Source organism: Sorangium sp. So ce363 (assembly GCF_051520435.1).
In the GTDB taxonomy this organism is placed as follows: domain Bacteria; phylum Myxococcota_A; class Polyangia; order Polyangiales; family Polyangiaceae; genus Sorangium; species Sorangium cellulosum_B.
In genome coordinates this window covers 5,161,824-5,217,123 of sequence record NZ_CP150333.1, presented here as the reverse complement: position 1 = coordinate 5,217,123, position 55,300 = coordinate 5,161,824, and the positions used below count along the sequence as shown (strand labels likewise).

Below are 55,300 nucleotides of genomic sequence, written 5' to 3'. Positions count from 1 at the left end.
GAGCCTCCGAGCGCCCGCGCCGCGCGGCGCCGCAGCAGCATCCGGCTGCCGCCCGCCTTCGACGCGTGGTTCCAGCAGGCGACCGCGATCGACCCGAAGGACCGCTTCGAGCGCGCCACGGCGGCCGTCACGCTGATGGCGGAGGCGCTCGGCGCGCCCGCCCCGTCGACGCCGCCCCCGCCCGAGCGGCCCACGAACCCGCCGCCGTCGTCCCGCCGCGGGGTCGAGACCCGCGGGGTCGACGCGGACGACCGGCGCGCCAGCTCGCCGTCGGACCCCGGGCCAAAGCCTCCGGAGCCAGGGCCCAAGGCCGGCGAGTCACGCCAGCGCGACGAGGACCTCGCCGCGGTCGTCCACGAGGAGCGGCTCCGGGCCTTCCTGAAGAAGGAGGTGCAGCGCGCCAGGGAGCAGCGGACGAGGAGGCTCTCGCTGCTGCTGCTCAGCGTGGAGGGGCTCCAGGGCGTCGAGGAGACGCAGGGCCGAGCCGGGGTCGATCGCATCCTCGGCGATCTCGCGCGCATCGTCAGGATCTACGTGCCGGAAGGCGGGCTGCTCGGGCGCTACCGCCGCGACACCCTCGCGATCGTCTGCCCCGGGATCGGCCGGACGCGGGCGTCCGCGTTCGCGAAGGTGCTCGGCGAGAAGGTGCGCCAGCACCGCTTCCGGCGAGCGGCCACGACGCCCTTCCGGATGACCCTCCGCATCGGTGTCGCGCACATCGAGGAGGGGGACGCGACGGGGCACGAGCTGCTCGAGCGCGCGGCGCGGGGGCTGCCCGAGCGGGGGGAGTGAGCTGAACGAGGGATCGGGCCGATGGCCGCGATCTCCGCTGGCGCCGTCGCGCGGCTGCGCGGTCGCGCCGTGGCGACCTCGATTTCTTGAACGTTCCCCGTGAAGGGGCGATCCTCGCGGCCATGGCCTCTGCCATGATCCTCGCGGCGGGGCTCGGGACCCGGCTCCGCCCGCTCACGGACGAGATGCCGAAGCCGCTCCTGTGGCTCGGCGATCGGCCGCTCATCGCGCACATCGCCGAGCGGCTCGCCGCGGGCGGCGTCGTTCGCGTCGCGGTGAACAAGTCCCACCTCGCGGAGCGATTCTCGCGCGATCTGCTCGCGGCGTTCCCGGTGCCCGTCGAGGTCCTGCACGAGCCGGAGCCCCTCGGCACCGCCGGGGGCCTCGCGAACGCGGCGGGCGCGCTCGGCGAGGGCGACGTGGTCCTCTGGAACGGCGACATCCTGATCGATCTCGACGTGGCGGCGCTCTCGGCGGCGCACGGCCATCACGGCGCGGGCGCGACGCTCGCGGTCGCGCCGCGGCCGGCCGGGGAGGGGACGGTCGGCGTCGGCGCGCGGGGCGAGGTGGTGCGGCTCCGCGGCGAGCGCTTCGGCGACGAGGTCGCGGGCGGCGATTTCGTGGGCGTGCACGTGGTCGGCGGGGCGCTCCGGCGAAGGCTGCCGCCGCGCGGGTGCATGGTGGGGGACGTGTACCTGCCGTGGCTGCGCGAGGGGCGCTCGCTCGCGACGTTCGCGGCGCCCGCCGTGTGGCACGACATCGGAACGCTGGCCGCGTACCTGGCGGCGAGCGCGCGCTGGCTCTCGCAGCGCGGCTTGCGGAGCTACGTCGGCCCGGGGGCGTCCGTCGCCGAAGGCGTGGACGTGGCGGGCAGCGTCGTCGGGGCGGGGGCGCGGGTCGAGGGGGCGGGCGCGGCGCGCGGGTGTGTGGTCTGGCCGGGCGCGCAGGTGGTCCTCGGCGCCGGCGCCCCGCTCGAGCGCGCGGTGGTGACGGCGAAGGGGACGGTCGCGCGCGCGTCCGGGTGAGCACGTGGGTGGAGAAGTCCCTGCGACCAGGGAGGGGCGAGCTTCACCGCGCTGGTGCGTCGGCGCGATTCACGTACTCGGTCGCAAACCTGCGGATCTCATCCGCCTTCCGGTGCTCGGACAGCTCCGGGTAGACACCCCAGAGGACGTCCTTGATGAAGACGCCATACTCCGGAGTGCCAGGCCGGATGGATGGATGATGTCGCTCCGGGTGCTCGCGCAGGATCACCTCCGCCTCGCTGATCGCCGGCGCGCCCGGCGGGCCGTCTGGAGACGGCGGCTCCCTGCTGCATCCGGCCACCACGGCGAGCGCTCCCATCGCCATGAGGTGCCACTTCATCTCCCGAGGTCGGCGAGCGCGGCCTTCGCTGCGTTGTGCCCAGCCGCGCCGATGACCGACCCGGCCGGGTGCGTCCCCGCGCTGCACGAGTAGAGCCCGGCGAGCCCGAACCGGTAGGGTACGCGATCGGCGAAGCCGAAGCTGTTGTCGATGTGGTGGATGTGCCCCTTCGTGATCCCGAAGTGCCGCTCGATGTCCGGCGGCGCCAGCGTGAACGTCTCCAGCACGAGGTCGCTCATCCCAGGCGCGAAGCGATCGCAGATCGAGAGGAGGTGCTTCACGTAGCGCGGCGCGGCCTCGTCCCACGTCTCGCCGCCCGCGAGCGCGTAGGGCACCCACTGCACGAAGAGCGCCGCGTTGTGGTGGCCCTCCGCGTCGCGCAGGCTCGGGTCGATCGGCGTGTGGAAGTACCACTCGATCGCGGGGAACTCCGGGAGGCGCCCGCTCATCGCGTCGCGGTGGGCCTGCCGCAGCGTGTCCATCACGACGTCCTCGTCCGGCAGGAGGTGGATGGTCGGCCCGAACTGCCCGCGATCCTCCGGGAGGCACGTGAACGTGGGCAGGCCGGTCAGCGCCATGTTGACCTTGAGCGTCGAGCCGTCCTTCGCGAGCGCGTCGAGCCGCGCCGAGAGCGAGGCCCCGATCGCCGCCTCGCCGGCGAGCGCGCGGGTGCGGTACGGATCGGCGTTCGAGACGACCACCTTCGCGGCGATGCGCGTGCCGTCCTCGAGGAGCACGCCGGAGACGGCGCCCCCGGACGCCTCGATCCGCGCGACGCGCGCGCCGGTGACGATCGTCGCGCCCTCGGCCCTCGCCTTCTCGGCGAAGAGGCGGGAGATCGTGCCCATCCCGCCCTCGACGATCATCCAGGTCCCGTCGGCGCCGGGGAGGCGGCACATGTTGTGGATGAGGAAGTTCATGCCGGTGCCGGGCGACTCGAAGCCGCCCGCGAGCCCCGAGAAGGCGTCGGTCACGGCGTACATCGCCTTGAGGAGATCGCTCTTCCAGCCGAACCGCGCGAGGTAGTCGGAGATCGTGCCCCGGCAGAGCGCCACGAACGTCTGCCGGAGGGCGGGCCGCACGTAACGCTCCGCCGTCTCCTCGATGGAGAGCGGCTCCGCGAGCCACGTCGGGGCGATGTCGTCCCGGAGCGCGGCGAGCTCGGCCTGGAGCGCGCTGTTCGCGTCCCAGTCGTCCTGGGAGAAGAACTCAAGGAACTGCCGCTTCATCGCGGCCTGGTCCGAGCCGAAGAGCAGGTAGCGCCGGTCCGTGGTCGGGAGGAAATAGTGCGGATCGCGCCGCCGGAGGGGGAGGGCGACGCCGACCTCGCGGAGCAGCTCGGGGGGGGCGAGCCCGAGCAGGTAGGCGCCGCTCGAGACGCCGAGGCCCGGCGCCTTCCGGAAGGGGTGCTCGGTCTTCACCGCGCCGCCGACCGCGTCCTTCTCCTCGAGCACCACCACGTCGAGCCCGCGGCGGGCGAGGAGGACGGCGGCGACGAGACCGTTGTGGCCGGCGCCGACGATGACCACATCGGCGCGGGCCGGAGCTTCACTGCGTTTCACTGGGCACCTCCAAGCGCTGTGCGCGTCCTCTGCCGCGGCCGGCGCGCCGGCGCTCGGGCCATGGCGCACGAGGTGTTGCACGAATGGTACGGCGAGGAGAGCCCTTTTCGCGCGCGGTAGCGGGGAGGGGCGCGCCGCGCCGGCCCCGAGGCTGCCCGCACGGCGACCCTTTCCAGCCTGTCCTCTCCTCCGCGGCGCTGGCGCGCGCGTCGCGCCGGCCCGCTCCGTCCTGCCCTGGTCGGGCTCACCCGCCGGCGGTCGTCGTGGGCGCCGTGGGCTCGCGCCACGCCGCGGCGACCTCCTCGGCGATGGCGCGCACGGTCAGGGGCGCCGAGCCTTCGGCCTTGTTGTTCACGAGCGTGAAGCTCTCGATGCGCAGCGCCGCGGCCTCGCAGAGGATCCGCGCGACCTCCGCGCGCATCTCGGGATCCGGCTCGACCACCCGGTTGAACGGGTGGAACCGGCGCTTCTCCGCCTCGTAGCGGCGACCGGGCTTGAGCGAGAGCCGGACGACCGCGAACGGGGCGTTCGAGACGGGCACCACATCGGCCTGGGCCCCGGGAGACGGCATGTTGCGCCAGTAGCTGTAGGCGTGGGCGACGCCGCGCGCGCCAAGGATCTCCCGGTACTCGCCGGTGAAATAGGCGCGCTCCCTGAGCTCGACCGCGCAGGAGAGCTCGCGCGGCAGCGCGCCGAGGAACGCGTCGAGCCGCTCGAAGAACGCGCGCGGCGGGAGCCGGTGGGGCGGGCCGACCGGGGGCAGCTCGAGCAGCACCGGCCCCGCGTGCGCCCGGAACACCGTGAGCAGCGGCGCGGCGACGCGCGAGAGGAAGAGCGGCACCGAGAGGAAATCCGGGTTCGGCTCGAGGCGAGCGGGGCCCGCGCTGCGCCCCTCGTCCTCGTTCGGCGGGGTCTGCGATCGCTCCAGCGTCTGGGACACGACGGCGTGCAGCGCCTTCGATACGCAGCGGAAGCCGTCCGGCAGCTGCGCTCCGTAACGGCGGAAGTCGCTGTCGGGGACGGGGGCGTAGAAGCTGCGGTCGATTCCGACCGTCGTGAGCAGCGGGTGCCGGGCGTACTCGGCGAGGCCATCGCGCGCGAGCTCCTCCGTGCTCTGCCGCGCGGCGTAGACGAGGCCCTGCCAGCCGGGGAAGCTCCACGAGCTCGTGCCGAGGTGGAGCCCCGGCGGCAGCCGCGCCGCCAGGCGGGCGGCATCGTCGTAGACCGCCGCCATCGCGTCGCGCTCGCGCGCCGCCTCGGCAGCGGCGGGCTCCGGCGCTGCACCGAACAGCGAGAGCTGCGATGGGTTGGGGCCACGGCGCCCAGGGGAGCGGCTCACCCGGTCGAGTCTACTGCTTCCGGCGCGCTCCGCGACAACGGCCACGCGGGCGGGGACGACCGCCGCGCTGGCCAGCGCGGTAGGGGGGCGGCGCGGCCGCCGCTTCCGGTCCGGATCCATCGCAACAGGACACCGTCGCGGCGAGGGGCTCAGCTCCCTCGCCGCGATCGGCTCGTGGAGCGGCCCCGTCATGCGCTTCCGATGGGGAGCATCCGGCCCGCCGTGGGGTACAAGCACGTGACGTGCTGCGCCGCTTCGCCCTCGTCGTGCGCGTCCTGGTCTCGACGGCCGGGAAGGACGCCTTCGCGCGCGCCATGCCGCTGTACATGGGCATGGGCCTCGTCGCGGCGGTCGTGTTCGGCGGCAACGGGATGCACCCCTCGCAGCTCACGGGCCTCGCGGGTGAGTCGCCCCTGTTCCGGGTCGCGCTGTGGGGGGCGTGGTTGCTCGTCGGGACGCCGGCGGCGCGCGCGCTGCTCCGCGCTCCGGCGACGTTCTTTCTCCGCGCGCTGCCGGTCCCGCGCCGCGAGCTGCTCTCGGCTCACGCGCTGCTCCTCGCCGTCGCCGAGCTCCCGTGGGTGGCGCTCTGGGCGGTCGGCGCCGGCGCGCTCGCCGGCTGCGCCGCCGGCGCCGCGGCGCTCGCGGCGCGCTGCATGCTCCTCGCCCGTCCGCGCGGCGCGCGCGAGCTCTCGGCCCTCGCGCTGCTCGTGGGCGCCATCGCGCTCGGGGCCCCGGCGTCGGTGCTGCTCGCGTGCGCCGCGCCCGCGCTGGCCGTCGGGCTGCGCGCGGCCGTCGCCCGCGCGCCAGAGATCCCCGCCGGCCGCGAGCGCTCGATGATTCCATCGGCGGCGCCTGCGCTCGTCGCGCTCGCGCTCGCCTACCTGGCGGCGCTCGTCCGTGGCCACCGCGCGGTGCTCGTGCGGGGCCTCGCGCTCGCGGCGATCGGCGCGCTCGCCGCGGCGGCCTGGGCCCGGAACAGCGGGCGGTTCGGCGGCGGGTCGCTCGCCGCGGCGTCGCTCGTCGCGCTCGCGCCGGTCGTGCTCTGCGCGGGCGCTGGCCTCTCCGGTCCGGTCCTGCGCGAGGAGCGGCGGCTCGCGTGGCTCCTCGACGCGTGCGGCGCGGCGGCCGGGCTCCGCGCGGGCGCCGTCGCCGCGGCGGTGGCCGCGCCGCTCGTCGCGCTCGCGCTCGGGCACGGCGCGGTGGTCGGCGCGCTCACCGGCGCGGCCCCCTCGGTGACGTTGCGCCTGGTCGGTGGCGCGGGGCTCGCGGGGCTGCTCCTCGCCGCGATCGCGCTCGGCTGCGTCCGGTGGTCCGTGCGGCAGGACGGCCGCGACAGCAGCCGGGTGCTGCTCTCGGTGCTCGCGGCGATCGCGGCGTCGATCGCGGCCGCGTGGACGCTGGGTGATCTCGCGCTCGCGGCCTTCGCTCCGGCGGCCGCGCTGCTCGCGAGGCCCGCAGGCGCGCGCTGGCTCTCGCCGGGTCGCGGGCGCGGCGCGGCGGCAGGAGAGGGGAGGGCGCTGTGACGCTGGAGGCGACGGGGATCCACAAGCGGCTCTCGGGCAGGGACGTGCTCTCGGGCGTCGAACTCCGCTGCGGACCTTCGGAGGTGGCGGTCGTGATGGGCGAAAACGGCGCCGGCAAATCGACCTTGCTGCGGGTCGTCGTCGGGTTGCTGGAGCCCGATCGCGGCGCCGTGACGCTCTCGGGGGAGGCCGTCCACGGCGCCGCGGCCTCCGCGCGGCGCCGGCTCGGCTACGCGCCCGATGCGACCGAGGCGCTGCCCGATCTCCAGGTCGCGGAGCTCTGCGCCCTCGTGCGCGCGCTCAAGCAGGCGCCGCCGCTCGACGGTGCGTGGCGCGCGTGGATCGAGCGGCTCGGCGCGGCCGCCTTCTACCGACAGCGGCTCTCCGGCCTGTCGTTCGGTCAGCGCAAGCGCGCGCTCGTTCTCGCGGCGCTGGTGGGCGATCCTTGGCTGCTCGTGATCGACGAGCCGACCAACGGGCTGGACGCCGAGGGGGCGCGTACGGTGCTGGAGCTCATCGAGCAGCGCCGCGCGGAGGGGAAGGCGACGCTCCTCACGACGAACGACGCGGCCTTCGCGGCGGCGATCGGGGGGCACGTGCGCCGGCTGAACGGAGGACGGCTCGGCGCGGAGTAGGCGGCGCCTCGGCCCGTGAGGCGCCGCGCCTCCGGACGCCGCCTACCGGCCGGGCTGCCTCCCCTCGCGGCCCGAACGGTGCGGCAGCAGCCGCAGCACCCGCGTCTCGCGCTGCTCGCGGCCTTCGAGGTCGAGCGACGTGGGGACCTGGTACCGCGCGAGCTCCTCGACCGCCTCCGAGGGGCAATAGGCGCGCCCGGGATCGCCGACGATCACCGCGGTGGCGCGCGCGGCCTCTCGGCGCAGCCACGGGAGCACGCGGTCGACCATCGCGCGCTCGTAGCAGACGTCGCCCGCCACGATGACGTCCCACGCGGCCGTCGCGGCGCTCGCCGTGAGGTCCTCGGTGATCACGTCGACGGTGACGCCGTTCAGGGCCGCGTTCAGCCGGAGCGCCGCCGCGGCGAAGGGATCGATGTCGGCGGCGCTCACGCGCGCGGCGCCGGCGAGCACCGCGGCGATCGCGACGACTCCGCCGCCGGAGGCGAGGTCGAGGACGCGCTTGCCCGAGACCGTCGCGGGATGATCGAGGAGGTACCGCGCGAGCGCCTGCCCGCCCGCCCACGCGAACGCCCAGTACGGCGGCGGCACGCCCGCGCGCGTGAGCGCCGCCTCGGTCGCGTGCCAGAGCGGCGTGACCTCGGTCGCCAGGTGGAGCTTGACCTCGGGGACGAACGGCGGGCAGGCGACGGCCGTCTCGCGCGCGACGAACGCGGCGGCGCGCTCGGCGGCGGAGGCGTCCTCCGCGTCGGCGTCGGGGTGCGGCGCGGGCGCGAGCCCCCTCGTCACGGCCATCGTTACCGCTTCGCGACGCGCGCTTCCGCGGCGCGCAGCGTCGTCTCGAGCAGCGAGGCGATCGTCATGGGGCCGACGCCGCCGGGCACCGGCGTGATCCAGGCGGCCCGCTCCCTGACGGCGTCGAAATCGACGTCGCCCACCAGCTTGCCCGCGTCATCGCGATTCATGCCGACGTCGATCACCGTGGCCCCTTCCTTGATCCAGTCGCCGCCGATGAGCTTCGCCTTGCCCGCCGCCGCCACGAGGACGTCGGCCTCGCGGCAGAGCGCCTTCAGATCGCGCGTGCGCGTGTGGGCGATCGCGACCGTCGCGTGCCGCGCGAGCAGCAGCTGCGCCATCGGCCTGCCGACGAGGTTGCTCCGCCCCACCACCACCGCGCGGGCGCCGGCGAGCTCGACGCCCGCCTCGGCGAGCAGGCGCATGCAGCCGACCGGCGTGCACGGCGCGATGCCACCCGGGCGGCCCATCGCGAGCAGCCCTGCGTTCACCGGGTGGAGGCCGTCGACGTCCTTCGCGGGATCGATGGCGTCGAGCACGGCGTGCGCGCGGATGTGCGCCGGCAGCGGCAGCTGGACGAGGATCCCGTCGACGGTGTCGTCCGCGTCGAGCTCCGCGACGCAGGCGAGCAGCTCGGCCTCGGTCGTCGCGGCCGGGAGCGTGCGGAGCCGTCCTCGAATGCCGACCTCGTTCGACATCCGCTCCTTGCTCCGCGTGTGCGTCACGCTGGCCGGGTCCTCACCGACGAGCACCACCTCGAGGCCGGGGGGCCGACCGTGGGCGACCACGAAGCGCGCCACCCCCTCCCGCACCTCGTCGCGGACCTTCTGCGCGATCGCCTTGCCGTCCAGGATCTTCGCCGCCATGGCCGCGGAGCTTAGTCCAGCCGCGGCCGTCGCGGGGGGCTGCCCGCGGCGGCCCGGGGAGCGATCGTGAGGATGGCCGGCACACCGCCTCACGCCACGCGATCTTCCGGTTGACCCGTACGTCCAGCGTCTCTAGCCATGATCTGTGGACGCGCTGCACACCGATCTCTACCAGCTGACCATGGCGGCGGGCTATTTCCACCGCGGCATGGCCTCGCGCGTCGCGACGTGCGAGCTCTTCGTGCGGCGGCTGCCCCGGCACCGGCGCTTCCTTGTCGCGATGGGCCTCGCGCGGGTCGTGCGCTACCTCGAGGAGCTCCGCTTCACCGAGGAGCAGATCGCCTACCTGAGCGCGCTGCCCGCCCTCGCGGACGCGATGACGCCGGCGTTCTGCGGCTACCTGCGGGACTTCCGCTTCCACGGCGACGTCTGGGCCATCCCCGAGGGGACCGCGTTCTTCGCGAACGAGCCGGTCCTGCGCGTCACGGCGCCGCTCATCGAGGCGCAGCTCATCGAGACGTTCGCCCTGTCCGCCATCAACCACGCCACCGCGATCGCGTCGAAGGCCGCGCGCGTCGTCCTGGCCGCCGGCGACGCGGGGGTCATCGAGTTCGGCAGCCGCAGGGCACACCCGGAGGCGGCGATCGACGCTGCGCGAGCCGCGTACGCGGTCGGCTGTGTCGGCACCTCCAACGTCGAGGCCGGGATGCGCTTCGGCATCCCTGTGCTCGGGACGGCCGCGCACATGTGGACCATGGCTCACCCGACGGAGCAGGCCGCGTTCGAGGCCTACGTCGCCGTCTTCCCGAGCGCGGCGATCTTGCTCGTCGACACCTACGACACGCTCGTCGGCGCGGCGCGCGCCGCGGCGATCGCGCGCGACAAGCTGAAGGGGGTCCGGCTCGACTCCGGCGACCTCGCCGCGCTCAGCGTGGCCGTGCGCAGGATCCTCGACGACGCAGGCTGCACGTCGGCGAAGATCGTCGCCTCGGGCGATCTGAACGAGCACCGCATCGCCGAGCTCCGGCGCGCCGGGGCGCCGATCGATCTCTACGGCGTCGGGACGGACCTCGTGACGTCGATCGACGCCCCGGCGCTGGGCGGCGTCTACAAGCTCGTGGAGATCGGCGACGTCGAGCGGGGCGCGGGCGGAGAGCGCACGCCCATCGCGAAGTTCTCGGAAGGGAAGGCGACCCTGCCCGGCGCGCACCAGGTGCACCGCTTCCGCGATCGATCGGGGAAGCTCGCCCGTGACGTCATCTCGCTCGAGGCCGAGCCGATGAGCCCCGACGCCGAGCCGCTGCTCGTGCCCGTGATGGCGCGCGGCGCCCGGGTCGCGCCGCCCGAGGGGCTCGACGCCGTCCGGCTGCGCGCGCGCGCGCAGCTCGCCGGGCTCCCGGACGCGCTCCTCTCCATCGACGACGAGCCCGAGCAGGGCGCGCCCTTCGCGGCCGACGTGTCGCCGCGGCTCGGCGCGCTCGTGGAGGCGGTGCGCGCCCGCGTCGTCTCCGGCGCAGGACGGCGGTAGCGAGCGAGCCCCCTGGCGTGCGCGGCCGCGAGAGGCCGCGCGCCCCCCACGACAGGAGACGACGACATGGCGAGCGGTAAATGGCCCCGACAATCTTCGCCCCCGAGGGTGTTCGTCGACGTCGACGTGCAGCGGGACTTCTGTGAGGAGACCGGCGCGCTGTACGTGAAGGGCTCGCCGAACGCGCTGTTTCGGAGGCTCACCGAGCACGCCGTCGCGCACGGGATCCCCATCGTCGGCTCGGTCGACTCGCACGCGTGGGACGCGTGGGAGTTCGCGTCGAACGACACGCCGGCCCCCGAGGGCGGCAAGCCGGGCTTCCCCGACCACTGCGTGAAGGGGACGCCGGGCTGGCTGAAAGTCGAGGGGACGCTGCCGCCGCGCTACCGCTTCCTCCCCAACGTGGAGCGCGCGCCGATCGACGCGGCGGTGCGCGAGCTCGCGGCGCGCAGGAGCCACGCCGTCTACTTCGAGAAGGAGGTCTACAGCCTCTTCGCGAACCCGCTCGCCGAGGCGTTCCTGCGCGAGCTCGCCGCGGCGCTCGGCGACGCGCCGGAGCTCGTGGTCTACGGCGTGGCGACCGACTACTGCGTCCGCGCCGCAGCCCTCGGCCTCGCCCAGCGCGGCTACAGCACGGTGCTCCTGACCGACGCCGTCGCCGGCATCACCGAGGCCGGGGTCGCCGCCGCGCTCGCCGAGATGCAGGCCGCCGGCGTCACGCTCACGACGTCGTCAGCGCTTCTTGTCTAGGGAGGATCCAGCGGATCGCGCGGCGAGCCCGACCGGGCTCCCGCCGCGATCGCGTCAGCGGCCTTCCGGCGAGCCGGTCGCGTCCGGGATGCTCGGCTGGCCCTGGGCGCGCAGCGACCCGCAGAGGTCCACGAGCGGCTGCGGCTTGTCGAAGTGCCACCCCTGCGCGTAGTGGATGCCCATCGACGTGAGCAGATCGGCGATCTCCTGGTTCTCCACCTGCTCGGCGACGGTCTTGATGCCGAGCGTGTCGCCGATGCGGTGCACCGACTCCACGATCGCGCGGTGGAGCGAGTTGTCCTTCAGATCGCGCACGAACATGCCGTCGATCTTGACGTAGTCGACCGGCAGGCTCTCCAGGTAGCCGTACGACGCGTGCCCGCTGCCGAAGTCGTCGATCGCGAACCGGCACCCCATGGCGCCGAGCTCCTGCATGAACCACAGCACCTCGCCGAGGTTGGCGAGCGCCGCCGTCTCGGTGATCTCGAAGCAGATCTTGCTCGGCGGCACCTGCGCCCGGTGCAGCTGTTCGACGAGGAAGTCGAGCAGGCCCTCGCGCAGCAGCGACACGCCCGACAGGTTGATCGAGCACGTGTCGAGGCGCCTCAGCGCGTGCTGCGGCAGCGCGCCGATGAGCCGGAACGCCTGGCGCGCGACGTAGCGATCGATCACGTGGATCAGGCCGCTCTGCTCCGCCGCCTGGATGATGCCGACCGGCGAGTAGAACCGGCCGTCCTCGCCGAGCTGCCGCACGAGCACCTCGAAGTGCGCGCCGCGGGGCGTGTGCGCCGCGCCCGGCTTGATGAGCGGGTGGATGCCCTGCGAGTAGAGCCGGAGCCGCCCCTCGGCGAGGTGGCGCTGCAGGCTCGCGACCCACTGCATCGAGCGCCGGCTCGTCGTCATCTGCTGGTCGTCGAGGTAGACCTGAAGCCTCCCGCGCCCGTTCTCCTTCGCGATGCGGCACGCGTGATCGGCGGCGCCGAGCACGTCGACGGCCCGCTCGAAGTGCGGGGTCAGCACGACGAGCCCGATGCTCGCGCCGATCGAGAACGTCTTCTCCGCCCACCCGAACCGGAACTCGAGCAGGCAGATCTGCAGGTCGCGCGCGATCCGCTCCGCTTCCCGCTCGTTCTTGTCCGCGAGCAAGAGGACGAACTCGTCGCCGCCGATCCGCCCGGCCGCGTCCTTCGGGCCGACGATCTCGTGCACGCGCGTCGCGACCCACTGGAGCAGATCGTCGCCCGCCTCGTGCCCGCACGTGGCGTTCACGAGCCGGAAGCGATCCAGGTCGATGTAGCAGAGCGCGTACGGCGTGTTGTTCGCCCTGCAGTCGTTCAGCGCCTCCTCGATGCGATCGATGATCGCGTACCGATCGAGGAGCCGCGTCAGCGCGTCGTAGCGGGGCTTGGCCGGGTGGATCGGCAAGGGCCCCGGCGCGCCGAGCTCGCGGAAGAGGATGAGCTGCCCGGGGGCGGGCGGCGGCCTCGAGTCGCGCTGGCTCTCGCGCGTGGGCCGCCCCGTGAGCGTGCCGATCGTGTGGACGACGGGGATGACCGAGCCGTCGCGGCGCTCGAGCAGCGCGGTGTACCGCGCGGACGTCGGTCTACTCGCCGCAGCTGCCTCGGGCGCGGCGAGCGGCGCGCCCGGCGTGCGCAGCGCGCCCTCGTCGATGATCACCGGCGCGAGCGGCGCCACCGGCTCGCGCCGCGGCGTGAGCGCGGGCGGCGCGGCGACCTTCGCCGGCGCGCCCTCGTCGAACAGCTCCGTCATCTCTCCGACGTCGATGTCCGGATCTCCGCTCGTCGTCCCCGCCGCCGGGATCAGCCGGAGCACGCGATCGAGCAGCGCGCCGCGCGCCTCGACGATCGACCAGCCGGTCAGCCGCTCCGCTGCCCCGTTGACGCGCACCACGCGCTGCTCGGCGTCGACTTCGATCACGCCGACGTCGAGCTCGGACAGCCACGACGCGAGCTGCTTGTCCGGCGAGCCGCGGTGCGCGTCCGAGCGATCGAACGCGGCGTGCAGGCTCGACTCCGGCCGGTCATCGATCTTTGCCACCACCCCGTTATGGTAGTTGCATTCCCGGAGAAGCGGACTTCTTAAGCGCCGACGGCGAGGAAACTCGACGGTCGCAGACCCCCCTTCGAGGTAGGCTCGGGTCGTGGTGGTCACGAGGCGGGCAGGCGCTCCGGGCAGACGTGGGCGCCGGCGCAGGTCGCACCTTCTTCCGACGCCGGCCGCGCTCGACCGCAGGGACGACAAAGGTAGGTTTTGACGCGATGCGTTGTGATGCTGGGTCGAGATCAGGCAGCGGAGAGGCGTGCCGGTCGCTCCAGGGAGGGGGCTGAGGCGGCCATGGGGATCGTCCTGTTCGGGCTCACCGGCGGCCTGGGATCCGGCAAGAGCACGGTGGCGGCTCATTTTCGCGCGCGGGGGCTTCCGGTCATCGACGCCGACGCGCTCGCCCGCGAGGTGGTGGCGAAGGGTACCGAGGGGCTCGACGAGGTGGTGCGCGCCTTGGGCCCGGAGGTGGTCTCGCCGGACGGCTCGCTCGATCGCGCGCGTGTCGCAGCGGTGGTGTTCGCCGATCCGGACAAGCGCCGCCAGCTGAACGCGATCGTGCACCCGCGCATCACGGCGCTCACGCTGGAGCGCGCCGCCGAGCTCCAGGCGCAGGGTGAGCCGCTGGCCTGCTACGAGGCGGCGCTCCTCGTCGAGAACGGGGTCGCCGATGCGTTCCGCCCGCTCGTCGTGGTCGCTGTGCCCGAGGCGGTCCAGATCGCCCGCGCGATGGCGCGGGACGGCGCGACCGAACACCACGTGCGCGCCCGGCTCGCCGCGCAGCTCCCGCTCGCCAGCAAGGTCGCGATGGCCGACTACGTCATCGAGAACTCCGGCGATCGCGCCGCGATCGAGCGGCAAGCCGACGAGGTGCTCGCCTCGATCCGGGCGAAGCTCGGCGTCGGTCCCAGCGCCGCGCGCCAGAAATCGGGCCAGGATCCCTGACGCGGCATCCGCTGGATCACTGACTTGATGCGCAGTGCCCGGCGTGGAAACCTCGCGACCGGCCGATGACGTCGTTCAAGTCGAAGCTCGCGCGGCTCGGACCGCTCCCGGCGGAGCGGCGCGGCGCTGCGCCGCTCGCCGTCGCGCAGGCGTCGCTCGATCGCGGTCCCGCCGTGGACGGCGTCGGCTCCTCCGAAGCTCCTCCCGCACTGGCGGCCGCGGCGCCGGCTCCGACCGACGCGGCGCCGGCCGCAGCGTCTGCATCGCCCTCGACGGGCGTTGCTCGACCGTCGCTCGATGATCTGCGCGAGCGCATCTCCCGCATCGTCGCCCGGGGCGCGCCGCCGACCCCCAGGGCCGATCCCGCGCGCGGCGAGCTCCCCTTCCATGTCGAGCAGACGCCCGGGGGGCCGCTCTATGCGAGCCGCACCCGCTCGCTCGCGGCGGCCCGCGTCGGCCGCGCGCCGCTCGTCGCCGCGCGCGACGCCGACCCGGCCATGCTCGCGCTCCTCTCGCTCGATCCGGCGCTCGCCGGCTGCGACGTGCGGCGGGCGCTGTTCCTCGATACGGAGACCACGGGCCTCGCAGGTGGCACGGGCACCGTGCCGTTCCTGATCGGCCTCGCCTGGTTCGACCCCGGGGCGGACAGCGCGGGGCCGCTCGGCGAGCCTCCGTCCGACGGCTTCGTCATGGAGCAGCTCCTCCTGCGCCGCCTCGGCGAGGAGGAGCCCATCCTGCGCCGCCTCGCCGAGCGCCTCGCCGACGCCTCGATGATCGTCACGTACAACGGCAAGGCGTTCGACATGCCGCTCCTGCGCACGCGCTACGTGATGAACCGCCTGCCGCCGCCGCCGGAGCTGCCGCACCTCGATCTCGTCCACGTCGCGCGCCGCATCCACAAGGCCCGCCTGAAGAGCCGCACCCTCATCGCCCTCGAGCACGACGTGCTCGGCCGGGTGCGCGTCGGCGACGTGCCCGGCGGCGAGATCGTCGCGTGCTACGCCCACTTCCTGCGCACCGGCGACGAGGAGGCGCTGCTCGGCGTCGTCGAGCACAACGCCGCCGACGTCCTCGCGATGGTCGCGCTGGTCGGCCTCTACGGCGAGCCGCTCGGCAGCCTCGCCGCCGGCGATCTCGCCGGGGCGGCCGCGACGCTGCGGCGGGCGGGCGCGCTCGAGCGCGCGGCCGAGCTCGCGGACGCGGCCGTCGAGCGCGGCGGCGGCGCGGTCGCGCGGCGGGCGCGCGGCGACATCGCCAAGGCGCGCGGGGACAAGGCGCGGGCGCTCGCGGACTACGAGGCCCTCGCGGCCGAGATCGACGATCCCTCGGTGCGCCTCGAGCTCGCGAAGCTCTACGAGCACCATGTGCGCTCCTTCGCCCGCGCCCTCGAGCTGGCCGACCAGGGCACCGCGGAGCCCGAGCCCGCGCAGGCCCGCCGCCGGGCCCGCCTGCAGCGCAAGGTCGATCGCAGCGCCGCAGCGCTCGCGCTGCCGTTCGGGCAAGCCGCTGGCGCGGGTGCGGTCGACGGCGCTCCTGCGCGCCCGTGCTCCGAGCCAGCGGCGCCGCAGCGCGAGGGGGACGCGAGGGGGAGGGAGGAGTGAGCGGGCATCCACTACGTCCTCGCGCCCCCGCGTCATCGTTTGGGCGCCCAGGCGAGCCGATCGAGAAATCCATCGGTCTGGCTTCTCGCCAGCGCGGGCGTGGGCTAGGGTGGGGACGATGATTACCGTCGGCTGCGCCGGTTTTCCCGTCCCAGCGACGCGCTATTTCCGCGAGTTCATGTTCGTGGAGGTGCAGGAGACCCATGTGTCCCTCCCGGGACCTGGAACGATCCGGCGCTGGCGGCGCGAAGCTCCAGGCGGCTTTCGCTTCGCCCTGCTCGGCCCGCGCGAGATAGGGCAGGAGGGTTTTCGGGACGGCAAGGTCATCGAGACGGCGCTCAAGAGCATCGAGGCGGTCGCGGATGAGCTCGAGGCGAAGCTCGCCGTCTTCGTCGGCCCCCCGGAGTTCACGCCGACGCGCGCGAACAAGGCCATCCTGCGCGACTTCCTCGTCAACGTGAAGAAGCGCTTCGAGCGCGTCGTCTTCGAGCCTCCGCCCGGGTGGGATCCGGACGAGTGCGACGAGCTCACCCAGGAGGTCGGCGCGCTCGCCGCGCGCGATCCGCTGAACGCGGGGCTCTCGCGGCTGAAGGTGGCCTACTACCGCCTGCACGGTCCCGCGGGGCACAAGTCGCGCTACGAGGATCCGGCGATCGAGCGGCTCGCGGAGATCGCGCGCGGCGCGAAGCACGACGACGCGACGTACGTGTTCACGAACGTCGACATGTTCGCCGACGCGAAGCGCTTCAAAAAGGCGATGAAGCTCTAGAGCGGCGGTCGCCCGCTTCGGATACGGGCCCATCTCGACGTTTTCGGTGCTCAGCGTACGTGAGTACGCTTCCGCGCCGAAAACGCCGATCTGGGCCCGTCTCCTGTGCGGGTGACCGCCGCTCTTGGGTCGCTCGAGCGTCCGCCGCGCCGCGGGCGGCGTCGGCGTGTGCCACGCGAATGCGGGGGCGGCTCAGCCTTCGCCGCGCCCGAGCCGCCGGCGCTTCGGCCGCGTGAACAGCGCCATGGCGACGCTCGCGACCGCGGCGACGTACCAGGGGATGTCCTTCACGGTCCCGTAGACGGTCTGCGCGCGCATGAACCGGGCCTCGCCGAGGAGCGACTGCTCCTTGAACGTGTCGCTGTGCGCGACGACCCGCCCGACCGGGTCGACGATCGCGGAGACGCCGCTGTTCGTCGCGCGCACGAGGTAGCGGCGGTGCTCGATCGAGCGCATCTTCGCGAGCGCGAGGTGGATCCACGGCTCCGTCGAGTCGCCGAACCAGGCGTCGTTCGTGAGGTTGACGAGGAGGTCGGGGTCGCCCTGGGCGACCAGCTTGTTCACGAAGTGCGGCAGGATGTCCTCGTAGCAGATCATCGTCGCGAGCCTGTGGCCGTCCCACTCGAGCGGAGCGAGCGACGTGCCGGGGCTGAAGCGGCCCGAGTTCGGCGACAGCTTGTAGAGGTACGGGACCAGCTCGCCGAACGGGAGGTACTCGCCGAACGCGAGCAGGTACTGCTTGTCGTATCGACCGAGGATCTCGCCGTCCTTGCCGGCCATGAGCGCGGTGTTGAAGCTCACGCCGCGCTCGTTCCGGTCGGCCGGCAGCCGGTGGATGACCGTGCCGACCACCGTGGGGACGCCGAGGCGGCCCGTGAGCGACCGCTGGACCTCGCGCTGGTAGGCCGACTCGCGGAACGCTTGCGGCACGCCCGCCTCGCTCCACACGACGAGCTCCGCGCCCTGCTGCGCGAGCTCCCTGGTCCGGCTCACGTGGATCTTGAGCGCGTTCCGCCGGTCGAAGAGCGCGAGGTTCGGCTGGACGATCCCGATCTTGATCGGCTCGGCCGCGGCGACGGCCGCGTCCACGGCGCGGATCCGGAGGACGCCATACACGGCGGCGAGGGCGGGGGCGGCGATCCCCACCGCGACGACCGCGCGGTTCAGCGGGCGACCGCGTCGCGGCGGGCCGGCGTCGCGGCCGGCTTCGCCCGGCGCGGGGCTCGCGCGATCCAGCCGGAGCATCACGAGCTCGGCGATCGCGAGGTTCGCGGCGACCAGCACCAGGCCGACGAGGTAGGGGCCGCCGAGATCCGCGACCTGGCCCATCACCGGCGCGTTGTGGACCGAGGCGCCGTAGTACCAGGGGAAGAGCAGCGGAAAGACGAGCTCGCTCGTCACGAACGCGAGCGCGAAGGCCACCGAGCCTGGCCATCCGCGCGCCTCGGCCCGCCCGTAGAGCCAGCCGCACAGGGCGATCCTCCCGGCCTGGTAGCCGCAGAGGATGGCCATGAAGAGCGCGCAGAGGATCGTGGGGAATCCGCTGAACACGCGCAGCATCTCGAGCAGCCAGTAGAAGCCGGTCATCGTCATGACGAAGCCGGCGATCCAGCCGAGCAGCGCCGCGCGCCTGGGCGTCTGTCCGCGCAGCGCGACGATCAGGGGGACGAGGCCGAAGAACGAGATCGGCCAGAGATCCATCCCAGGAAACCCGAGGAAGTAGAAGAGCCCGCTGAGGGCCGCGAGCGCATAGGCGAGGCGCGCGGGCAGCGCGCGCGCTGCTCTTCCCGCGCTCGCCGGGGGGTCGCCCGCGCTGCGCGGCGCGTCCGGCAGCGGGAGGCTGGCGGTCTCTCCACCCCCGGCGTCTGCGACGGCAGCCTCGCTCTCTTGCTGGTGCGCGGTCGTCATCGGGAGCGCCCGGGGAAGGGAAGGCAGCGCGCCGTCGTGACGGCGGCGCGGTGGAACCTGGAAGGGCCGAGCATGGCGGCCCCCGTATTGAAGGGACGCTGTCGCTCCGTCAACCCGCTCGGCGCGAGCCTGGCAACCCGCTCGGCGCGAGCCTGGCAACCCGCTCGGCGCGAGCCTGGCAACCCGCTCGGCGCGAGCCTGGCAACCCGCTCGGCGCGAGCCTGGCAACCCGCTCGGCGCGAGCCTGGCAACCCGCTCGGCGCGAGCCTGGCAACCCGCTCGGCGCGAGCCTGGCAACCCGCTCGGCGCGAGCCTGGCAACCCGCTCGGCGCGAGCCTGGCAACCCGCACCGCAAACGAGCGCTCCGAGCGGACGACCCCGGCGCTGCGCGCGCCCGCGCAGCCTGGCCAGGCGGTGGAAGTTCGCGCAGAACGTGCCTGAACCCCCACGATCGCGACTACTATGCGCACGCAGAGCCCATGTCGAAGATCCTTCACATCGAGGACGATCCCGCGAACCGCCTGCTCGTCCGCAAGCTGCTCCAGAACGCGGGCTACGAGGTCCTAGAGGCCGCCGACGGGCTCGAAGGGGTACGTCTCGCCTGTACGCAGCACCCCGACCTCGTCCTCGTCGACCTGAACATCCCGGGCCTCGATGGATTCGAGGTCACCCTGCGCCTGCGCGGCGAGGCGTCGCTCGCCGGCGTCCCCATCGTGGCGATCACCGCGGAGGGCGACCGGGACACGAGCCTCGCCGTCGGCTGTGACGGCTTCCTCCAGAAGCCGATCGACGCGCGCTCCTTCCCGTCGATCATCGCCCGCTACCTCAGCGGCGCGCGCGAGGAGCTCCCCGCGTCCCAGGGGCCGCTCCGGCTGCGCGAGCAGAGCCAGCGCATCGTCGCCCACCTGGAGCAGAAGGTGGCCGAGCTCTCGCGCGCCAACGCCCGGCTCCGCGAGCTCGACGCCGCGCGCACCGAGTTCTACCGCAACATCTCCCACGAGCTCGCGACCCCGATGACCCCGATCGTCGGGTACGTGAAGCTGCTCGCCGACGAGGAGCTCGGCCCGCTCAACAAGGCGCAGAAGAAGGCGCTCCTCGCGATGGAGGACTGCGTCCGCAGGCTCCGCTCGCTCATCGACAACCTCCTCGACGTCACCGGCATCGAGACGGGCCGGATGCGCTTCATGCACTCCGAGTACGACTTCCTCGACACCACGCGGCGCGCCCTCGCCCAGGTCGCCGACCGCTTCGCCGAGGGGAAGGTCCAGCTCGTCGAGGAGCTGCCGCGCGGCCCGCTCCCCGCGTGGGGCGACGCAGGCCGCCTGCAGCGGGCGATGATCCAGCTGTTCGAGAACGCGGCGAAGTTCACGCCGGCCGGCGGCACCGCGGGCGTGCGGGTCACCGTGCTCCAGTCGGGGCACTACGAGCTCTGCGTCGCCGACACCGGGCCTGGGGTCAAGGCGGACCGCCAGTCGCGCATCTTCGAGCCGTTCTATCAGGTCGACGGCTCGGCCACGCGCGCCTACGGCGGCGTCGGCGTCGGGCTCGCGATCGCGCGGCGCACCGCCCGGGGGCTCGGCGGCGACGTGCGCGTCGCGTCTCCCAGCAACGAGATCATCGAGGGGGAGACGCTGACCGGGGCCGCGTTCTACCTGACGGTCGCCCGGCGAGCGCCCTTCCAGGACGATGGCAGCTCCCCCGGTCGGCTCGGCCCGCCCTCGTCGCCTCCCACCGATCCCTCATCGTCCATCTGATGCACCCGGCCGCTCGCGCCATCTACCTCGACTGGAACGCCACGACGCCGCCGCACCCCGAGGTCCTGGCGGCGATGCAGTCCGCGGCGGAGGTGGCCTGGGCCAACCCTGCGAGCGTCCACGGACCCGGGCGTCGGGCGCGCGCGTTCATCGAGCAGGCGCGGGAGGCGGTCGCCCGGCTGACGGGCTTCGACGCGCGCGACGTGATCCTCACCTCGGGCGGCACCGAGGCCAACAACCTCGCGCTCTGCCACGCGTTCGACGAGCGATCCGGGGCGCTCGTCGTCTCGCGGATCGAGCACCCGTCGGTGACCCGCGCCGCCGAGGCGCTCGCCGGCCGCGGCGTGCACGTCGCGTGGATCGATCCCGAGCCGTCCGGCCGCGTCGCGCCGGAGGCGATCGCGGGCGCCGTGGATCGAGCGGCGGCCGTCGCGCCGGTGCGGCTCGTGAGCCTCCAGGCGGTGAACCACGAGACGGGGGTCGTCCAGCCGATCGCCGAGGCGGCGGCGATCGTCCACGCCCGCGGGGCGCGCCTCCATGTGGACGCCGTCCAGGCGGTGGGACGCCTCCCGCCGGAGGCGTGGGCCGGGGCGGATCTCGCGTCGATCGCGGCCCACAAGATCCGCGGGCCAAAGGGGATCGGCGCCCTCGCCGTCCGGCCGGGCATCCGGCTCCGGCCTGTCCTGCTCGGAGGCGCCCAGGAGCGCGGGTTGCGGCCCGGGACGCAGGACCCGCTCGCCGCGGCCGGCTTCGCCGTGGCCGCCCGGCGCGCGATCGGCGGTCCTGCCCGCTACGCAGCGCTCGCCCCGCTCCGCGATCGCCTCGAGGCCGAGCTCGTCGAGATCGGGCGCGCGGCCGGCGCCGCGCCGATCCGCAACGGGGACGGCGACCGCGCCCCCCACATCACGAACCTCTCCTGGCCCGGCTGGCGCGGCGACGAGCTCTGCGCCGCGCTCGACCTGGAGGGCGTCGCCGTGTCCAGCGGATCGGCCTGCAGCGCCGGGACCGCCGAGCCTTCCCCGGTCCTCACGGCGATGCTCGGGCCAGAGCGCGCGGCGTCCGCCGTGCGCTTCTCGATCGGCGAGGACACGGCCGAGGCCGACCTCATCGAGGCCACGCGCCGCGTGGCCCGCGTGCTCTCCCGCCTGCGATCGCTTCGAGCCGGAAGCTGAGCCGATCCCGTCGCTTACCGGGAACCCGTCGATTCTTGAACCATCCCTCGAGCCATTCCGGATAAGCGCGCAGAGAAGGGTGAGTCCACAGGGGTATCTCTTCGTAGCGATTGAGCTTTTCGAGGGGGCTGTGGATTCTTTAGGTCGATCCATTGAATGGATCGAATCGGTCGTCTTGCTGTGAGCCTGTTCAGCGTTCGACGAGGTGCTCGACTTCGCTTCAGGTTCTGTTTGTATCCATTCGAATTTATTGTCAATTTTGTTGATGTAAGGAGTCGGTCCGCGGCGCCGCCCGGCGACCTCGCGGCGCGCGATCACGCCGGCTCCGGACGCATCGATCGAGGGCCGTCCAGGCCAGCTCTCGGATGAGCTCGCGCTCGACGCGCGGTGGTGCTGCCAGGCCACGTCGCGGCGCGCGAGCGCGCTGGTGACCGGGACATGGAGGCGCGCCGCGAGAGGTCGAGCGCGCTGTCCGGCTACGCGCTCGATGCGCGGCGCTGCCGGACGACTTCGTAGAGCGCGATCGCCCCTGCGACCGAGGCGTTCAGCGAGGCGATGGGGCCGGTCATGGGGAGCCGAGCGACGTGCTGGCAGACGCGGCGGACCGAGCGGCGCGTGCCCTTGTCCTCGGCGCCGATGACGATCGCGACAGGGCCGGTCAGGGGCAGCTCGCCGAGCTCCACCGGACCCTGGGCGTCGAGCGCTATCGCGGCGACGCCTCGGGCGGCGAGCGCCTCCAGGGCGTCGGGCAAGGAGGGGACGCGGCACAGCCTCGCGTGCTCGATCGCGCCCGCGGACGCACGGAAGGTCGCCGGGGTGAGCGGCGCCGAGCTGTGCTCGGGCCACAGGATGGCCCGGGCGCCCAGGGCGACGGCGCTGCGGATCACCGCGCCGAAGTTCTGCGGGTCCATGACGCCGTCGAGCGCCACCGTGATCGTGCCGGCGCCGGGCTGGCCCTCCTCGACGACCGGGATCTCGTCGACACCGACGATCTGGAGCTCGGGCGCCGAGGCCACGGCCCCCTGGTGGCGCCCGCCGGCGCTGCGGCGATCGAGCTCGTTGCGGGGCGCGCGCTCGGTCGGGATGCCCTGGCCCTCCGCGAGGCGCGCGAGCGCGTCGAGCTTCGGGCCGCCGTCGCGCTGGACGAGGACCCATCCGACGCGCGCTCCGTGCGCGCGGATCGCCTCACGAACCGGCTGGAGACCGTAGACGAGGCGGCTCACGGGCGCGGAGGGTGGAGCGTGTGCGCGATCTCCTGGACGATCGAGCGCGCCGTGGCGAGCGGATCGGCCGCGTCGCGGATCGGCCGGCCGACCACGAGGAGATCTGCGCCGGCCGAGATCGCGGCCGAGGGCGTGGCGATGCGCTTCTGATCATCGCCTTGTGTGCTGCCTGCGCCTGGAGCGAGGCGGATGCCCGGCGTCACGATGAGCTCGCCCCGCCCGAGCGCCTCCCGCAGCGCGGGGACCTCGTGCGGCGAGGCGACGAACCCGTGGACGCCGGCGCCGCGCGCGAGCTGCGCCAGCCGGACCACGTGCTCGGACGCGCTCCCCTGCACGCCCTGCGCGGCGAGATCGCCGTCGTCGAGCGACGTGAGCACGGTGACGGCGAGCAGGATCATGTCCTGAGAGCGCGCCGCCTCGTGGGCCGCGCGCCTCAGCATCTCGGCGCCGCCGGCGGCGTGCACCGTCAGGTACCGGACCCCGAGCGCGGCGGCGCTCGCCACGGCCCGCGCCACCGTCTCGGGGATGTCGTGCAGCTTCAGATCGAGGAAGACATCGAGCCCGAGCGACTTGCCGATCTCGACCGCCCTCGGCCCCTCGCGAACGAACAGCTCCAGGCCGACCTTGAGCACGCCGATCGAGGGGGCGATGCGGGTCGCCGCCGCCCTGGCCTCGTCGAGGTTCGCATAGTCGAGCGGGAAGACGAGCCTGCGGCGCGCCTCGTCGAGCGAGCCGCCGCCGAGGCTCGTTCTCTGCCTGACGGAGCTGTGGTTAGCCATTCAGGGGACCCCGTTCCGCGTCAGAGGCAGCTGCAGAGCGGATCGCCAGGGGCACAGTTGCAGGGCGCCTTGGCGCCGCCGCCGCTCGCCGGCGCGCCGCCCGCGGCCGGGCGTCCGCCGCCGCCGCGGCGCAGCTGCTCCTGCTTCTGCTGCTCGGCCTCGAGCTGCTTCTGCAGGGCAAGGCGCGTCGCCTCGTCCTTGGCGGTCGCGAGCTGATCGCGCAGCCCGGCCATCTTGCCCTCGGACTCCTTGAACTGCGCCTCGAGGCGCTTGTTCGCCTCCTCGAGCTCGCGGGCCCTCGCGGCCTCGGCCTGGATGCGCGCCTCGTTCTTCTGTGCCGAGTCGACGGCGACGACCGTGACGATGCCGATCACCAGCACGCTCGCGATGGCGCCGCCGATGAGGAGCTTGCGCAGCTTCTTCTTCGACTCGTCCTGCTGCAGCGCCGCGAGCGAGCGCTCGTGGTGCTGCTGCGCGGCCATCGCCTCGAGCCGCGCCTTCTGCTCGGCCTCGACGCGCGCCTTCTCGATCTCGGCCTGCCGGATCGCCTCGAGCCGCGCCGCCTCCTCGCGGGACCGGCGCTCCTCGTTGCGACGGCGCTCCTCCTCGGTGCGGATGCGCTGCTCCTCGGCATCGCGCGCGGCGCGCTCGGCCTCGACGCGCGCCTTCTCGGCGGCGGCGGCGGCGGCGGCCTTCTGGGCCTCTTCGCTCTTGATGCGATCCTCCTCGAGGTTCATCAGCTCCTTGAGCGAGAACAGGACCGAGCTTTCCTTCTGTTCCGACATGACCTCGTGGCTCCTTCGATCGAGCGCGTGCGGTTGGGCTACCAAGGGGCGGTGCGGGGACCTGCAGGTCGCCCTCGGAGGGCCACCGAGCAGGACGATTCTGACCCGCAGAGCGGCTTTGACGCAATTATTCGCGAACGCCACGACCCTCGTGATGTCGAGGCGCCGCGGAGCCGCCAGCCAGAGTATCGCCGTGGTGCACCGCAGGTACCAGCGGAAATCGTTGCGCTCCGTCCCTTCCACCTCACCTCCACGTGTTCACCTCGGTCACCGAGGTCACCTCGGTCAGCTCGCGTGCCCTCGGTTCCCCTTGGTCCTCCTTGGTTCACCTCCGTTCCCCCCGGTTGTCAGCGCGCGCCTGCGCCGTCGCCGGACGAACTGGTCCGTCGCGGAGGGCGCCCAGGGCATGATGGAAGAAGGGGCCGCCCGATGGCGGGCATCGTCGCTCACCACGGCCCCGTTGGATTCTCGGTGGCTCTCCGGTAGCGTCGCGCGCCCATGGCGAACGTCATCAAGGCGCACATCACCGGTACGGTCTGGAAGATCGAGGTCAAGCCGGGCGACGAGGTCGAAGAGGGGACCGTCGTCGTCATCCTCGAGTCCATGAAGATGGAGATGCCCGTCGAGGCTGAGGAAGCGGGGACGGTCGAGGAGATCCTCGTCACCGAGGGGGCCGCCGTCACGGAAGGCGCCCCGCTGGTCAAGCTGGCCTGAGCGGCCGTCAGGGCCGACGGGGACCCGACGGCCCACGGACGTACATCGCGCTCACGCCCGGGTCATCGGCCCGGCGCGCGGAGCGCGGTCGCGCGGCGGCGCGCCCTGCAGGACGCGCGCGGCGCCGCTCACTCGCGCCAGAAGAACTTCCAGGGGTTGTGCTTGAGGTCTCGCGCGAGCTCCTGCAGGTCGTCGAACAGCTGCTCATCCATCACGAGCGCGCCGACCGTCCCCTTGCCGCGCTTCACGTGGGCGAGGACCTCCTGGGCGTCGGCCGTCGCAGCCCTCGCCCTGCCCGCGATCTCGGCGATGTCGTCGAGCGTCTTCCTGATCTTGACCTGCTCGGTCTCGCCGCCCACGGTCGTCGAGAGGCGGCGCGCGTTCGCCAGCGTCTCGCGCGCGTCCGCCATGAGCGGCGGCAGATCGCGCGCGGCCGTCCCGGTCAGCTGATCGGTGTTCGCGAGGATGCGGTCGATCTGCGGGTTGTTCACGTACCGCTGCCGGGCGTCCTTCACGAGATCGGTGCCGTCGACGCTCATCTGCTCGACGTTCTCGGCGATGCGATCGAGCCGATCCTGGTTTCGGTGCATGAAGTCGCCGGTGCCCTTCAGCGTCTTCCGGAGCCCGTCGAACGCCTCCCCGACCTCTTCGCGGTGCTCGCGCATCGCCGAGACCGTCGCGTGCAGGAGCTCGTATCCCTCGGCGAGCAGCATGTCGAGGCGCGGCGGATCGAGCCCCCGGACGACGGCGTTCGGCGGGATCACCGGCCGATCGGTCGAGCCGGGCTCGATCGCGAGGAACTGCTCGCCGAGCACGCCCTGCGTGGTGACGTAGAACGTGGCGTTGTCGTGGATGCTCTGCTGGTAGCGTTCCTCGAGGCGCAGCTGGATCCGCACGAGCGGCTCGCGCTTGCCGTCCTTGCCGAGCTTGCCGCCGCTGAAGTGGATCTCGCTCAGCTTGCCGATCTCCACGCCGGCGATCTTCACCGGCGCCCCGGTCTGGAGGCCGCCCGGGTTGTCGAACTCGACGTAGATCGAGTACTTCGGCTGGAAGTTGACCCCGCCCATCACGAGGATGAACGTGGCGAGGAGCCCGAGCGCCGTCAGGATGAGGATCCCGACCTTGACCTCGATCGATCGCGGGCTTGCCATGAGTTCGTTATCTTCTCCGATCTGGCGGCGGCCGGGGGAGGGAAATAGGCCAGGATCCACCTGCCGCAGCGCGATATTCCAGCGGGCGGCGTGACGCTTCGCGCAGCCATTGCTTTGACGCAACCGCGCTTCTCTTCGTTTTGCTCGTTTCTTCGCTTCTCCTCCTCTCGCCTTCTCTCGCCTCGCCTCGCTTTTCTCCGCTTCTCTCCTCTATCCACTATCCCCAGACCGCGATGATTTCGTTCCGAAATGTCCGAAAATCCTTTGGCCCCAAAGATGTCCTCAAGGATGTCTCGTTCGACGTCGAGGACGGCGAGGTGTTCTTCATCATCGGGCAGTCGGGGGTCGGGAAGAGCGTGCTCATCAAGCACCTCGTGGGGTTGCTCTATCCGGACGGCGGGGAGATCTGGCTGGACGGAGAGGAGGTGAGCCGCTTCGACGAGGCCCGGATGTACCCGGTGAGGATGAAGTGCGCGATGGTGTTCCAGCACTCGACGCTGTTCGACTCGATGACGTGCGCCGAGAACGTCGCGCTCCCGCTCCGCAAGCACAAGGGGCTCAGGCCGAAGGAGGCGCTCGCGGAGGCGCGGAAGCGGCTCGAGCAGGTGCATATGCGCGAGTTCGGGGACCGCTTCCCGCCGGAGCTCGGCGACGGGATGCGCAAGCGCGTCGCCATCGCCCGCGCGCTCACGCTCGACCCGCGCTACGTGCTCTTCGACGAGCCGACCACGAGCCTCGACCCGGTGAGCGCGCGGCGCGTCGACAAGCTGATCCGCGAGCTCAGCGATACGCTCGGCGTGACGAGCATCGTCGTGAGCCACGACCTCGTGAGCATCTTCACGATCGCCGACCGCGTCGTCATGCTCTATCAAGGTCTGGTGCGCCTGCTCGGGGATCGCGCGGCGTTCCAGGGCTCGCCGGATCCGGTCGTGCAGCAGTTCATCACCGGCAGCGCCGAGGGGCCGATCGAGTGAGGCGCCGGCGCGGCGCGGCGGGGCCGCCCGCCTAGCGGAAGATCAGGAAAGCGGCCGCCGAGATCAGCATGTTGAGCACGATGACCGCGAGCGAGGAGTTCACGACCGCGCGCGTCGTCGCCCAGCCCACGCCCTCGCTGCCGCCGAACGTCGACAGCCCGGAGTGGCCGGAGACCACCGGGATCGCGGCGCCGTAGGCCACGCACTTCGCGAGGCCGGTCGCGAGATCACCGGCGTCGACGAGGCTGACGTTCATGAACGTCTCGGGGCTGACATCGAACATGCTGTACGCGGTGACCATCCCGGTGGTGAAGGAGACCGCGGCGCTCCAGACGATGAGGCACGTCGTCATGAGGAGGCTCGCGATGAACCGCGGCTTGATGAGGTAGTCGATCGGATCGGCCGCGCACATGCGGAGCGCGTCGACCTGCTCGGTCACCACCATCGAGCCGATCTCGGCGGCGATGCCCGCGCCGACCCGCGTGGCGAGCATCAGCGCGGCGATCGACGCGGCGAGATCGCGGACGAGCAGCTCGAGGTACGTCGCGCCGAGCATGGTCAGATCCGGGATGACCCGCTTCGCCTGCTGGCCGGCCTGGAAGACCATGATCATCCCGATGAAGCCCATCACGACCGTCAGGAAGAACAGCGATTTGTTGCCGATCTCGTACATCTGTTGGAGCACCGCGCCCGGCTCGCGGCGCCCCTTCGCGCAGTAGTAAAGCGTCCTTACAAATACCGAGTAGAGCTCGCGCGCCGACTGGAAGAGGGACAGCGCGGCGGCGCCGATCGCGGCGACGCCGGACGCCTCCGGCGCGAGATCCCTGAGCTCGCTCGAGGGCGGGCCGGCGCTCGGGCGGTCGGAGGAGCTCTTGTCCGGGGAGGGCATGCGCGGCGCCGCCGATCAGTCGAGCGTGAAGGAGACGAAGTAGTCGAGGATGAAGATGCCGGCGGCCGAGGCGACGACGGTCGCGTTGACGGCGCGGCCGACGCCGGGCGCGCCGCCGGTCACGCCGAGGCCGTACTGGCAGCTCGAGAGCGCGAGCACGACGCCGAAGACGACGCTCTTGACGAGGCCGCTCATGACGTCGCCGATGTCGAGCAGCCCGCTCGTGAGGCCGTTGTAGAAGACGGCCGGGGCGACGCCGAGGAGGAGGTCGCCGGTCAGCGCGGCGCCGAGCAGGGCGAGCGCGTCGGCGAAGATCACCGAGAGGAGCAGCGTCAGCACCATCGCGAGGAAGCGCGGGGCGATGAGGAAGCTCACCGGGTCGATCGCGAGGACGCGGAGGGCGTCGATCTGCTCGGTGACGACCATGGTGCCGAGCTCGGCGGTGTTGTTGGCGCCGACGCGGCCGTTGATCATGAGCGCCGTGAGCAGCGGGGCGATCTCGCGGAGCGTGCCGAAGCCGGCGCCCCAGCCGAGCAGGCCGTGCGCGCCGAAGCGCTCGACCAGCGGCGCCGCCTGGATGACCATGATCGCGCCGGTGAAGAGGGCGGTCACGACGACGATGGGCATCGACTTGACGCCCATCCGGTAGAGGTTGCGCATGAACTCGGCGCCGTCGACGCGGAGCGTGGCCACGCGCGCCGCGATCTTGCCCGCGAGCACGGCCATGCCGCCCACCGTGGCGGCGATCTGGAGGAACGAGCCGCCGAGCTGGTGGACGCCGGAGGGCTCCTGCGCGATCGGCGCGCGCGGCCGCTTCACGGGTGGCGCGGGCGGCGCGCCGGACGAGGCGAGCGCGCCGCCGCCGTGAGCGCGCGCGGCGGTGCCTGGGCCAGCAGGAGACGTCATGGGAGACGGGAGCTTAGCCCAAGGCTCCCGGGGAGCGCGGCGCGATCTGGCGTCCCGAGAGGCCGGCGCCCGAGAGGTCGAGACCGCTACCCAAGCAGGAGATCGTCCTCTACGTGGAATGTGCCCGCCTCACCCCGAGGCAGTCTCGTGCGGTGGCAAACGCGCGCTCCTGCGCGCAATGCCGGCGCGCCTCCCGCGGAGGAGCGCGCCGGCCCGGAGGCGGGCTGTCGGCGACGATGTCCGGTCCCCTGGCGGAGCGAGCCTGGTGAAGAGCAGAGAAGCAGATGTGATGTCCCCTCATGAGAGCGTGGGCGCGTTGACGGGCGAGATCCGGACCGGCCTCCTCGACGACGGCCGGACGTTCGCCGTCCTCTCGGCGGCGACGTTCGCGCTCAAGGCGATCTTCGTGAAGCTCGCCTACGCCGCGCACCCCGTCGACGCGGTGACGCTGCTCGCGCTGCGGATGGGCATCGCGCTGCCGTTCTTCCTGTGGCTCGCCCGCAGGGAGCGCGGCGCGGCCGAAGGGCCCCTGACGCCTCGCCTCTGGGGAGGTGTGCTGATCGTCGGGTTCCTAGGATATTACCTCTCCAGCCTGTTCGACTTCATCGGGCTCACGTACATCAGCACCGGCCTCGAGCGGCTGATCCTGTTCGTGTATCCGACGCTCGTCCTCCTGATCGGCGCGGTGTGGCTGAAGCAGCCAGTGCACGGCAAGGCCTGGGGAGCGCTCGCCGTGTGTTATCTCGGGCTTGGGGCGGCCGTCTGGCACGATCTCGAGCAATCCGGGGACGTGCGGGCCGTCGCCATCGGCGGAGCGTGGGTGTTCGCGAGCTCGGTGACCTACGCGCTCTACTACATCGGCGTCGGCAAGCTCGCCTCAAGGGTCGGCTCGACGCGCCTCGCCGCGTACTGCGGGGCGGCCTCGTGCCTGATGGTGCTCGCGCACTACGCGGCGACGGGGAGCCCGGTCAGGCTGGGCGAGCTCCCGGCGTCGGTGTGGGGGTACGCGGCAGCGATGGCGACGATCAGCACGGTGCTCCCCATCGTGCTGCTCGCCGCCGCCATCCGGCGTCTCGGCGCGGGTCGCGCGGCGACGTTCTCGACGCTGGGCCCGGTGCTCACGATCGCTTTCTCGTGGGTCATCCTGGGCGAGCCGGCCACGTGGCAGCAGGTCGTCGGGCTCACGCTGGTCGTGGGCGGGGTGAGCTGGCTCGGCAAGTCGAAGTGAATCTGCGTCCCGCTCGGGAGCGCCGGGGCCGCGGGGCGCGGCGAATGCCCGCCGCGGGGTCAGGCGTCGTGCACCGCGGGGCGAGGCCCTGGTGAGCCGCTGCCGAAGAGCTCGCTCCGGACGCGATCGCGCTCGCGTTCGAGCTGCTCGGACGTCGCGCCCAGCCGCACGAGGAGGCGCTCGGTCATCGAGAACGCGACCTCCGCCTCGCCGGTCACCACGACGTCCGCGCCCGCCTTCTTCAGCGCGGTCACCTCGCGCAGGTAGAAGGCGCGGGCGAGGACGAACAGCCGCGGGTTCACGCCCTTCGCCTGCTCGATCACCCCGTCCCCGGGCGCGCCGGCCGCCGTGAACAGCAGGCTGTCCGCCGTCCCGACCCCGGCCCGCTCGAGGATTTCCCGCTGCGTGGCGTCGCCGTAGATCGCGCGGATGCCCTGGTCCTGCAGCTGCTTCACCGTGTCGAGGTTCAGCTCGACGACGGTCGGCGCGATGCCGTTCTCACGGAGCAGCCGCGTCAGCGTCTTCCCGACAGGGCCGTAGCCCACCACGACGGTGCGGTGGGCGTGCTCGTCCAGCGAAGCGGCCTCGGCCTCCGCGAGGGCGGCGTCGCGCCGCTGGAAGAGCGCGGACGTCCATCGCGCGAGGCGATCGCGGACGCCGAAGAGCACCGGGTTCAGCGTGATCGACACGATGGCGGCGACGACGAGCGCCTGCTCGGCCTCGACCGGCAGGACGCCGAGCTTCTTGCCGAGCGCCGCGAGGATGAACGAGAACTCCCCGATCTGCGCGAGGGAGAGGGCCACGGCAAAGGCGGTCTGGAGGGGGCGGCGGAGCAGCACCGTCACCGCGAGCGCGGCGAGCGGCTTGCCGATCAGCACCACCGCGAGCGTCCCCGCGGCCAGCTGCCAGCCCACGGCGAGCTGCGCCGGGTCGAGGTGCATCCCCACCGAGACGAAGAACAGCACGGCGAACGCGTCGCGCATCGGGAGCGCCTCCGACGCGGCGCGCGAGCTGAAGTCGGACTGGCCGACGACGAGGCCGCCGAGGAAGGCGCCGAGCGCCATCGACGATCCGAAGAGCATGGCCGAGCCCACGGCGACGCCGAGCGCGACGACGAGCACCGTCAGCGTGAAGAGCTCCCGCGAGCCGGTCTTCGCCACGTACCCCAGCAGCGCGGGGATGAAGCGCCGTCCGACGATGAAGACGAACGCCACGAGCCCGGAGAGCTTCAGGACCGCGATCCCCACGGACATGGCGACGCCCGCCGCGCCCGCGCCCGCGGCTTCGCCCATCACGGCGGGGAGCAGCACGAGCACCAGCACGGTGAAGACGTCCTCGAGCACGAGCCAGCCGATGGCGAGGTGGCCAGCGGGGGTGTGCAGGACGTCGTTGTCGCTGAGGACCCGCGTGAGCACGACGGTGCTCGCCACCGAGATGGCGACGCCGAAGACGACCGCCGCGCCCCACGTCCAGCCCGCGGCGCGGCCGATCAGGGCGCCGAGCGCCGTGGCGACCGCGATCTGGATGAGGGCGCCGGGCACGGCCACCTTGCGCACGGCCAGCAGCTCGCGGACGTGGAACTGCATGCCGACGCCGAACATCAGCAGGATGACCCCGATCTCCGCGAGCTGGTCCGCGAGCCGCTTGTCCGCCACGAACCCCGGGGTGAAGGGGCCGACGAGGATGCCGGCCAGCAGGTAGCCCACGATGGGGGACAGCCTCAGGCGCTGGGTGACGAAGCCGAGCGCCAGGGCTCCGGTCAGCCCGCCCGTGATCGTGAGGATAAGATCGAGTTCGTGCGGCATGTCCGGGTCTAGCGCCTTCCGTCGCCGGCCGCCGCTTCGTGGTGCGGCGCCGCCGGTGATCTCGAGCGAGGCGTGGGCCGCGCTCGCCTCTACTTACTTGTTGACGTGTTACATGCCCACGACGCCGATGGCCTCGTACTCCTCGATGATGTGCGGCTCCTCCTTGGCCTTCGCGATCCACGCCTGCATCGCGGGCAGCGCGAGGATCGACGCCACGTAGCGCCGGGAGACCGCGTCGAGCTCGACGCCGTACGTGTCGAACCGCGTCGCGACCGGCGCGTACATGGCGTCCGCCACGCTGAAGCGCCCGAACAGGAACTCGCCTCCCTGGCCAAAGCGCGATCGGCAGTCGTTCCATATCGCCTGGACGCGCGCGATGTCCTGCGACGCCGCGTCGGTGATCGCCACGCCCTGGATCTTCCGCCGCACGTTCATCGGCAGCGCGGTGCGGAGCGCGGCGAAGCTGCTCGCCATCTCGGCGCTCACCGATCGCGCGACGGCGCGCGCGTCGCGCGCCTCCGGCCAGAGCTTCGCCGCGGGGAAGAGCTCCGCCGCGTACTCGGCGATCGCGAGCGACTCCCAGATCGTGAGCGCCCCGTGCTGCAGGGCCGGCACCTTGCCCGACGGAGAGTAACGCTGGATCTCCAGGGTGCGTGTGCCGGGCGCCCGGAGAGGGATCACCACCTCTTCGAAATCGGCGCCAGCCTGCTTCAGGACGAGCCAGGCCCGGAGCGACCACGATGAATAGGTCCTGTTCCCGAGATAGAGGGTGAGCTCAGCCATGCGTGGAGTCTACCACCGCGGCCGACCCGCGCGGCGGCGGCGCGCTCACTGCGCTCGTCGCGCCAGCTCGCCCCCGAACACCTCGCTCGCCAGCGCCTCCACCGCCATCCGGACCGCCTCGTCGCTCGTGTGGCGCACCCGGAAGCCCAGCGCCGCCAGCTTGCCAGGATCCATCCGCGATCGCGGCACGTCGCCAGGCCAGCCGCGCTCGCCTCCCTGATACCGGATCACCGCTTCCGGATAGGGCGACGCCGCCACGCACAGCTCCGCGATGCGCGAGACGCTCGTCGCGTCCTCGGGCGCGAGGTTGTAGAGGTTGAGCCGCTCCCTGGCCTGGTCGAAGCCGAACAGGATCCCCTCCGCGCAGTCCCGGACATCGAGGTACGGCTTCGACTGGCGCCCGTCGCCGAGCACCTCGAGCTCCGTCCGCCGATCGCGCAGCTTCTTCAGGAAATCGAGCGCCGCGCCGTGCGTCCCGCGCGGCCCGACGACGTTGCCGAAGCGGTAGATCCACGCCGTGAGGCCGAAGCACTCGACGTAGGCGCTGATGAGCGCCTCGCCCGCGAGCTTGCTCGCGCCGTAGAGCGAGATGGGCAAGGCGCCGAGATCGCCCTCCGCGCACCGACGCGCGGTGTCGCCGTAGACCGTCCCGGAGGACGAGAAGATCAGCCGGCTGACGGCCGTCCGTCGCATCGCCTCGAGCACGTTGTACGTCGCGATGGTGCCCTGATCGAGGTCGAGCCGCGTCCGCGCGAGCCCCCAGCGCGCCTCGGGGTTCGCCGCGAGGTGCACGACGAGGTCGTGGCCCGCCATGGACTCGGTGAGCCGCTCCAGATCGAGGGCGTCGGCCTCGACGAGCGTCGCGCGACCGGAGGCGAGGTGCGACGCCACGAACGCGCGGCGCCCGACAGAGAGGTTATCGTAGATCGTCACGGGGCCGCGCTCGACCAGGCGATCGGTGAGGTGGCTCCCGATGAACCCGGCGCCGCCGACGACGAACGACCTGAGCTCCGTCATCGCGCGTCTCCCGCGGTTCCCGCGATTCCCGCGGCCAGGCGCTCGATCCGCGCCGCGAACTGGAGGCGATCCTGGGTCACGAGGCGGAACGGCAGATCGTGGATCCGGAGCGGCCACTCGAGGCCGGTGATGCGGCCACCCGCGCCGCGCACGAGCGCGACGAGCTCGCCCGGCGTGAAGTACGTGCCCCGCACCTCGACGCCGGGCGCGGCGTTGCCGGCGAGATCCATCCAGAGCAGCACGCGCTCCGAGACCGGGCCGAACCGGAAGTGATCCTTGAGCGCGACGACGCGCGACGCGACCCGGAGCGCCTCGGCGAGCAGCGCGCCGGGGCGCGCGGCGTGGTGCAGCACGTCGGAGAGGAGCACCGCCTCGAACGCCGCGTCGGGGAAGGGGAGGCGCTCGCCGTCATAGCCGATGACCGCCAGCGCCGCCCCGGGACGCGCCTTCACGTCCACGCCGACGACGCGGAGCGCCCCGACCAGGCGCGCGACCTCCAGCGCGACCGTGCCGTCGCCCGCGCCCACGTCGAGCAGCGACGCCGCAGGGCCCACCTGCGCGGCGAGCGCCCGCGCGACGCGGCCCACGCGCGGCACGTGGACCAGGCGATGGTGCAAGGAGAACAGGGCGCGCTCGAGGACCGTCATCGTGCATCCGAGCCCCGGCGCCGCCCGCGCCGGAGAGTCGCGCCACGCTAGTCGAGCGCTCGAGGACCGGCAACGTCCGGGGCCGTCCCCGCGCCGCCGGAGGCCGAGGCGGCCTCCGGAGCGCGACGAGCTCGTACGCCGCGGCATGGCAGGACAGCGACGACATCGCGAGATAACGACCTCTCGAGGGCGCCTCTCATGGCGCCCTGGGCTCCGTGACCACCGCGCCACCGCGCCACCGCGCCACCGCGCCACCGCGCTCCGTCGCGCGTGGCAGGGCCGCACAGCGCAACTCTCGTTACGCCCGACCCGAAAGGGCGGCTGCTCTGAAACAACCACTCTTCCATGGTCTGCGACAATGACGGTCAGTGGCGCGCGCCGCCCTCCGTTCTCGCACCGCTCGCGCTTGACCGATTCGCGTCATCGAACATAGCTGAATCGATGATCGGAGCGCGCGGGAAGGGGCGTGTGAGGTGCGGTGGTTGTCGGCTCGTTCTGGCATCTCTCTGGTTCGCCATTTCAGGGTGCAGCGGAGAGACTGGAGACAAGGAGGCGGGCCGGGACACTGTCCCTCCGGACGACTCGGAGCCAGGCGAAGCGACGTTCGCGCCGGAGGAGGCCACGGAGCTCTGGTTCGTGGAGTTCGAGCGAGCGCCGGCCGCGAGGGGCAGCGGGGGCGCCCGCGTCAAGGGCCTTGTCGAGGAGGAGCGGGAGCTCTTCCGGCGAGCTGCTGCGGCCCGCGGGCTCCGGTACAAACAACGATTCTCGTTCGACGAGCTCTGGAACGGCCTCTCCGTCTGGGTCGCGCAGGAGAGCTCGGCTGCGCTCGTGGACATGCCCGGGGTCAAGGCCGTCTACCCGGTGATGCCGGTGGAGCTCGACACCACGCGCGCCGCGCCGACAGTCGACCCGGACCTCGCCGTCGCAGGCGAGATGTCGGGCGCGGACGTCGTGCGCCGAGAGCTCGGCGTGACCGGCGAGGACATCCGCGTCGGCGTGATCGACAGCGGGATCGACTACCATCATCCCGATCTCGGAGGCTGCTTCGGCCCGGGCTGCCGCGTGGCGTTTGGCTACGATTTCGTCGGCGACGATTTCGTCGCCGGTGACGCGACCAAGCCGCCCGTGCCCGACGGAGAGCCGGACGATTGCCTGGGCCATGGCACGCACGTCGCCGGCATCATCGGGGCGAACGGGGTCGTGCACGGCGTGGCCCCGGACGTGACCTTCGGCGCTTACCGCGTGTTCGGCTGCCGCGGCGGCTCGCGCGCCGACATCATCCTCAAGGCGATGGAGCGGGCTGCCAGCGACGGCATGCACGTCATCAACATCAGCATCGGAACGCCGTTCCAGTGGCCTGACTATCCGACGGCGACGGCGGCGAGCGCGCTCGTCGGGCGCGGCGTCGTGGTCGTCGCGTCGATCGGCAACAGCGGTGAGAAGGGGCTCTGGGCCGCGGGCGCGCCCGGCGTGGGTGAGGCGGTCATCGGCACCGCGTCCGTCGACAGCACGCGCGTCACCACCCTGTCGTTCACCGTCGCGCCGGGCAACGCCGTGATCGGCTACACCCGCGGCGCCGGGAGCCCGCCCGCGCCGCTCTCGGGGAGCGCCGCCCTCGCGCGCACGGGGACGACCACCAGCGCCCGCGACGCGTGCGCCGAGCTCCCCGCCGGCAGCCTCGCGCGCCAGATAGCGCTCGTCCGGCGCGGCGGCTGCTCGTTCCACCAGAAGGCCGCGCACGCGCAGGCCGCGGGCGCCGTCGGCGTCCTGTTCTACAACGACCGGTCCGGGGCGATGAGCCCGTCCGTGGAGGGCGACCCTCCGATCACCCTCCCGGTCGTGGGGATCGCGCAGGCCGACGGCGAGCTGCTCAACGCGCGCCTCGACGCCGGGCCCGTGACCCACAGCTGGACCCACCGGGCCGTGGCCGCGCGGAACAGCACCGCGGGCCTCGTCTCCCGCTTCAGCTCGCACGGCCTGAGCGCGGCGCTGTCCTTCAAGCCCGATCTCGCCGCGCCCGGCGGCACGATCTACTCGACGGTGCCGATCGAGCAAGGTTCGTACGACACGCTCAGCGGGACGTCGATGGCGGCGCCGCACGTGGCCGGGGCCGTCGCGCTCCTGCTCGCCGCGCGCCCGGAGCTGTCCGCGGCGCGCGTGCGCGACGTCCTCCAGAACACCGCGGTCCCCGCGCCGTGGAGCGGCGATCTGGGCGCCGGCGTGCCGGAGAGCGCGCACCGGCAGGGCGCAGGGGTGATCCGCGTCGACCGGGCGATCCGCGCGACCACCGTGATCAGCCCCGGAAAGCTCTCGCTGGGAGAGAGCGAGGCCGGCCCCGCCGCGCGCACGCTGACGCTCGAGAACTCGAGCGGGCACGACGTCACCTACGACCTGTCGCACGCGCCCGCGGCGTGCGCGACAGGGGGCGACCACTGGGCGCCGGCGAGCGCCACGACCGGCGCGGCGCGCGTCGATTTCAGCGCCGCGAGCGTGACGGTGCCCGCCGCCGGGAGCGCGACCGTCTCCGTCACCGTCACGGCGAGCGACGCGCTCGCGGAAGGCGGCCTGTTCGGCGGCTACCTCGTGTTCACGCCGCGGGGCGGCGCGGCCGACGGCCTGCTGCGGGTGCCGTATGCGGGCTTCAAGGGCGATTACCAGAGCCTGCCCCTCCTCAAGCCGTCGGGGTCCGGGGCTCCGTGGCTCGGCAAGCTGAGCGGGACGCGCCTGACCCAGCAGCCGCGCGGCGCGGCCTACACGCTGGCGTCGGACGACATGCCGTATGTGGTCGTCCACCTCGATCACGGCGCGGAGCTCCTGGCGCTGGACATCGTCGACGCCACCACGGCGAAGCCGTGGGGGCGCGCGCTGATGCTGTCCCACGTCGGTCAGAGCGCGTCCGCGACGGCGGTCACGCGGTATGGATGGAAGGGCACGACGAAGCTCGACGGGAGGGTCACCGTCGTCCCGGACGGGGATTACCTGATCAAGCTCCGCGCGCTCCGGGCGCTCGGCGATCCGGACAACGAGGCGCACTGGGAGACGTGGACGTCGCCCGTCGTCACCCTCGACCGGCCGTGACGGGTCCGCTCATGGCGCCTTGTAGACGAGCACCGGCCAGAGCCGGCGGACGACGCGCACGAGGTCGCGTTGCGCCCGCATGACCGCGCCGATGTCCTTGTAGGCCGAGGGCGCCTCCTCGCGCAGCCGGTCCGCGAGGCGGTGATCGAACCACACGCCCTCGGCCTCGCGCAGCAGCTGCCGCGCGCCGATGCGGCGGCGCGCCTCGCCCCGCGGCAGCGCGCGCCCGGCGCCGTGCGCTGACGAGCCGAGCGCCTCGGGGTGGCCGCGCCCCTCGACGTGGAAGCTCGGGCTCCCCATCGACCCGGGCACGACGCCGGGCTCCCCCTCGCGGAGCCCCATGGCGCCCTTGCGGTGCACCCACAGCGCGCGTCCGCCGTGCTCCTCGCGCCGGACGTGGTTGTGATCGATCTCGATGCGCGACGACGCGTCGGCGTCGACGCCGAACAGCTCGGCGAAGAGCGAGAGGGCCTCGGTGACCATCCGCGCGCGGCTCGCCCGCGCGTACCTCGCTGCCCAGGCTGCATCATCGAGGTACGCGCGCCCGGCCTCGCTCTCGGCGTCGAGGAAGCGGACGCCCGACGGGTCGCGCGCCGCGAGCGCCTCGTGGTGCTGCCGGATCGCCGGGCCCATGGCGCGCGAGCCGCTGTGGAGGAGCAGCCACAGCGCGCCCTCCTCGTCGCGTTGCACCTCCAGGAAATGGTTGCCCCGGCCGAGCGTACCCAGCTCCATCCGGCCCTCGCGGTGCTTCATCGCCTCGAGGCGAGGCGCGCCGAGCCGCGCCTCGGCGAGATCGCCGGGCAGCGGCGGGGCGCCGGCGGCCGGGCGCAACAGGTGCGGGACGCGGCGGCACAGCGCGGAGAGGAGCTGCGCCGCGCGATCGCGATCCGCGAGCAGATCGGCGTCCGCGCGGAGCCGCAGCGCGACCATGCCGCAGCCGATGTCGCCGCCGACCGCCGCCGGCAAGAGGCGACGGGTCGTGGCGGTCACCGTGCCGACGCACACGTCGTCGGCCACGTGCGCGTCGGGCATGACCGCGATGTGCGCGACGTCGTCGGTGCGCGCGAGCCGCGAGAGCGACGCGCTGAGCGCCGCGCTCGCGCCGTCCGGGAGCCACGCGGAGATGCGCGCGCTCACGGCTCTCCCTCCGGCGGCAGCACCTGAAACGCGAGCGTCGGCGCGCGCTTGCGGGTGATCGCCCCCGCGACCTCCGCGCGCACGTAGCCCGCCACCTTCTCCAGCCGCGCCGCCGCCACCTCCGGCGGCGTGCCAGGCCTGACCTGCACGACCACCGCGAGCCGGCTGGCGTCGGGCGCCGGCTCCACACCCATCACCCAGACGTCCTGGAGGACGTCGTCGCGGAGCGCGGCGAGCGCGTCGCTCACCGCCTCCTGCACCTGACGGCAGAGCTGGCGCTCCTTGCGCTGCGCGCTCCGCGCCGCCGTCCCACCGAACAACGAACCTGCATCCACGACGGAGCGCGCGCGTTCGCGGCTCCGCGATCGATCTTTGCCCATGCCATGCTCCCGAGGGCGCGGTGACGCACCTACGCGTCGGCCGCGCGGTTCCAGCGACACGCGAGATGAGCTCGGGGATGTGAGCCTCGCCGGCGCGCTCAGCGGCGCGTCAGGCCGAGGCTCGTCGATGCAATGGGGTGCATGGCGGGCCTCCTTCGCCGCGTAGGGTGCACGAGCGAGGGCCGCGGCGCAAGGCGCGCCCCGGCAGCGCTCCCGGCGGGGGCGCGAGCCGCGCGCGCCCGCTCGTGGCCGGCGCGCGGCCGGCGGCCCGCGCCCGGCACACCGAGGGGACTACGTGGCCTGGCGGTACGTCGGCTCGGCGCACTGGCGCTCGGCGACCCTCGCGATATAGCGGAGCATCTGACGCGAGAAGCGCCTCATGAGCGGCGCTGTCAGGGCGTCCAGGAGGAACAGCCGCCGCCTCGTCCGCGTGTCGGTCGCGCGGATCCGTACCTCGTACGAGAGCATCGTCCGACGCTGGCCGTAGGCCGTCACCACGTAGCCCCCGACCGCCTTGATGTGCCCGGGGCAATCGAACGCGATGAACTCGGCGGGAGTCCGCCTCGTGAACAGGCTCTCTGTGTTCAGCAGGCGCTCGATTGTGCCGATGGCGATCTCGGAGCCCTCCCGCTCTGCCAGCTTGATCTCGCCGTAGTCCTCGACGTTCTGGAGCGTCATCCGCGCGCGCGCGGGCAGCGGCGCGAGGCGGAGCCTGCTCCGGGCGCGGCGCAGCTTGGCCAGGTGGAGCGCGATGACCGCGCGCATCAGGAGAGAGCGGCTCTTCGCGAGATCCGCCCTCTTCAGCGCGGCGTACGTCACCTCCGGCGTCGCCATCACCACGATCTTGTGGGTCACGACGATGTCGGCCTCCGGCAGGAAATATTCAAGCAGCGTGGGGCAAGCCCCGGAGCGCTGCTGGCCCTGGGGCGAGGCACCCGTCATGGCCTGTCCCTCTCCCTGCCGGAACTCACCCTGTTCTCTCGATATGGTCTGCATGGCGAACTACCCCCTGCGGTGATTCATTGGGGTAGTCTCGACGGATCGCCAGTGATCGCGCTACGTGGCCTGCTGGCGATGATGATGCGCCGGCGCCGCGCACTGGTACTTGGCGACCCTGGCGACGACGCGGAGCATCCGGCGCATGACGAGCCTCCCGAGCGGCGCCGTCAGCGCGTCCAGGAGGAACAGCCGCCGCCTCGTCCGCGTGTCGGTCGCGCGGATGCGCGCCTCGTAGGCGAGCAGCGTCCGGCGCTGTCCGTAGGGCATCACGACGAAGCTCGCCGCCGCCTTGAAGTGACCCGGGCAGTCGAATGACTTGAACTCGGCGGCGGTCCGCCTCGTGAACAGGCTCTCCACGCTGAACAGGCGCGCGATCGAGCCGATGACGATCTCGGATCCCTCCTTTTCGGCAAGCTTGGACTGGCCGTAATCCTCGATGTTCTGGAGCGACATCCGCACGCGCGCCGGGAGCGGCGCGAGGCGGAGCCTGCGCCGGGCGCGCCGCACGGCGGCCAGGCGGAGCGCGAAGACCGCGCGCAGGAGGAGAGAGCGGCTCCTCGCGAAATCCACCCTCTTCAGCGTGGCGTACGTCACCTCCGGTGGCGCCATCACCACGATCGCGTGGTTCACGACGATATCGGCCTCAGGCAGGAAATGTTCGAGCAGCGTGGGGCTGGCGCCGGAGCGCTGCGGGCACTCGTGCGAGGCATCCGTCGCGGCTTGCTCTCCGCCCTGTCGGCTCTCACCCTGTTCCGTCGAGATGGTCTGCATGGCGAACTACCCCCTGCGGGTGTTCATTGGGCAGTCTCGACGGAACGCCAGCAGGAGACTCCTGCCCTCGACTCAGCCCTTCGCGCGTCGGGAGGCCTCCGCCATGCGGTGGGCGATGCGGAACGCCATCTCGAGCGACTGGCGGTAATTCAGCCTCGGGTCGCACAGGCTGGCGTAGCGCTGGTCGAGATCGGACTCCGTGAGCCCCGCCCCGACGCACTCGGTGACATCGTCGCCCGTGAGCTCGAAGTGGACGCCGCCGAGGTGGGATCCCATGGATTCGTGCACCTCGAAGCTCGCCTCGATCTCGGTGAGGATATCCTCGAAATTCCGTGTCTTGATCCCGCTGGACGTCGTCTGGGTATTGCCGTGCATCGGATCGGACATCCAGAGCACCTTGCGCCCCGCGGACCGCACCGCCTCGATGAGCGGCGGGAGCCCGTCGCGCACGCGGCCCGCGCCCATGCGCACGATGAGCACGATCTTGCCCGGCTCGTCCGCCGGGTTGAGCCGGTCGAGGAGGCGGATCACGTCGTCGCGGAGCGTCTTCGGGCCGAGCTTGATGCCCAGCGGGTTCTCCACGCCGCTGAAGAACTCGACGTGGGCGCCGTCCGGCTGCCGCGTGCGCTCGCCGATCCAGGGCAGGTGGGTCGTCAGATCGTAGAAGCCAGGCCGGCGCGCGACCTTCCGCGTCTGCGCGGACTCGTAGTGCAGGTGGAGCCCTTCATGGCTCGTGAAGAACTCGACCCGCGAGAGCTCCCCGACCGGCACCTCCGCGAGCGCCTCCATGAACCGAAGGGCCTCCCCGACCTGCTCTGTCATCCGCTGGTATCGCTCGCGCAGCTCCCCGGGCAGGTCCGCCCGCTCGAGGAAGCTCAGGTCCCAGTACTCCGGGTGGTGCAGATCGGCGAAGCCGCCCTCCGACAGGGAACGGATGAAATTCAGGGTGATCGCCGCGTGCTGGTATCCCGCGATCATCAGGTTTGGATCGGGGCGCCGGGCGGTGGCGTCGAAGGGAGCGCGATTGATGAGATCCCCGAAATAGCTGGGCAAGCTCACGCCATCGCGCGTCTCGACCGGGCTGGAGCGCGGCTTGGCGTACTGCCCGGCAAAGCGCCCGAGGCGCACCACCGGCCGGCGGGCGCCGTGCACCAGCACGAGCGACATCTGGAGCAGGATCTTGAGCTTGTTCGTGACGATGTTCGGGCGGCAGTCGTCGAGCGTCTCCGCGCAGTCTCCCCCCTGGAGCACGAACCGGCGGCCGAGCTGCGCTTCGGCCAGATAGCCTTTGAGTCGCTCGACCTCCCACGAGGTCACGAGCGGCGGCAGCGCCCGGAGCTTTTCGACGGCCACCTGGACGGCATCGGGATCGTCATAGGGGAGCGGCGCAGCGTTGAACCGTTCACGCCATGAGTCCGGCGACCAGGGTTGAGCAGGAACGTACATGAGTTGAGCCCTACTATGGCAAGGCTCCCACCTGCGCAACCCTCGGTCAACGTCATCGATTCGAGCGTGAGACGATGGGCTCGCAGGCGCGGTCATCGGCTCGCAGGCGCGGTCATCGGCTCGCAGGCGCGGTCATCGGCTCGCAGGCGCGGTCATCGGCACGCAGGCGCGGTCATCGGCTCGCAGGCGCGTCGGCCGCCCGGGGCGATGGCCCGGTGCGCGCCTCGATCGCCTGGATCGCCGCCTTGATCTCTCCCGCGATCGAGGCGCACGCCGCCGCGCACCGGCTCATGCCCAGAAAGCCGCACCCCTTGCCCTTGCTGGTGACGAGCGGCGCGAGGACATCGACGGCGCGCCGATCGCCATCGGTCGTCGCGCGCGCCAGCAAGGCCTGCCTCGCCTTGCAGGAGGGCGCGATCCGGAGCTCGTGGGCGATGCGCAGCGCGGGCGTCGCCCGCCCCAGGACCGCGGCCTCCGCGAGCCGCTTCGCGGCGCGCTCCTTCAGCGCGGAGCTGCCCACCGCGAGCTCGTAGAGCAGATCCGCCCCGTGGCTCCCCATGCCGGTCGCCATCAGGTCGAGCGCAGCCGAGGCCGCCTCGGGCGGTCCGCCGGCGGCGCTCGAGACGATGCGCTTCACGTCGTCGTCGGCCGCCGCCCCCGGATCGAGCTCCAGCAGCCGCTTCGCCGCGGCGAGCGCGGCGGCGTGGTAAGGCGGCGGGAGCGCGTGGCGCAGCATCAGCGCGCGGAAGATCACCGGATCCTTCGGGTAGCGCGAGGCGAGCGCCTCCAGCGCGAGCACGCCGCCCGCGGTCGCTGTGGCGAGCTCGTCGGCGGGGACAGCATCGGAAGGTCGCGGCGCGACCGGACGCCGGAGGCCGGAGCTCGACGGTGGCGCGCGCTCTGCGAGCGAGGCCGCCTCGAGCCGGGAGAGCGAGACGCCGTCGCGCAGCAGCGCCGCGGTGAACACGACGGCGACGAGCGCAGCCGCGCCCGTGACGAGCCAGAGCGCCGCGGGCGGCGTCCGCGCCAGCAGGGAGGCGCGCGAGCCCGAGGCGTTGCCGCCTGCGCCGAGCACGGTGGTTGTTCCCGCCTGTGTGCCCGGTCTGCCGGGGGTGCTGGCCTGGCGGGCGCTCGTCCCAGATGCCTGCGCTGGCATGGCCTGCTCCCCTAACACACGCCCGGACAGCGGCCCATGGCCCGCGTCCGGCGGCCCGGCCGCGGGCTCATCGCCGCTGTCCTCGCCACTGGAACAGGGCGGCAGCGCCCGCGGCGAGCACGCTGATGAGGAAGAGCAGCGCGTCCCAGACCGGCCATGCGATGCCGATGGCGCGCTGCAGGAGCACGGCCTCCACGAGCCGCACGAGCAGCGACGCGGCCCCGTAGGCCACGAGGGCGAGCACGACGGGCGTCGTGAGCCGCGGCGCGAGCGCGCTCATCCGGGCGTCGTCCCGCCAGACACGCCGAAAGACATAGAAGCCGCCGAGAAGCCCGACGCCGAACAGGGCGCACAGGATCCCGAGCGTGAGCAGGGTGGCGCCCTGGCCCGACAGCGCGGCGGCGTCGCCGCGCGCCGCGCGCGCGAAGCCGGCGAGGCAGCTGACGAGGCCCGCGCCGAGCCACCCAAGGCCGAGGCTCACCGCGAGGAAGACCATCTGCCGCGTCAGGTACGCCTCGGACGACGCCGAGCCGGGCAGGCCGAAGGCGTGCGAGAGCGCGTAAGGCCGCCCGAGCACCACGGACGCGCGCGCGAGCGACGCGCGAGCGCTGGGCGGCCCGGGCGCGGCCGCTTCCTCGTAGGGCGCGAGCTCGCTTGCGAGCTCGCCCATCGAGGCGTGGCGGTCCTCTCTCTGCTTCGCCATGGCGCGCTGGACGACGGCCTCCAGGCCCGGCGGGATGTCCGGGTTGAGCGATCGCGGCGGCGGCGGCTCCTCCGTCATGACGGCGAGGAGCACTGCCGTCGGGTCGCTGCGCTCGAAGGGGCGCTGCCCGGTGAGCGCGTGGTAGAGGACCGCCCCCACCGCGTAGATGTCGGCCCGAGGGTCGATCTCGTCCCCCTTCGCCTGCTCCGGCGCCATGTACGCCGGCGTTCCGAGCACCATACCGGTCCTCGTGAGCGTGGACGGCGCGGAGGTCTTCGAGATGCCGAAATCGAGGATCTTCACGGTCGGACACGCGGGGTCGCCCGTGAGGAAGATGTTCTCCGGCTTGATGTCCCGGTGCACGATGCCCGCGGCGTGCGCGGCCGCGATGCCGTCGCACACCTCGCGCGCGATCCGCACCGCGGCGCCGGCCGGCAGCCGCCCTCCCGACCCTGCGAGGAGCTCGTCGAGGCCCTTGCCATCCAGGTACTCGGCGATGATGCACGGCCGGCCGTCGCTCAGCCGGTTCACGTCGAAGATCTCGACGATGTGCGGGCTCCGGATCGACGCTGCGGCTTCGGCCTCGCGCTGGAACCGCGCGAGGACGGTGGGCTGCTGGGCGAGCTCGGGGTGGAGCGTCTTCAGCGCGAACCGCTTGCCCGGGATGCGGGTGTGGTGCGTCTCGTAGACGCGGCCCATGCCGCCTTCGCCGAGCAGGCGGATGACGTGGTACGCGCCCGCCACCGTGGTGCCGACGAGCGGGTCCGCCTCCGCCGGCTGCCCGTCCGCCGCGCTCTCCGCAGGGCTCGCCGCGCTCCCCGTGGGAGGAGCGGGTGGACGGACCGTGTCGGCGGTCGCGTCGTGCGCGGCCGCCGCTGCGAGCCCCTTGGGGAGCGCAGCGGGGCGGACCGTCTCGGCGGCCAGCTCGTGCGCCGCCGCGCCCGACGCGGAGGGAGGGGGCGGCGGAGGGCGAACCGTCTCCGCGGTCGTAGAGGTGACCGCAGCGGCGGCGGCCGCGGCCTGCGCTCCGCGCACGGCGGCAAGCGCGGCCTGCCGCTCCGTGTCGCTCATGACGCGGGTGGGTCCGTCGCCTTCCTCGCCCCCTGCAGAGCGAGACGAAGGCACGGCAGGAGTGCCCGAGCGACCGGGCGAAAAGCTCGAATCCGACACGCTCAGGGCCTCGCTCCCATGGATCCGGGTCGAACCTCACCAGAGGTGAGGATCGACGAGTCGTCGCCAACGCGCGGGCGAACACCGCGAGGCGACGCTACCACGGATCGCGCCGCGCGAGGGCGCCGACCTGCGGAACCGCGATCGGCACGTGATGTCGAGGTGTTCGCGCGGCCGGGCTGGCAAGTGTCGCGCGGTGCGTAACGGTGGTCAGCCGGTCAGCTCGCGGGCTGCTCGACCTGGACGGGCTTCTGCTTGGCAGCCTTGCGCTGCTCCGCATCGAGCAGGCCGATCCGCGCCTTCTGGCAGCGCTTCAAGCGCTTCTTCTTGAGCGGGGTGGCGAGCCATTCGTGACGCAGACGGACATTCCACTTCGGAGTATTGGCCATGATCGTAGGACTTTCTCTGCGAGGGCGGCGGAGACTACACAAACGTGCGGGGGCGTCAAGCTGTCAGTGGGGTCGCCCGCTTCGTATTCTTCGCTCTCGTCTTACCGTCTCGTCTGCCGTCGCTTGGTCGCGTGGGTGTGTGCGGCGCCGTGCGTGTTGCGTTCTGTCCCTATCGTTCGTGCATTGGTGGCGCTGGCTCGCTGGTCCTTACCACGGCGCCGGCGGGGCGGTCCTGGCAATGGCAGCGCGCTCGTCGAGCCGCTGCTGGAGGCGGCGCCAGAGCGCGCGTGCAGCGGGCGCGGGGACGGGAGGGAACGCGCGCACGGTGTGGAGCATGGTTGCGGCGCTCGTGTGGAGGGGGCGCTCCGACGCGGTGAGGGCGCACAGGGCGCTGCGGCGCTCGGCCGACTGACGCGCGACGGCGGCGCGGAAGTCCTCGCGGGCGAGGCGCAGGCGGGAGCGGACCGTGTTCTCGTTGAGCGAGAGCTCGCCGGCGATGTCGGCCACCGCGACGCCGAGGAGATCGTACATGACGAGGATCACGCGCCGCTCGGGCGCGATCTTCAGCAGCAGCGCCGTCACGATCTCGGCGCGGTCCGCGCCCGCCAGTGACTGCTCGGGCGTCGGTGCCGGGGCGCACCCGTCGAACGGCCAGGACACGCCGGCCCCGGAGGGGATCTCGCGACGCCGGTGAGCGCGCGCGTGGTAGTGGCTCGTCTTTCTCCATGCGATGCCGAACAGCCATCGATGCAGCGCCGCCTCGGGCGTGATGCGAAGGGGCGGCGGTCCTGCCGCGGCGAGCCCGCCCGCAGGGGCCGCGTGGAAACGCCATGGCTCGTAGCTCGCCAGGCCCCGATAGGCCGCGAGGAAGACCTCCTGGAGCATGTCGTCCAGATCGTTCACCGAGACACCCAGCCAGCGGAGCGCGTGATGAAGGAACGGCAAGCCCACGGCATAGACCGTCTCGAACGACGGGCGCGCCGGCGCGGACGGCGGCGCGGACGGCGAGGAGCGCGGCGGCGTCATCCGGAGCCTCGTGGCGCCGGGAGCTCCGCGCCGGCGCAGGCGGGGTAGGGGCGCGGCGCAGGTCGTCCGGATGGCACATCGAACGCCGGTGGCGGCCGGAGCCAGCGCTCGACCGGCTCGAGCTCGACGAGCATGTCCAGGGAGGTCCGGAGAGAGAGGCGAAAGTCGTCGTCCTCGGCGGCTCGAGCGCTGTGGAATGCGACATAAAACAGCACGGTGCCCAGCTGCATCGCCCGCGGATCTCCCCGGCGTTGCAGGAAGCGATCGGCGAGATCGCACAGGGCGTGAAACAGGCGGCCTCCCGGACGACAGCTCTCGGGGCCGCACACCTCGAGGGTGGCGCACCGGCGGGCGCGCCGAGCTGATTTGTTCATGGAAGGCGCGCGCGTCTTCGTCACGCGCGCCTTCGGACTGCTCCGATTCGGCATGATTCGGTCCCCCGTAAAGTGGAGATCGGGATGGATGCCGCGTGCATCCACCACATGGATTACGGAGACCGCGTGGAGATGATTTCGTCCTGTGCTCTCGCGCGTGCGCCCCGGTGAGGGTGCGGCTGCGCCAGGGCCGGCCGGTGCCGGCCCCGCGAGGTCGTCAATCCGGCACGGGCGTGAGCTGCACCTGGAGGTGGATCGGCGGGGCGCCGCTCCTGGCCTCGACCAGGCGGTCCCAGGCGAAGTAGCCGGCCTTCTCCACGGTGATCCGGTGCGCGCCGGGCGGCAGCGCGACGCCGTGGGCGGCGACGTAAGCGAGCGCGCCGATGTACTGGTCGTCGATGGTGACCGACGCGTCGGGCACGTTCCCCTTCACCCGCAGCGAGACCGTCGCCGGAGCCCGCGCGACGCACGCCGACAGCCCGAGCATCAGGAGCGCCGCCGTGGCGCGCGTCCGCTTCGCGCTCGCGCTGGCCATCGTCACTCCCACTCGATCGTCGAGGGCGGCTTCGAGGACACGTCGAGCACCACGCGGTTCACGCCGCGCACCTCGTTGATGATGCGCGAGCTCACCCGGGCGATGAGGTCGTAGGGCAGCCGCGCCCAGTCGGCCGTCATCCCGTCGGTCGAGTGCACCGCGCGGAGCGCGATCGCCTCGTCGTAGGTGCGCTCATCGCCCATCACGCCCACGGAGCGCACAGGGAGGAGCACGCAGAAGCTCTGCCAGAGCGACTCGTAGAGCCCGGCGGCGCGGATCTCCTGGTCGAAGATGGCGTCGGCCTCCCTGAGCACGCGGAGCTTCTCCGGCGTCACCTCGCCGAGGCACCGCACCGCGAGCCCCGGGCCGGGGAACGGCTGGCGGTACAGGATGTCCCGCGGCATGCCGAGCGCCTCGCCGGCGGCCCGCACCTCGTCCTTGAAGAGCTCCCGCAGGGGCTCGATCAGGCCGAGGTTCATCCGCTCGGGCAGGCCGCCGACGTTGTGGTGGCTCTTGATGACGGCGCTCGGCCCCTTGAACGAGACGCTCTCGATCACGTCGGGGTAGAGCGTGCCCTGGACGAGCCACTTCGCGCCATGGACCCGCTTCGCCTCCTCCTCGAACACCTCGATGAAGAGGCGGCCGATCACCTTGCGCTTCTGCTCGGGATCCACGACGCCGCGCAGCCCCTCGAGGAACCGCGCCGACGCGTCGACGGCGTCGAGGTTCATGTGGAAGTGGCCGCGGAAGGTCCGCTCGACGCTCTCCGCCTCCCCCTCACGAAGCAGGCCGTTGTCGACGAAGATGCACGTCAGCCGGTCGCCGAGGGCGCGCTGGCAGAGCACGGCGGCGACCGACGAGTCGACCCCGCCCGAGAGGCCCAGGATGACGCGGTCGCTCGGCCCGGCCTTCTCGCGGACCGCGGCGATCGCCTCCTCCACGAACGACGCGGGCGTCCAGGTCGGTGACAGGCCGGCGACGTCGAACAGGAAGGACTGGAGGATCTCCTTGCCGCGCGGCGTGTGGACGACCTCGGGGTGGAACTGGAGGCCGTAGAGCTTGTCGCGCTCGCGGGCGACGGCGCAGAGCGGGCTGCCGGTCGTGGTGCCGAGCGACACGAACCCCTCCGGCATCGCGGTGAGCCGATCGCCGTGGCTCATCCAGACGTCGATGGCGTCGCCCTCGGCGAAGCGCGAGAAGATGCCCGTCGGGCGCTCGACGCGCACCGCCGCGGGGCCGTACTCGCCCCCCGTGTGCGCGCGCTCGACCTTGCCGCCGAGGTGATACGCCATGAGCTGGAGCCCGTAGCAGATGCCCAGCGTCGGGACGCCGAGCTCCAGCACCTCCCGGGAACAGCGAGGCGCGTTGTCTCCGTACACGCTGGCGGGGCCGCCCGAGAGGATGAGCGCCCGCGGGGCGAGCCGGCGCAGCTCGGCGATGGGCACGTCGAAGCGGTGGATCTCGCAGTAGACGCCAGACTCGCGCACGCGCCGGGCGATGAGCTGCGTGTACTGAGAGCCGAAATCGAGGATGACGACGAAGTCCCGCCGGGGTGAGAGCATGGCTGCCGCTAGCATGGCGGGGCTGGATCCGCCAGAGTCGCGCGGCCGAGGCGCTCGCCGCACGCCCGCTCGCGGCGCACGGCGCTACGGCTGCGTGGGCGGCGGCGGCGGCGTGGTGGGCGGCGGCTGCGTGGACGCGGGCGGCGCGCCCGGCGACGGGGCGAGCAGCGGCGCGCCCGGCGTCGCGTCGGTCGCATCCGGCTCGTCCGGCGGCGCGGACGGCGCGTCGCCGACGCCGCCGTCGTACACGCGCGGGCGCTCGTACTCGGGCGGCGGACCGGGCGGGAGCGGCTTCGGCGCGGCGGAGGAGCACGCCGCGGCGAGGTGCGCGGCGAGGATCGCGGCGAGCGCGGCGATCGGCGAGGCGTGGCGGGCGCGTGTCATAGCTCCACTCCGCTCCCCCCGGTGTTCCCGGGAGGAGCACGATACGGCGGTATTTCGGGAGGGCCGGCCGGATCGGGCGGGACCTGGAGCCCCTCCGGATCGGCGAACGGCAAGGAGGGGACGGAGGGGGCCGCCGGCGGCGCCTCGAGCGGCGCCCCCAGCGCGCCCGGCGCCGCGAGGGGGATGCCGGTGCTCGCCGTGGCGGGCGCGTCCGCGCCTGCGTCCGAGCCGCGGCACGCCGGCGCGATCACGGCGAGGAGCGCCCCCGCGAGGAGCGCCGCGCCGCGCCGCGGGCGGGCAGCGGCGCTCCTCGTGGGGGCGCGGCGGGCGTCTCGGGAGCGGGGTGCGAACGACGCCTGGCTCGAGCTTCGGAGATCGCCGGACACGGCGGGTACGCTAGCATGGACGCGCAGGAGAACGGTTGGCCCGCGCAGGGAGGCGAGCTAGGTTCCCGCTGTGGAACAGAGCAACATCGATCTAGAGGGCACGCTTCGCGCGCTCTGCCAGCGCGCCCGGACGGCTGCCCGCGCCCTCGCCCCGCTGGACAGGGCCCAGAAGGACCGCGCGCTGCGCGCCATCGCCGAGCGGCTGCGCGCCGAGGCCGGCGAGGGCAAGCGCTCCGCGGTGCTGGCCGCGAACGCCGAGGACGTGGCCGCGGCGCGCGCCGCCGGCGTGTCCGAGGCGCTCGTCGACCGGCTCGTGCTCGACGAGGCGCGGCTCGTGGCGATCGCCGGCGCGGTGCTCGAGGTCGCCGCCGCCAGCGACCCGGTCGGGCAAGTCGTCGGGATGGAGCGGCGGCCGAACGGGCTCCTCGTCGGGCAGGTGCGCGTCCCGCTCGGCGTGATCGCGATGATCTACGAGTCGCGCCCCAACGTGACGGTCGACGCCGCGGTGCTCTGCCTGAAGAGCGGCAACGCCGCGATCCTCCGGGGCGGCAAGGAGGCGGCGCGCTCGAACGCGGCCCTCGGCGAGCTGATCTCGGACGCGCTGCGCTCGGTCGGGCTGCCGGCCGACGCCGTGCAGATGGTCCCCTCGCTCGACCGCGAGGCCACGCGGATCCTGCTCGGCCTGACCGGCATGATCGATCTGGCCATCCCGCGCGGCGGCGAGGGGCTCATCCGGTTCGTGGCCGAGAACGCGCGTGTCCCGGTGATCCAGCACTACAAGGGCGTGAACCACCTCTACGCCGACGCCGGCTGCGACGTCGAGATGACCTACCGCCTCGTCGAGAACGGCAAGCTCCAGCGCCCCGGCGTCTGCAACGCGCTGGAGTGCCTGCTCGTCCACGAGAGCGTCGCGGCGCCGCTGCTCGGGCGCGTGGCCGCCCTCTCGGAGCGCGGGCTCGAGCTGCGCGGCGACGCCGCCACCTGCGCGCTCGTGCCGTCGGCGCGCAAGGCCGCGGAGGACGACTACGGGCGGGAGTTCCTCGCGCCCGTCCTCGCGGTCCGGGTCGTGAGGTCGCTCGACGAGGCGATCGAGCACATCGGCCGCTACGGCTCGATGCACACCGAGGTGATCTGCACGCCCCGCTACGACCACGCGCAGCGGTTTCTGCGCGAGGTCGACGCGAGCTGCGTGCTCGTGAACGCGTCGTCCCGGTTCAACGATGGCGGCGAGCTCGGCCTCGGCGCGGAGATCGGCATCTCCACGACGAAGCTCCACGCCTACGGCCCGATGGGGCTCGCGAGCCTGACGACGCTCAAGTGGATCGCGTACGGCGAGGGCCAGACCCGCTGACGCGGGCGAGACGAGTGGCGCCCGTCATCGACGGGCGCAAGAAAGCGAGAGAACGTTGGCGAGCAAGAAGGACGCAGGCGAGGGGAGCGGCAAGCCGCGGGCGAAGTCGGGGTCGAAGGCGAGCGAGGGCGCGGAGCCGCGCGCGCCGGCGCGGAACGCGCCGGCGCGGAAGAAGGCGACCACGGCCAAGGCGGGCGCGGCCGGTCGAGCGTCGTCCGCGGCGAAGCCGAAGCGGCCGGCGTCGCCCCGGATCCGCGCCTCCCACGCGGGCGTCGGCGAGCCCGGCGCGAAGAAGGTGGTCCGCGCGCGCCGCGCGGGCGGCGAGGCGGAGCCGCTGGAGCGCGCGGCGCGGCCGATCCCGGCGGATCGGCCGGCTCCGAGGGCGCGGCGTCCGGCGCGCGACGACGGCGACGCGCCGGCCCCGCGGGTCGCGCGGGGCGGCGGCGAGGGCGGCGCGAAGGCGGTGCTGCCGCTCGCGGGGCGGTCGCCCGCGCGGAGCAAGTCGCCGCTCGCGGGCCCGAAGCGCGCCGGCTCGCGCCGGAGCACGCCGCCGCCCGTCCCCGAGCCTTCGGCCCCCGCGCGCGAGCTCGCGCTGACGCTCGCCGCGGCGGGGCTCGACAAGAAGGCGATCGGCGTCGAGATCCTGGAGGTCGTGGGGCGCGTCGACTACGCGGACTACCTCGTGATCATGACCGGCCGCTCGGACAGGCACGTCCACGCGATCGCGACGGGGCTGGAGGAGGCGGTGCGCAAGCAGAAGCTCGCGCCGCTCTCGATGGAGGGCCTCGCCGCGGCGACCTGGGTGCTCATCGATTTCGGCGACGTGGTGGTGCACGTGTTCCAGGAGGATACGCGCCGCCTCTACGACATCGAGGGGCTCTGGATCGACGCGGGGCGCGTCCCGGTCCCGGAGGAGACCCTGCCGCCGGGGGCGCAGCCCGCCCCGCGGTTCGATCCGAGCTGAGCGCGCCGTGCGACTCGTCGTCGCCGCCGTCGGGCGCGTGAAGGACAAGCCGCTGCGCGCGGCGATGGACGAGTACCTCGGCCGCATCCGCCGCTACGTGGCGTGCGACGAGATCGAGATCCAGGACGGCCCGCCGGCGAAGGTCGGGCCGCTCCTTGCGCGCGCGTCGGCGGGGGCGAGCGTCATCGCCATGGAGGTGGGCGGCAAGGCGCTCGGCAGCGAGGCGTTCGCGGCCGGCGTCGAGCGCTGGGGCTCGCGCGGCAAGGGGGTGGTCGCGTTCCTGATCGGGGGTGCGGACGGGCTGCCGCCCGACGTGTCCGCCGCGGCGGACGACCGGTGGAGCCTGTCGCCGCTCACGTTCCCGCACCGCCTCGCGCGGCTCGTGCTGATCGAGCAGCTCTACCGCGCGATGACCCTGCTTCGCGGCGAGCCCTACGCCCACTGAGACGGCCGCGCCGGCCCCTGCGGCCGCCGCCCGACGCGGCGGCCGCTGCTCGAGGCGGCGGCCGCCGCGCCGTTCACTCCTTGGGCCAGTCGGGGCACGCGAGCTCCATCGGGCCGTTGAACCAGCTGGCATAGGCGGCCTCGCCGGCCCTGTTGTACCGGCCGAGGTGCCGCTCGAAGTACTCGCCCCAGTGGGGCCTCCGGCCGTCGACGTCGGTGAGCCCGTACTCCCTCGCGAGATCCCACGAGCTGAACACGCGGCCGGACTTCGTCGCGACGTGCGGATCGGCGGCGAGCGCCGCGACCGCGCGGCCGACGTAGAACGGCGTCTCCGATTCGATGAAGTGCGGGTCCTTCTCGGCGGCGTCTCGCCAGTTCGCCTCCGTGACGCCGAAGTGGTCGAGCATGGCCTCCGAGCGCAGGAAGCCGGGCGTCACCGCGAGCGCCGTCATGGCGGGGTGGCGGCGCAGCTCCCAGGCCATGGCGAAGGCCAGGCGGATGACCGACATCTTTGCCAGGTCGTAGAAGAGGTTGCCGCGGTAGCCGAAGTGGTCGCCGTCGGTGATCTCGACGATGAGGCCGCGATCGCGCTCGAGCATGAGCGGCACCGCGTGGCGGCTCGTGATGATGTGCGAGGTGACGGCCCGCTCGAGCAGGAGCTTCCCGCTGGGCAGGGAGAGCTTCCAGAACGGCTGGCCGAACTCGGTGAGCTCATCGCCGCCCCACACATCGTTGACCAGGACGTCGAGCCTCCCTTGCTCCTGCCGGATCCGGGCGCAGAGCGCCTCGACCTGCTCCTCGACGGTGTGGTCGACCTGCGCGGCGACGCCGCGCCCTCCTCCCGCGGCCACGAGCTCGGCGGTCTCCTCGATGGTCTCGGGGCGCTGGCCCGTGGCGGGCCGACCCCGGACGCTGCGTCCTGTGCAATAGACCGTGGCGCCGGCCTCGCCGAGCGAGCACGCGATGGCGCGCCCCGCGCCGCGCGTGGCTCCGGCGACGAGGGCGATCTGTCCTTCGAGCGGTCTCATACGGTGTCTCCTCCTTGGGGACCGGCGGCTCGGCGGGCGCGCGGGCTCCTGCGGCGCGCGCCCTTGCATTCCGGCCTGCTCCGGTCGTCCTGCGACGCTACGGGCGAATTCCTGACATCTCCTGTCATGAATTGCGCGTAGCCTCTCGGGCGGGTCATTTCGGGGTCGGGAGCCACGGACGGTCATGCGTGCGGATCGGCTGCTCAGCTTGATGTTGCTCTTGCAGCGGGCGAAGAGCCGGCAGCTGACGGCCGAGGACCTGGCGCGCCGCCTGGAGGTCTCCGCGCGGACGATCTACCGGGACCTCGACGCGCTGTCGTCCGCGGGCGTGCCCGTCTATGCGCAGCGCGGCCCGAGCGGCGGGATCGCGCTGGCGGAGGGGTGGCAGACGAGCCTGACCGGGCTGACGCAGCCCGAGGTGCAGGCGCTCGCGGCGGTCGCTGCGCCCGGGGCGCTGGCCGACATCGGGCTCTCGGCGGCGCTGGAGAGCGGGCTGATCAAGCTGTCGGCGGCGCTGCCGGCCGTGCACCGGTCGCTGGCCGAGCACGCGCGGCAGCGGCTCCACGTGGACGCGTCGGGGTGGTTCCAGGGCAGGGAGGTGGTGCCGCACCTCGACGTCCTGCGGGAGGGGGTCTGGCAGGATCGCAAGGTGTGGCTCGCGTACCGGGACTTCGACGGGGAAGCGAGCGAGCGGGTGGTGGAGCCGTATGGCCTCGTGATCAAGGCCGACCGCTGGTACCTCGTCGCCGGGACGGAGCGGGGGCCGAGCATCTTCCGGGGAGCGCGGGTGGCGGGCGCGCGGCTCCTCGAAGCGACGTTTGCGCGGCCGGAGGGGTTCGACCTGGCGGCGTGCTGGAAGGCCCTGAGCCGGCGTTTCGCGGAGCAGAGGGCGAGCTACGTGGTGACGTTGCGCGTGACCGGGGAGGGGGAAGAGGCGCTCCGGCGGGTCCGGCCCGGCGGCGAGCACGAGCGGTGGGGGCGGGAAAAGCGCGGGCGCGAGGGGACGAGCGTCGTGACGGTCGACTTCGAGCGGGAGTCGATCGCGGTCTCGCAGATCGTCGGGCTGGGCAGGGGCGTCGAGGTGGTCGAGCCGGCGGCGCTGCGGGCGCGGCTCCGGGAGATCGCGAAGGATCTACGAGCGGTCTACGGGCCGCGCCGCGCGGCCGCGCCTCAGCGTGGGGGCAGGAAGAGGTGAGCCGACACCGGAGGGATCGCGAACGTGTCCGGGATCATTCCACGTCAGGACACGAATACCCGATCTCCCAGTCCTGCACCTGGACTCCGCCCGCGCCGTCGCTCGTCGGATTCAGCGTCACCTGGAGCTCGAGGTAATCCGCTCGCGCTCCCGGCAGCGCGCCGAGATCGACGGCGCACGACGGCGTCGAGGTGCCGTCGCACACCTGGGTATCGGCCGGCGTGACGTGGGCGGTCGCGGCGAGCGTCACGGCCGCTGCGCCGAGATCGGCGGTGTCGTCGGCCGATCGCACGAAGAACTCGACGCTCGAGTCGCCCGGAGTGGTCGTCCTGTACGTGAGGTATTCCCACCGGGCCTTGGTCCCCGGCGGGCAGACGCCGTGGTAGCGCTCCCAGCTCGTGGTGATGGGCGAGAGGGCCTCGGCAGCGCACGGGACGGTCGCCTGGACCTTGCCGCCCGGGTTCTCGCGGACGATGGAGCAGGTCTCCGGGCAGAGCTTCACGCGCGTGTTTCCGGAATCGAAGTACCAGCCCCCCGCGCCGCAGCTGCCGACCCC

The 55,300-nt window shown here is 72.9% G+C and carries 52 protein-coding genes (2 of these 52 only partly in view); 19 read left to right on the top strand and 33 right to left on the bottom strand.

Annotation, left to right across the window (positions count from 1 at the left end):
• Positions 1 to 792, top strand: the 3' portion of a protein-coding gene (locus WMF12_RS19800) for a protein kinase domain-containing protein (RefSeq protein WP_437873098.1). The gene continues 741 nt to the left of window position 1, outside the view; 792 of the gene's 1,533 nt are visible here — the last part of the coding sequence; its start codon lies off the left edge, out of view; it ends in the stop codon at positions 790 to 792.
• An 86-nt stretch (positions 793 to 878) separates the two neighbouring features.
• A complete protein-coding gene (locus tag WMF12_RS19795) occupies positions 879 to 1,817 on the top strand; it encodes a sugar phosphate nucleotidyltransferase (protein ID WP_437873097.1) in 939 nt (312 codons plus the stop codon).
• Positions 1,818 to 1,860: 43 nt separating this feature from the next.
• Here WMF12_RS19795 and WMF12_RS19790 read toward each other — a convergent pair whose 3' ends face one another.
• From WMF12_RS19790 to WMF12_RS19780, 3 genes are all read right to left on the bottom strand, one after another.
• Positions 1,861 to 2,157 carry a hypothetical protein gene (locus WMF12_RS19790; RefSeq protein WP_437873096.1) on the bottom strand — a complete coding sequence of 99 codons (297 nt, stop codon included), beginning with the start codon at positions 2,155 to 2,157 and terminating at the stop codon, positions 1,861 to 1,863.
• Positions 2,154 to 3,719 carry a phytoene desaturase family protein gene (locus tag WMF12_RS19785; RefSeq protein ID WP_437873095.1) on the bottom strand — a complete coding sequence of 522 codons (1,566 nt, stop codon included), beginning with the start codon at positions 3,717 to 3,719 and terminating at the stop codon, positions 2,154 to 2,156. Before WMF12_RS19785 ends, WMF12_RS19790 begins: the two co-directional genes overlap by 4 nt.
• Before the next feature lie 244 nt (positions 3,720 to 3,963).
• Positions 3,964 to 5,058, bottom strand: a complete 1,095-nt coding sequence (locus WMF12_RS19780) for a DUF72 domain-containing protein (RefSeq protein ID WP_437873094.1) — start codon at positions 5,056 to 5,058, stop codon at positions 3,964 to 3,966.
• A 242-nt stretch (positions 5,059 to 5,300) separates the two neighbouring features.
• Between WMF12_RS19780 and WMF12_RS19775 the strand changes: the two genes are divergently transcribed.
• On the top strand, positions 5,301 to 6,581 hold the full coding sequence (locus WMF12_RS19775) for a hypothetical protein (protein ID WP_437873093.1): 1,281 nt from the start codon (positions 5,301 to 5,303) through the stop codon (positions 6,579 to 6,581).
• Complete coding sequence (locus WMF12_RS19770) at positions 6,578 to 7,216, top strand: ATP-binding cassette domain-containing protein (RefSeq protein WP_437873092.1); 639 nt, start codon at positions 6,578 to 6,580, stop codon at positions 7,214 to 7,216. Before WMF12_RS19775 ends, WMF12_RS19770 begins: the two co-directional genes overlap by 4 nt.
• Positions 7,217 to 7,258: 42 nt before the next feature.
• Here the strand turns inward: WMF12_RS19770 and WMF12_RS19765 are convergent, their stop codons facing one another.
• Together WMF12_RS19765 and folD are read right to left on the bottom strand one after the other, a co-directional pair.
• Entirely contained in the window at positions 7,259 to 8,011 is a 753-nt protein-coding gene (locus WMF12_RS19765; protein ID WP_437873091.1) for a class I SAM-dependent methyltransferase, read from the bottom strand.
• Between the two features lie 2 nt (positions 8,012 to 8,013).
• Complete coding sequence (folD, locus tag WMF12_RS19760; protein ID WP_437873090.1) at positions 8,014 to 8,877, bottom strand: bifunctional methylenetetrahydrofolate dehydrogenase/methenyltetrahydrofolate cyclohydrolase FolD; 864 nt, start codon at positions 8,875 to 8,877, stop codon at positions 8,014 to 8,016.
• A gap of 145 nt (positions 8,878 to 9,022) precedes the next feature.
• On the opposite strand from folD, the gene WMF12_RS19755 reads away from it, so the two are divergent.
• Together WMF12_RS19755 and WMF12_RS19750 are read left to right on the top strand one after the other, a co-directional pair.
• Entirely contained in the window at positions 9,023 to 10,405 is a 1,383-nt protein-coding gene (locus WMF12_RS19755; protein ID WP_437873089.1) for a nicotinate phosphoribosyltransferase, read from the top strand.
• Between the two features lie 66 nt (positions 10,406 to 10,471).
• Positions 10,472 to 11,155 (top strand): cysteine hydrolase family protein, encoded by a 684-nt coding sequence (locus WMF12_RS19750; protein WP_437873088.1) that lies wholly within the window; start codon positions 10,472 to 10,474, stop codon positions 11,153 to 11,155.
• 54 nt (positions 11,156 to 11,209) lie between these two features.
• On the opposite strand, the gene WMF12_RS19745 is transcribed toward WMF12_RS19750, so the two are convergent.
• Positions 11,210 to 13,213: a putative bifunctional diguanylate cyclase/phosphodiesterase gene (locus WMF12_RS19745; RefSeq protein WP_437873087.1), complete on the bottom strand. Its 2,004-nt coding sequence runs from the start codon at positions 13,211 to 13,213 to the stop codon at positions 11,210 to 11,212.
• Positions 13,214 to 13,510: 297 nt separating this feature from the next.
• Between WMF12_RS19745 and coaE the strand changes: the two genes are divergently transcribed.
• The 3 genes from coaE (at position 13,511) to WMF12_RS19730 (ending at position 16,531) form a co-directional block, all read left to right on the top strand.
• Positions 13,511 to 14,161: a dephospho-CoA kinase gene (gene coaE, locus WMF12_RS19740; RefSeq protein WP_437873086.1), complete on the top strand. Its 651-nt coding sequence runs from the start codon at positions 13,511 to 13,513 to the stop codon at positions 14,159 to 14,161.
• A gap of 65 nt (positions 14,162 to 14,226) precedes the next feature.
• Entirely contained in the window at positions 14,227 to 15,762 is a 1,536-nt protein-coding gene (locus WMF12_RS19735; RefSeq protein ID WP_437873085.1) for a ribonuclease H-like domain-containing protein, read from the top strand.
• A gap of 118 nt (positions 15,763 to 15,880) precedes the next feature.
• Positions 15,881 to 16,531: a DUF72 domain-containing protein gene (locus WMF12_RS19730; protein WP_012236337.1), complete on the top strand. Its 651-nt coding sequence runs from the start codon at positions 15,881 to 15,883 to the stop codon at positions 16,529 to 16,531.
• Positions 16,532 to 16,723: 192 nt separating this feature from the next.
• Here WMF12_RS19730 and lnt read toward each other — a convergent pair whose 3' ends face one another.
• The gene (gene lnt / locus WMF12_RS19725) at positions 16,724 to 18,439 is read right to left on the bottom strand and encodes an apolipoprotein N-acyltransferase (protein ID WP_437873084.1); all 1,716 of its coding nucleotides are present in this window, start codon (positions 18,437 to 18,439) and stop codon (positions 16,724 to 16,726) included.
• Between the two features lie 479 nt (positions 18,440 to 18,918).
• On the opposite strand from lnt, the gene WMF12_RS19720 reads away from it, so the two are divergent.
• Together WMF12_RS19720 and WMF12_RS19715 are read left to right on the top strand one after the other, a co-directional pair.
• Positions 18,919 to 20,193 carry a hybrid sensor histidine kinase/response regulator gene (locus WMF12_RS19720; protein ID WP_437803314.1) on the top strand — a complete coding sequence of 425 codons (1,275 nt, stop codon included), beginning with the start codon at positions 18,919 to 18,921 and terminating at the stop codon, positions 20,191 to 20,193.
• Complete coding sequence (locus tag WMF12_RS19715; protein ID WP_437873083.1) at positions 20,193 to 21,365, top strand: cysteine desulfurase family protein; 1,173 nt, start codon at positions 20,193 to 20,195, stop codon at positions 21,363 to 21,365. The genes WMF12_RS19720 and WMF12_RS19715 overlap by 1 nt, the downstream gene beginning before the upstream one ends.
• 476 nt (positions 21,366 to 21,841) lie before the next feature.
• Here the strand turns inward: WMF12_RS19715 and WMF12_RS19710 are convergent, their stop codons facing one another.
• Genes WMF12_RS19710 through WMF12_RS19700 form a run of 3 tightly spaced genes read right to left on the bottom strand, consistent with a single transcriptional unit; the run spans position 21,842 to position 24,395 of the window.
• Positions 21,842 to 22,588 carry a TrmH family RNA methyltransferase gene (locus WMF12_RS19710; RefSeq protein WP_437300742.1) on the bottom strand — a complete coding sequence of 249 codons (747 nt, stop codon included), beginning with the start codon at positions 22,586 to 22,588 and terminating at the stop codon, positions 21,842 to 21,844.
• Positions 22,585 to 23,367 (bottom strand): orotidine-5'-phosphate decarboxylase, encoded by a 783-nt coding sequence (pyrF, locus tag WMF12_RS19705; RefSeq protein ID WP_437873082.1) that lies wholly within the window; start codon positions 23,365 to 23,367, stop codon positions 22,585 to 22,587. The genes WMF12_RS19710 and pyrF overlap by 4 nt, the downstream gene beginning before the upstream one ends.
• A gap of 20 nt (positions 23,368 to 23,387) precedes the next feature.
• A complete protein-coding gene (locus WMF12_RS19700; protein WP_437873081.1) occupies positions 23,388 to 24,395 on the bottom strand; it encodes a hypothetical protein in 1,008 nt (335 codons plus the stop codon).
• A gap of 255 nt (positions 24,396 to 24,650) precedes the next feature.
• Here WMF12_RS19700 and WMF12_RS19695 point away from each other — a divergent pair, with 255 nt between their 5' ends.
• The gene (locus tag WMF12_RS19695; protein ID WP_012236329.1) at positions 24,651 to 24,866 is read left to right on the top strand and encodes an acetyl-CoA carboxylase biotin carboxyl carrier protein subunit; all 216 of its coding nucleotides are present in this window, start codon (positions 24,651 to 24,653) and stop codon (positions 24,864 to 24,866) included.
• Positions 24,867 to 24,994: 128 nt separating this feature from the next.
• Here the strand turns inward: WMF12_RS19695 and WMF12_RS19690 are convergent, their stop codons facing one another.
• Positions 24,995 to 26,017, bottom strand: a complete 1,023-nt coding sequence (locus tag WMF12_RS19690) for an MlaD family protein (protein WP_437747184.1) — start codon at positions 26,015 to 26,017, stop codon at positions 24,995 to 24,997.
• A 233-nt stretch (positions 26,018 to 26,250) separates the two neighbouring features.
• On the opposite strand from WMF12_RS19690, the gene WMF12_RS19685 reads away from it, so the two are divergent.
• Positions 26,251 to 26,991 carry an ABC transporter ATP-binding protein gene (locus WMF12_RS19685; protein WP_437747183.1) on the top strand — a complete coding sequence of 247 codons (741 nt, stop codon included), beginning with the start codon at positions 26,251 to 26,253 and terminating at the stop codon, positions 26,989 to 26,991.
• 31 nt (positions 26,992 to 27,022) lie between these two features.
• Here WMF12_RS19685 and WMF12_RS19680 read toward each other — a convergent pair whose 3' ends face one another.
• Together WMF12_RS19680 and WMF12_RS19675 are read right to left on the bottom strand one after the other, a co-directional pair.
• Positions 27,023 to 27,880 carry an MlaE family ABC transporter permease gene (locus tag WMF12_RS19680; protein WP_012236326.1) on the bottom strand — a complete coding sequence of 286 codons (858 nt, stop codon included), beginning with the start codon at positions 27,878 to 27,880 and terminating at the stop codon, positions 27,023 to 27,025.
• A gap of 15 nt (positions 27,881 to 27,895) precedes the next feature.
• The gene (locus tag WMF12_RS19675) at positions 27,896 to 28,786 is read right to left on the bottom strand and encodes an MlaE family ABC transporter permease (protein WP_012236325.1); all 891 of its coding nucleotides are present in this window, start codon (positions 28,784 to 28,786) and stop codon (positions 27,896 to 27,898) included.
• Between the two features lie 289 nt (positions 28,787 to 29,075).
• Between WMF12_RS19675 and WMF12_RS19670 the strand changes: the two genes are divergently transcribed.
• On the top strand, positions 29,076 to 30,014 hold the full coding sequence (locus WMF12_RS19670) for a DMT family transporter (protein ID WP_437873080.1): 939 nt from the start codon (positions 29,076 to 29,078) through the stop codon (positions 30,012 to 30,014).
• Positions 30,015 to 30,073: 59 nt separating this feature from the next.
• Here WMF12_RS19670 and WMF12_RS19665 read toward each other — a convergent pair whose 3' ends face one another.
• From WMF12_RS19665 to WMF12_RS19650, 4 genes are all read right to left on the bottom strand, one after another.
• Positions 30,074 to 31,819, bottom strand: coding sequence for a cation:proton antiporter (locus tag WMF12_RS19665; protein WP_437873079.1), 1,746 nt, complete (start codon positions 31,817 to 31,819; stop codon positions 30,074 to 30,076).
• Between the two features lie 108 nt (positions 31,820 to 31,927).
• On the bottom strand, positions 31,928 to 32,602 hold the full coding sequence (locus tag WMF12_RS19660; RefSeq protein ID WP_437873078.1) for a glutathione S-transferase family protein: 675 nt from the start codon (positions 32,600 to 32,602) through the stop codon (positions 31,928 to 31,930).
• Positions 32,603 to 32,647: 45 nt separating this feature from the next.
• Positions 32,648 to 33,619, bottom strand: a complete 972-nt coding sequence (locus WMF12_RS19655) for an NAD-dependent epimerase/dehydratase family protein (protein WP_437873077.1) — start codon at positions 33,617 to 33,619, stop codon at positions 32,648 to 32,650.
• A complete protein-coding gene (locus WMF12_RS19650; protein WP_437873076.1) occupies positions 33,616 to 34,266 on the bottom strand; it encodes a class I SAM-dependent methyltransferase in 651 nt (216 codons plus the stop codon). The genes WMF12_RS19655 and WMF12_RS19650 overlap by 4 nt, the downstream gene beginning before the upstream one ends.
• A 441-nt stretch (positions 34,267 to 34,707) precedes the next feature.
• Between WMF12_RS19650 and WMF12_RS19645 the strand changes: the two genes are divergently transcribed.
• Entirely contained in the window at positions 34,708 to 37,344 is a 2,637-nt protein-coding gene (locus WMF12_RS19645) for a S8 family serine peptidase (protein WP_437873075.1), read from the top strand.
• Positions 37,345 to 37,353: 9 nt separating this feature from the next.
• Here the strand turns inward: WMF12_RS19645 and WMF12_RS19640 are convergent, their stop codons facing one another.
• The 14 genes from WMF12_RS19640 to WMF12_RS19575 form a co-directional block, all read right to left on the bottom strand.
• Entirely contained in the window at positions 37,354 to 38,481 is a 1,128-nt protein-coding gene (locus WMF12_RS19640) for an RtcB family protein (RefSeq protein WP_437873074.1), read from the bottom strand.
• Positions 38,478 to 38,816: a ribosome-binding factor A gene (locus tag WMF12_RS19635; RefSeq protein WP_437873073.1), complete on the bottom strand. Its 339-nt coding sequence runs from the start codon at positions 38,814 to 38,816 to the stop codon at positions 38,478 to 38,480. Before WMF12_RS19635 ends, WMF12_RS19640 begins: the two co-directional genes overlap by 4 nt.
• Before the next feature lie 336 nt (positions 38,817 to 39,152).
• On the bottom strand, positions 39,153 to 39,803 hold the full coding sequence (locus tag WMF12_RS19630; RefSeq protein WP_437873072.1) for a hypothetical protein: 651 nt from the start codon (positions 39,801 to 39,803) through the stop codon (positions 39,153 to 39,155).
• Positions 39,804 to 39,917: 114 nt separating this feature from the next.
• Positions 39,918 to 40,631: a hypothetical protein gene (locus tag WMF12_RS19625; RefSeq protein ID WP_437873071.1), complete on the bottom strand. Its 714-nt coding sequence runs from the start codon at positions 40,629 to 40,631 to the stop codon at positions 39,918 to 39,920.
• 72 nt (positions 40,632 to 40,703) lie between these two features.
• Positions 40,704 to 42,077 carry a 3-deoxy-7-phosphoheptulonate synthase class II gene (locus tag WMF12_RS19620; RefSeq protein ID WP_437747173.1) on the bottom strand — a complete coding sequence of 458 codons (1,374 nt, stop codon included), beginning with the start codon at positions 42,075 to 42,077 and terminating at the stop codon, positions 40,704 to 40,706.
• A 172-nt stretch (positions 42,078 to 42,249) separates the two neighbouring features.
• On the bottom strand, positions 42,250 to 43,233 hold the full coding sequence (locus WMF12_RS19615) for a hypothetical protein (protein ID WP_437873070.1): 984 nt from the start codon (positions 43,231 to 43,233) through the stop codon (positions 42,250 to 42,252).
• 67 nt (positions 43,234 to 43,300) lie between these two features.
• Positions 43,301 to 45,007, bottom strand: coding sequence for a serine/threonine-protein kinase (locus WMF12_RS19610; RefSeq protein ID WP_437873069.1), 1,707 nt, complete (start codon positions 45,005 to 45,007; stop codon positions 43,301 to 43,303).
• Positions 45,008 to 45,324: 317 nt separating this feature from the next.
• Positions 45,325 to 45,495, bottom strand: coding sequence for a hypothetical protein (locus WMF12_RS19605; protein WP_012236312.1), 171 nt, complete (start codon positions 45,493 to 45,495; stop codon positions 45,325 to 45,327).
• 207 nt (positions 45,496 to 45,702) lie between these two features.
• Positions 45,703 to 46,521 carry an RNA polymerase sigma factor gene (locus WMF12_RS19600; protein WP_437873068.1) on the bottom strand — a complete coding sequence of 273 codons (819 nt, stop codon included), beginning with the start codon at positions 46,519 to 46,521 and terminating at the stop codon, positions 45,703 to 45,705.
• On the bottom strand, positions 46,518 to 46,895 hold the full coding sequence (locus WMF12_RS19595) for a hypothetical protein (protein WP_437873067.1): 378 nt from the start codon (positions 46,893 to 46,895) through the stop codon (positions 46,518 to 46,520). Before WMF12_RS19595 ends, WMF12_RS19600 begins: the two co-directional genes overlap by 4 nt.
• 217 nt (positions 46,896 to 47,112) lie before the next feature.
• Positions 47,113 to 47,430: a PEGA domain-containing protein gene (locus WMF12_RS19590; protein ID WP_437300722.1), complete on the bottom strand. Its 318-nt coding sequence runs from the start codon at positions 47,428 to 47,430 to the stop codon at positions 47,113 to 47,115.
• A gap of 2 nt (positions 47,431 to 47,432) precedes the next feature.
• Entirely contained in the window at positions 47,433 to 49,007 is a 1,575-nt protein-coding gene (gene guaA / locus WMF12_RS19585; protein WP_437747167.1) for a glutamine-hydrolyzing GMP synthase, read from the bottom strand.
• A 69-nt stretch (positions 49,008 to 49,076) separates the two neighbouring features.
• The gene (locus WMF12_RS19580) at positions 49,077 to 49,376 is read right to left on the bottom strand and encodes a hypothetical protein (RefSeq protein ID WP_437873066.1); all 300 of its coding nucleotides are present in this window, start codon (positions 49,374 to 49,376) and stop codon (positions 49,077 to 49,079) included.
• Entirely contained in the window at positions 49,373 to 49,762 is a 390-nt protein-coding gene (locus tag WMF12_RS19575; RefSeq protein WP_437747165.1) for a hypothetical protein, read from the bottom strand. Before WMF12_RS19575 ends, WMF12_RS19580 begins: the two co-directional genes overlap by 4 nt.
• Positions 49,763 to 49,832: 70 nt before the next feature.
• Here WMF12_RS19575 and WMF12_RS19570 point away from each other — a divergent pair, with 70 nt between their 5' ends.
• The 3 genes from WMF12_RS19570 to WMF12_RS19560 are packed head-to-tail and all read left to right on the top strand — an operon-like array spanning position 49,833 to position 52,522.
• Positions 49,833 to 51,113 (top strand): glutamate-5-semialdehyde dehydrogenase, encoded by a 1,281-nt coding sequence (locus tag WMF12_RS19570; RefSeq protein WP_437873065.1) that lies wholly within the window; start codon positions 49,833 to 49,835, stop codon positions 51,111 to 51,113.
• Positions 51,114 to 51,168: 55 nt separating this feature from the next.
• The gene (gene rsfS, locus WMF12_RS19565; protein ID WP_437873064.1) at positions 51,169 to 52,077 is read left to right on the top strand and encodes a ribosome silencing factor; all 909 of its coding nucleotides are present in this window, start codon (positions 51,169 to 51,171) and stop codon (positions 52,075 to 52,077) included.
• Positions 52,078 to 52,084: 7 nt separating this feature from the next.
• Entirely contained in the window at positions 52,085 to 52,522 is a 438-nt protein-coding gene (locus WMF12_RS19560) for a 23S rRNA (pseudouridine(1915)-N(3))-methyltransferase RlmH (RefSeq protein WP_012236304.1), read from the top strand.
• Positions 52,523 to 52,595: 73 nt separating this feature from the next.
• Here WMF12_RS19560 and WMF12_RS19555 read toward each other — a convergent pair whose 3' ends face one another.
• Positions 52,596 to 53,549, bottom strand: a complete 954-nt coding sequence (locus WMF12_RS19555; RefSeq protein ID WP_437873063.1) for an SDR family oxidoreductase — start codon at positions 53,547 to 53,549, stop codon at positions 52,596 to 52,598.
• A 184-nt stretch (positions 53,550 to 53,733) separates the two neighbouring features.
• Between WMF12_RS19555 and WMF12_RS19550 the strand changes: the two genes are divergently transcribed.
• Complete coding sequence (locus WMF12_RS19550; RefSeq protein WP_437873062.1) at positions 53,734 to 54,744, top strand: helix-turn-helix transcriptional regulator; 1,011 nt, start codon at positions 53,734 to 53,736, stop codon at positions 54,742 to 54,744.
• Between the two features lie 34 nt (positions 54,745 to 54,778).
• On the opposite strand, the gene WMF12_RS19545 is transcribed toward WMF12_RS19550, so the two are convergent.
• Positions 54,779 to 55,300, bottom strand: the 3' end of a protein-coding gene (locus WMF12_RS19545; protein WP_437873061.1) for a DNRLRE domain-containing protein. 2,817 nt of this gene lie beyond the right edge of the window; only the last 522 of its 3,339 coding nucleotides appear in the window; its start codon lies off the right edge, out of view — the gene reads right to left on this strand; it ends in the stop codon at positions 54,779 to 54,781.

What these genes read in the sequence shown, in the direction of transcription:
- WMF12_RS19690 (WP_437747184.1), bottom strand. Translation starts at nt 26,017, where the DNA reads ATGGCAAGCCCGCGATCGATCGAGGTCAAGGTCGGGATCCTCATCCTG.
- WMF12_RS19680 (WP_012236326.1), bottom strand. Translation starts at nt 27,880, where the DNA reads ATGCCCTCCCCGGACAAGAGCTCCTCCGACCGCCCGAGCGCCGGCCCG.
- guaA (WP_437747167.1), bottom strand. Translation starts at nt 49,007, where the DNA reads ATGCTAGCGGCAGCCATGCTCTCACCCCGGCGGGACTTCGTCGTCATC.
- WMF12_RS19610 (WP_437873069.1), bottom strand. Translation starts at nt 45,007, where the DNA reads ATGAGCGACACGGAGCGGCAGGCCGCGCTTGCCGCCGTGCGCGGAGCG.
- WMF12_RS19720 (WP_437803314.1), top strand. Translation starts at nt 18,919, where the DNA reads ATGTCGAAGATCCTTCACATCGAGGACGATCCCGCGAACCGCCTGCTC.
- WMF12_RS19675 (WP_012236325.1), bottom strand. Translation starts at nt 28,786, where the DNA reads ATGACGTCTCCTGCTGGCCCAGGCACCGCCGCGCGCGCTCACGGCGGC.
- WMF12_RS19590 (WP_437300722.1), bottom strand. Translation starts at nt 47,430, where the DNA reads ATGGCCAGCGCGAGCGCGAAGCGGACGCGCGCCACGGCGGCGCTCCTG.
- coaE (WP_437873086.1), top strand. Translation starts at nt 13,511, where the DNA reads ATGGGGATCGTCCTGTTCGGGCTCACCGGCGGCCTGGGATCCGGCAAG.
- WMF12_RS19655 (WP_437873077.1), bottom strand. Translation starts at nt 33,619, where the DNA reads ATGACGGAGCTCAGGTCGTTCGTCGTCGGCGGCGCCGGGTTCATCGGG.
- WMF12_RS19665 (WP_437873079.1), bottom strand. Translation starts at nt 31,819, where the DNA reads ATGCCGCACGAACTCGATCTTATCCTCACGATCACGGGCGGGCTGACC.
- WMF12_RS19735 (WP_437873085.1), top strand. Translation starts at nt 14,227, where the DNA reads ATGACGTCGTTCAAGTCGAAGCTCGCGCGGCTCGGACCGCTCCCGGCG.
- WMF12_RS19715 (WP_437873083.1), top strand. Translation starts at nt 20,193, where the DNA reads ATGCACCCGGCCGCTCGCGCCATCTACCTCGACTGGAACGCCACGACG.
- WMF12_RS19600 (WP_437873068.1), bottom strand. Translation starts at nt 46,521, where the DNA reads ATGACGCCGCCGCGCTCCTCGCCGTCCGCGCCGCCGTCCGCGCCGGCG.
- WMF12_RS19620 (WP_437747173.1), bottom strand. Translation starts at nt 42,077, where the DNA reads ATGTACGTTCCTGCTCAACCCTGGTCGCCGGACTCATGGCGTGAACGG.
- WMF12_RS19630 (WP_437873072.1), bottom strand. Translation starts at nt 39,803, where the DNA reads ATGACGGGTGCCTCGCCCCAGGGCCAGCAGCGCTCCGGGGCTTGCCCC.
- WMF12_RS19765 (WP_437873091.1), bottom strand. Translation starts at nt 8,011, where the DNA reads ATGGCCGTGACGAGGGGGCTCGCGCCCGCGCCGCACCCCGACGCCGAC.
- WMF12_RS19685 (WP_437747183.1), top strand. Translation starts at nt 26,251, where the DNA reads ATGATTTCGTTCCGAAATGTCCGAAAATCCTTTGGCCCCAAAGATGTC.
- WMF12_RS19750 (WP_437873088.1), top strand. Translation starts at nt 10,472, where the DNA reads ATGGCGAGCGGTAAATGGCCCCGACAATCTTCGCCCCCGAGGGTGTTC.
- WMF12_RS19550 (WP_437873062.1), top strand. Translation starts at nt 53,734, where the DNA reads ATGCGTGCGGATCGGCTGCTCAGCTTGATGTTGCTCTTGCAGCGGGCG.
- WMF12_RS19625 (WP_437873071.1), bottom strand. Translation starts at nt 40,631, where the DNA reads ATGCAGACCATCTCGACGGAACAGGGTGAGAGCCGACAGGGCGGAGAG.
- lnt (WP_437873084.1), bottom strand. Translation starts at nt 18,439, where the DNA reads ATGACGACCGCGCACCAGCAAGAGAGCGAGGCTGCCGTCGCAGACGCC.
- WMF12_RS19790 (WP_437873096.1), bottom strand. Translation starts at nt 2,157, where the DNA reads ATGAAGTGGCACCTCATGGCGATGGGAGCGCTCGCCGTGGTGGCCGGA.
- WMF12_RS19660 (WP_437873078.1), bottom strand. Translation starts at nt 32,602, where the DNA reads ATGGCTGAGCTCACCCTCTATCTCGGGAACAGGACCTATTCATCGTGG.
- pyrF (WP_437873082.1), bottom strand. Translation starts at nt 23,367, where the DNA reads ATGGCTAACCACAGCTCCGTCAGGCAGAGAACGAGCCTCGGCGGCGGC.
- WMF12_RS19580 (WP_437873066.1), bottom strand. Translation starts at nt 49,376, where the DNA reads ATGACACGCGCCCGCCACGCCTCGCCGATCGCCGCGCTCGCCGCGATC.
- WMF12_RS19615 (WP_437873070.1), bottom strand. Translation starts at nt 43,233, where the DNA reads ATGCCAGCGCAGGCATCTGGGACGAGCGCCCGCCAGGCCAGCACCCCC.
- WMF12_RS19670 (WP_437873080.1), top strand. Translation starts at nt 29,076, where the DNA reads ATGTCCCCTCATGAGAGCGTGGGCGCGTTGACGGGCGAGATCCGGACC.
- WMF12_RS19605 (WP_012236312.1), bottom strand. Translation starts at nt 45,495, where the DNA reads ATGGCCAATACTCCGAAGTGGAATGTCCGTCTGCGTCACGAATGGCTC.
- WMF12_RS19730 (WP_012236337.1), top strand. Translation starts at nt 15,881, where the DNA reads ATGATTACCGTCGGCTGCGCCGGTTTTCCCGTCCCAGCGACGCGCTAT.
- WMF12_RS19650 (WP_437873076.1), bottom strand. Translation starts at nt 34,266, where the DNA reads ATGACGGTCCTCGAGCGCGCCCTGTTCTCCTTGCACCATCGCCTGGTC.
- WMF12_RS19555 (WP_437873063.1), bottom strand. Translation starts at nt 53,549, where the DNA reads ATGAGACCGCTCGAAGGACAGATCGCCCTCGTCGCCGGAGCCACGCGC.
- WMF12_RS19645 (WP_437873075.1), top strand. Translation starts at nt 34,708, where the DNA reads ATGATCGGAGCGCGCGGGAAGGGGCGTGTGAGGTGCGGTGGTTGTCGG.
- WMF12_RS19595 (WP_437873067.1), bottom strand. Translation starts at nt 46,895, where the DNA reads ATGAACAAATCAGCTCGGCGCGCCCGCCGGTGCGCCACCCTCGAGGTG.
- folD (WP_437873090.1), bottom strand. Translation starts at nt 8,877, where the DNA reads ATGGCGGCGAAGATCCTGGACGGCAAGGCGATCGCGCAGAAGGTCCGC.
- WMF12_RS19695 (WP_012236329.1), top strand. Translation starts at nt 24,651, where the DNA reads ATGGCGAACGTCATCAAGGCGCACATCACCGGTACGGTCTGGAAGATC.